The following is a 57671-nucleotide window of genomic DNA, read 5'->3' on the forward strand; positions in this document are numbered from 1 at the left end:
CAAGAGTTATGGGGGCTGTTGCTTGGTTATAACTTGGTAAGACGAGAAGCCAGTCAAGCGGCCGTAGCACATGGTCGAATGGCCAATGAAATCAGTTTTAAATACGCTTGTCAGTTCATCGCTAGTCAACTGAAAGTAATGAGCAAAGCGGTATCTCCAGGTAATACACCGAAGCGTCTAAAAAGTCTGCGCGGAGACTTATCCATCCTTTTTATAGACAAACGCCCTAAGCCAAATCGGCCTAGGGCGGTAAAAATATCAAAGACCCGATATCCTGTTAATCGCAAGGCAGCTCCTCTTAAGTGAACTACATTGCGTAATACCCGGGCCTTTAAAGCCTGCTAACGCATGCGGAAAATTGTGCATGTATCGCTCTGTCGCCTGTGCCATGGCAGCAGCACTTCCCGCCCACTCTGGCGCTGAGATCGACTTAAGCATTTTGTCGCGTTTTGAATGCACTTCAAATCCCGGAGTGATGAGCTCTGCCCAATCAAATTGGTCTTGATTCAGTTGCGCGGCAAACGGTTCATTATCCTCAGCACTTCGCCAAACGGGATGTTGCGCCACATTGGTGAACAGCAATTCAACGGGGAGATCGTTAGTATCAAAATGGACTTGAATCGGCCCGCCGTAAGGGGAGGTTAAACGAATCGTTTCAGCGCTCTTAATCTCATAAGTGGTTGAGGTGAGGTGCTTAGGGCGGCTATAACCCTCTTTTGAAAACTCGTGGGTTGCCCCACTTCGAAGTGAGTTAATCGCAATCGACACCTTAACCGCGCTGTTATCTCGACGCGCGATTTGGAACGTTTCACCCGGTAAAGCGTACACACCGGCTGAGCGAAAGTTGCGTTTCGATTGCAACTGAACCGTTTTACTGATCCGCGCGATATCGGAACCAAATTCGCTGCGGCTAAAATTACCCATATTCGGCTGTTTTGGGTTGATCGCGCGAGAATGATATTGGACATAATCGGCAAAATAGGATTTTAGGAACTCAAGCGATGCCGTGGTCGATTTATCCATTGGAAACACCACATCCTGACGATAACGATCCGCCAGCAGTACCATCAGTTTTTCATACTGATAATCTGCGGTTTTAAACAGATCGACTTGGCTTCGATCCAAAGACAATAAATGGTTGCGAATCGCGTTTGCCGCAAGGTAGAATTCGTTGTCCATCTTGGCGCTCTCTGGGCAAGATTTGTCGTCACACTGCGTCAAGTCCACCGTAAAGCTATCCGTAAAAAAACGATTGAGTAACGCTTGCTGAATGACGATGTCTTGCGAAATGATGCCGTTCAGCGATAAGGCATTCCATTGGCTAATGCCGAGCTTTCGCCAATAGTTATCACCGACATACTTAACATGAAAGAGGTCAAAAAGTGCATTGCCTAATTCCGTCATGCCACCATCCCAATGCAAATAAAGGATAGGAATGCCCATTGATTGCGCTTTTTCAACGGCGCTTTTGACATTCGCCACGGAATCTCCACTGTTCATATGTTGCGATAGAATCAGCAAATCGGGTTGGGCCACGATACAGGCCAGCAGCTTTTCACCATCACACTGATTGGCTTCGTTATAGCTAACCGCTTCGCCATATCGTTTACTTAACCAATTTCTTGTTGCTTGCTCATCGGGAAAATAACGCGATTGATCCATCTGCGCGATCACCACGTTCGCCCCTTGCTTCAATGAGCCAGCATTTAGCCATGTCAGAAGGTTATCCAGCCAACTCTCCATGTCACTATTCACAGATGTCGGGAAACGTTGAGCAGTGCGAAATGGGTTGCTACCTAAGACGGCATATCGCTGATGATTGGTTCTCAAGCCAGCCACACCAATGGTTAACTCTTGGTCTTTATAACCATCAGACATCGCTTTGTTAGTCTGTAAAATAGGCTGGTTAAACCCGTAGGTAGCCTCAATGATGGCCGCATCATGAGTGGGATCCCACTCAAGCGACGACGCATTGGCTGCTAACTGCGTTCGCATCGCGTCGTTTTGCTGCTGATAATCGGCCACGTAGCGCCGGCTGGCTTGAATAAATTCATTTGGATCGGACACCAGCAAGGCATTTCCGCTTTCAAGCGCCCGCTCTACATCCGTTTTGACTTGTGCTGTTGAACCACCGCCACCACTACCACCACCGCATGCGGTCACCGCAAGCGCCAGCAAGCTGGAGTAAAAGATCTTGTTCATTTTCTCGCTCGTTCTTTTTGTTTTTCTTAGTGTAATTAATGACTTCAGAACAACAACCAACGAGCTCATCGCGATGATTGATTTTGAACTAACCTAACATAACGGCACCCTATAGGTGCCGTTAGTGAGTTTGTTGAACAATCTAAAATTAGCTCAATGGTCTGAGGTAAGCGAGGAAGCGTTTCTCCGCATTTTTGAATACCCAAAGGATCAAAAACGTCAGCGACATGTAGAACAGGCCTGCGGTTAGAAACGATTCAAACGGAGCGTAATAACGCGAGTTCACCAATCGAGCAGCCCCAGTAAGATCGAGAATCGTCACAATACCGGCGACCGCACTGCCGTGAAGCATAAAAATGACTTCGTTACTGTAAGCTGGGAGAGCTCTACGCAACGCACTTGGCAATACAACACGGCGATATGTCATCCAATGGCTCATGCCATAGGCTTTTGCCGCTTCCACTTCCCCTTTTGGCAAACCGTTGATCGCGCCACGAATGATTTCGGCGGTATACGCAGAGGTATTCAAAACAAACGCCACCAAAGCGCAGAACCAAGCATTTTCCCAAAGCGTATCTTTCACGGGGAAAAACTGATCCATCCCGTAATAAATCAAATAGAGTTGAACCAACAGAGGTGTGCCTCGGAAAAAATAGATGTATCCCCAAGCCGGTAAGCTCACAAAGTAGTTACGACTGTTTCTCGCAATGGCAAGCGGAATGGCAACGCCTAAACCAATCACCAGTGAAATTGCCACCAACCAAGCGGTTGTCCATAAACCATCGAGGTAGATAGGAAAACTTTCTACGATTAATGAAAAGTCCATCGTCACCTACCTCGTATGAATGCTAAATTTACGTTCTAGGACTTTCAAGCAGCCCGTTGAAACGCTGGTAAAGAAAAGGAAAATCAGCGCCACCGCCATATAAAAAGTAAATGGCATTTTGGTTGATCCCGCGGCTAACGACCCCACTCGAACCATGTCTTCTAAACCGATGATGGAAACCAGAGCCGTGGTTTTTAGCAAAACCAACCAGTTATTACCAAAACCGGGTAACGCATGACGAACCATTTGTGGAAGCAAAATACGGCGGAATGCCAGCGTCGCGCTCATACCATACGCTTTTGCCGCTTCAAGCTCACCCTTATCGACCGCCATGATGGCACCGCGGAAGGTTTCCGCCATGTAGGCACCGAAGATAAAACCTATGGTCAACACACCAGCAATAAAGGGGCTCACATCGACATAGTCCGGTAAATAGGAAACCCACTCGTGATTTGGATCGCTCGATGTAAACCACTCGTTGAGCCATTCATTCACCGCGTAAAGCGAATTATTGAGAAAAATCTGGCCACCGAAGAAAATCAGCATCATCAACACCAGATCAGGGATCCCCCTGATGATGGTGGTGTAAAGAGTGGCAATAGCACGCGCCCAGCGGTAAGGCGCCATTTTGGCAAGCGCGCCCAACATGCCAAGTAGCATGGCGAGCACAAGGGAAAGTAGTGCTACTTCGATGGTTAACACGGCCCCTTTAAAGATAGAGGCTTCATATCCTTGTAAATCCAGCATAGGTCAGTTCCTAATCCCTAGAATCTAGAATCCTAATTGCCGGGTACATCCAGGAACGAACCGGCAATTAGGGCGAGAGTTCAGCGGTGATTAGTCGCCATAGACGTCATACTTGAAGTATTTCGCCGCGATTTGCTGATAAACACCTTTTTCACGCAGTGACAGAATGGCGGCATCCAGCTGTTTGGTGAGTTCTTTATCTTGCTTACGAACCGCAATACCAAAACCTTCGCCAAACCATTTTGGATCTGTTAGCGATGGTCCAACAAACTCGTAGCCTTCACCACCCGCTTTATTCAGTACACCTTCTTCCAATGCTGATGCATCACCCAATACTGCGGCAATACGGCCATTGGCTAGGTCAAGATACGCTTCATCAAATGAACCATAGCGTACGATATCAACGTTCTTGCCATAGTTATCGGTTAGGTATTTGTCGTGCGTGGTTGCGCGTTGAACACCGATTTTTACGCCGCTCAGTTTGTCAAAATCCAAGCCTGCACCTTTCTTCGCGATGAACTTGTTCGGGATCAGCGCGTATTTACCAGTGAAATCGACTTTTTGCTTGCGCTCTTCCGTGATAGACATAGCGGCAATGATTGCATCGTACTTACGAGCCAATAGCGACGGGATAATGCCATCCCAATCTTGCGCGACGATCTTACATTGCACTTTCATCTCTTCACACAAGGCATTCGCCATATCGACGTCAAAGCCTTTTAGTGAACCATCGGCTTCTGTCCAGCTAAATGGAGGGTACGCCCCTTCAATGCCAAAGCGAACCGTTTTCCATTCCTTCGCCTGAGCGATACCCGACACTGCGGTTGCGGCCAATGTTGCTGCAAGTAACCACTTCTTCATATCCATACTCCTGTGATTGTTTTTGTATTGCGATGTTGTGTTTTGTTGTTAGGTTCTAGGTTCTAGGTTCTAGGTTCTAGGTTCTAGGTTCTAGGTTCTAGGTTCTAGGTTCTAGGTTCTAGGTTCTAGGTTCTAGGTTCTAGGTTCTAGGTTCTAGGTTCTAGTACGATAGAATGCCCATCACCCTTTTAATAAATCGATGAAATAAACTGCTTTAAGCGCTCTGAATCAGGATTGGTGAACAGCTTTGACGGTGCGCCTTGTTCTTCGACCAATCCTTGATGTAGGAACATCACGTGGTTAGAGACATCACGAGCAAACGCCATTTCATGCGTCACCACTAACATGGTGCGGCCTTCATCCGCCAAATCACGCATTACCCCCAACACTTCACCGACCAACTCTGGATCGAGCGCCGATGTCGGCTCGTCAAACAGCATCACTTCAGGGTCCACCGCAAGGGCGCGAGCAATCGCAGCACGCTGTTGCTGACCGCCAGATAAGTGACCTGGGTAGTAATCTTTACGCTCATACAAGCCGACTTTTTTCAGCAGCATTTCTGCTTTTTCGATCGCCTCGGCTTTGGGCACACCCAGAACATGAACGGGCGCTTCAATCACATTTTGTAGCACCGTCATGTGAGACCAGAGGTTAAAGCCCTGAAAAACCATCGCCAAGCGCGAACGGATACGCTGGACTTGCTTTTCATTGGCTGGAACCGCCTCACCCGCACGATTGTTTTTCATCTGGATTAATTCGCCATTAACCCAAATTTCACCTGCGGTAGGCGTTTCTAGTAAATTGATGCATCTAAGGAAGGTACTCTTACCGGAGCCGGAAGAGCCAATGATGGAAATAACGTCCCCTTTGTGTGCAGCAAGTGAAATGCCTTTTAGCACTTCATTCTGACCAAACGTTTTGTGCAGTTGTTTGATATCCAGCGCTGGTACGTCATGCATGCGCTTGTACTCCCTGTGTTTTTTGTCACTGCCAAGGCACTCCGGCCCCTTGAATGGATACAAACTAGCATCCTATCAATTGAGTTGCAACAAATTATTAACCTGCATTTTTAGCATAGTTAAAAACGAAAAGTAGATTTATATTCACAATTTAGCAATATATTCTTTTACTGATGCATAGAAGGCATTAAAAAAGCCTCCAAGGGGAGGCTTTATATAAATCACAATTTAACAAAATATCAATACTACTGATTACGCTGCAATGTAATGTAGTTAACTGTTTTGCTCTGAGCCTGTAGTCGAGTACGCTCAGCCTCATCAATCATCAAACCATGAGAGTCGATTGACTCATCCGTTGCAGCGGTGCCTTTAAACTGATCCATAATATAACGAGCGCTCAAATCACCATCTTCAGTACTAAACCAATAGTTTTGTTGCAATGAAAATGCATCTAAATCACTAGCATTCGTCGTAGAGATACTCGGAAGAATGACACTATCACTAACAAACGAATAAAGTACATGAAGCTTAATCTCCGTTAGATTTGAGTTTGGCCTAATGCTAATACGCTGTATGCCATTGTCACTTTCTTGAATTGCTATGTTATCAGTCAGAGCGATTTGTAGTGCACCGTTGGCATTATTTGATAGCGTAACAGGATTTGAAGACAACGATGTCGTATTAAATAATGTTGATTCATCGAGTGACAGCGCCCATGTATCATCTATTGGTAAATTTAACGTTGCCGTCCAATTAGTTTGTGGCACTGCTGAGCTCTGAGCAAACCACTGCTCACCACTTCGTAAAGTTGAAGGATGGAAATACTTAGACTCTGTTTTTGGCACTAATGAAAGCGTTTTACTAGTATTTTTATACACAATACCTAACTTAGCATCTGAATAATCGACAGAAGATGGGCGTAAAATAGGTTCCTCGATACCGGTATAACTCATCTCAATATTGCCTGTACTCCAATCGTCAAACCCGTATTGGAATAGAGAGGCAGTGTTGTTAGCTTGGCGATATTGTGTGACTAAAGAAATGTCATTCGATAATGCTTGTAAGCCAGTGTCCGGTGTAATTTCAGAATCATTCGATTGAGCTTGCTCCAAATCCGAACGGAAATAAAATGGTAAAACTGCGGAGTCACCCTGGGTGTCTTCTTTGGTGTTTAAATAACGTATTCCTGACTTAGTTATTTGCCTTAAATTGGTAGAGCTGTATGTGCAAGTTAAATTTGGAATTGCCGTTACAGCTGTAAGTGTCAAGTCATTAAACTCACTTTTGTATGCTTTTAAAAACTCTTGGGTAAAAGAAGTTACGTAAACGTCATTTGGTCCGAATTTTTCTTTAAAGCTAACAAATCCACCTTCAGGAATGTTCTCTAAGATGATCTTAACTTTTCCATCATCCACAAAAACTTCTTTGCCTTGTGGTACACCATTCGCGTCTGAATAAACAATTGAAAGAAATGAATCTATAGCGTCAGACACGGGTTTAGCGACCAAAATTTTTGTGTTCTGTGTATTGGCAACTTCAGTACGCTCTCTTTGATAAATCTTACAAGAGCTACTTGTTGCTGAGCCTATGTCTTGTAACTCTGCCTTCACAAAGCTAACGTTAAGAACTGTTTGAACAGGGCCACCGCCACCGCCGCCACCACTACTGCCGCCACAGCCAACTAACCCCGCAGAAATCATTGCCACCAGCGGCATCATTTTTAATTTTGTCATTCTCTCATCCTGATACGGCAAAGTTTCGCCAATTAAAAGTCACTGGCGGCATCCTTGCAAAAATAACGCCAACTTATGTTAACTGCTGATCGCAATACAAACAGAAGTGTTCACCTAGACGCATATTTGTTTTAAATTTTCTAAAAACAGACGTGCTATGAAAGCAAATTACACATAAAAACCAAGGACTTTTCGCATGCCAGCTACTTTCTGTAGTTTTCTTTCACATCTTTTCTTAAAGTGATCTAAATCAATCACCCCAAAGGGTTAACTTGCTAGACTCGGCCGTAAAGTTGAGGCTGATCTCAGCCGTCAAAATTAGTGAAATTTAGCTATGCTTAGGCACGTGGTATTCGTGCGACAACAACCCTAACACCTAGCATCGGCTATAACAGGAAAAACCCGCAGGATGCGGACTATAGAATTCAGATCGAATTACTAACTTTTTAAATATATGAGGAATCTATGTCAGACGCAGTGAATAAAGTGCATTCTGATTCAGATATTGAAACGAAGAGCTACAGTGAGCTTCATCGTCCAGCTTCTGAATTTGCCAGCCGCTCAGACTACCTAGACCACGAACTGCAAATCATGAAACCGCGCCGTTTCGGTTTGAACCTTCCTGGTCGTGACTTCCGTTTTGAACTTGAGGACCTTGTTCCTGCGCTTGCTGGTACTATCGGTATTATCGCGATGTACTCTGCAGTAATGATGTCTTGGGCAGACGGTCTAACCCAAGCTTGGGACCACATCAACTTAGGTAAAGAATTTGCTATCGAAGTTGCGCGTGTGGAAATGTTGTTCCCAGCTCTATTCTTCTGCGTTATCGCTTCTGGCTTTGTCAACCCACGAGCCAACTTAGCCGGTAACCACGGTCCAATGATCCCTCTTATCGGCGCGATTGCTCTCGCTGGTGCTCACCCTCTTGCATTGGCACTTCTACTTGGCGTGTTTGGTCTCCTACTGAGTTACTTTAAAGGTGGTTCTAAACTGGTGAACCTGACCTCCGAAGGCACCGCAGGCGGCTTGTTGATCTTCCTCGGTTTTACCGGGACGATGAGTCAAATTACCTCCATTCAAGAATGGGCCGTTGGCCTGCAATCTGCTGACGTTGCAGCTGGCAGCCTAGGCTACATTGGTTTAGTTGTGCTTGGCATTAACATCGTTATTTACGCGCTTCTTGCTAAACTGAACCTACGTTGGCTAGCGATCCCAGTGTGTGCGTTTACTGGCTTGGTGATTGCACTTGCGCTAGGTGCAGGTTTTGATCTTAAGTTCGAAACGGAAATGGGCCTACCGAATCTGAACCCAGTTTACTGGTGGGGCAGCACTGAGACTGGTTGGCAACTTGGCCTACCAACGCTACAACACTTTATCGCTTCTCTACCATTCGCGATTCTAGCGGTAGCAATGTGGTCTCCAGATTTCCTTGGTCACCGTATTTTCCAAGAATTGAACTATCCTAAGAAGACAGAAAAAGTGCTTATGGATGTCGATGACACCATGACCATGTGTTCTATTCGTCAAATGGTGGGCACTGCACTTGGTGGTGGTAACATCACGTCGTCTTGGGGTACATACATGATCCCAGCCGCGATTGCGAAGCGTCCAATCCCTGGTGGTGCGATCATCCTAGGCTGTTTGGTTATGACGATTGCGATTCTTGGCTTCCCAATGGATGTCGCGGTATGGCCACCAGTAATGCGTTGTGCGCTACTAGTAGGTGTATTCTTACCTCTACTTGAAGCGGGTATGCAGATGGTTCGTAGCACAAAAGATTCGCAAGCAGCAGGTATCTGTATCTTTGGTTCTGCGGTTGTGAACCCAGTTCTAGCTTGGGCATTGACCATGCTACTAGATAATAATGGTCTGATTGGTGACAAAGAGCGCGCATCTAAACTATCTTTTGTAGATAAAGTAGTGATTCCAGGTGGTGTTCTTATTATCTGTCTAGTTGCTATGCTTGCAGTTGGTATGCTAGAAAGCCAGTACGGCATCAAAGCTTGGCTATAAGCGTTCAAAAAAAGTTTGGGTGGTGCTGGTCACCACCCAAATTTTATTGAGTTTTTTTAGCTTTTATTGATTTAGTTTAAGGTTTGCAAAAAAATTTTAGTATACCCTGAAGGAAAGTTAATAAGGCAAGACATGAAACTCAGTGACAATATGTATCGTTTTATGAACAGTTCGAAAATCGATACATATTGTTATTCATAAGAGTGTACTGCTCCTCTTTAATGAGAGGATGGCTGGCTCAACAGCCACAACAGTACGTGTTTTTTCTACTAAAAAGGTAGGTATGTCATGGCAGAGCAATTTGCTAAAGCTTGGGAAGGTTTTGCAGCAGGTGACTGGCAAAACGAAGTAAACGTTCGTGATTTCATTCAGAAGAACTACACTCCGTACGAAGGCGACGAATCTTTCCTAGTTTCTGAAGGTACTGAAGCAACCAACAAGCTTTGGGCTAAGGTAATGGAAGGTATCAAAATTGAGAACTCAACTCACGCTCCAGTTGATTTCGATACTGACCTAATCTCTACCATCACTGCTCACGATGCAGGCTACATTGAAAAAGATCTAGAGACTATCGTTGGTCTACAAACTGACGCACCTCTAAAACGCGCTATCATCCCTAACGGTGGTATCCGCATGGTTGAGGGTTCTTGTAAAGTTTACGGTCGTGAACTAGACCCTCAAATCTCTAAAATCTACTCTGAATACCGCAAAACACACAACGCTGGCGTATTCGATATCTACACTCCAGATATCCTAGCTTGTCGTAAGTCTGGTGTTCTAACTGGTCTTCCAGACGCTTACGGCCGTGGTCGTATCATCGGTGACTACCGTCGTGTTGCACTTTACGGTATCGACTTCCTAATGAAGGACAAACTGGCTCAATTCAAGTCTCTACAAGAGCGTTTTGAGAACGGTGAAGATCTTCAAATGACAATGCAACTTCGTGAAGAGATTGCTGAGCAACACCGCGCTCTAGGTCAAATGAAAGTGATGGCAGCGAAATACGGTTACGATATTTCTCGCCCAGCTGAAACTGCACAAGAAGCTATCCAATGGACTTACTTCGGCTACCTAGCGGCTGTTAAGTCTCAAAACGGTGCTGCAATGTCTCTAGGCCGTACTTCTACGTTCCTAGACGTGTACATCGAGCGTGATATCGCTGCTGGTAAGATCACTGAAGTTGAAGCTCAGGAAATGATTGACCACTTCGTAATGAAACTACGTATGGTTCGTTTCCTACGTACTCCTGAGTACGATGATCTATTCTCTGGCGACCCAATCTGGGCAACAGAATCTATGGGTGGTATGGGTCTTGACGGTCGTACGCTAGTAACGCGTTCAAACTTCCGTTTCCTAAACTCTCTATACACTATGGGTCCTTCTCCAGAGCCAAACATCACTGTACTTTGGTCTGAGCAACTACCTGAAGGCTTCAAGAAGTTCTGTGCGAAAGTATCTATCGATACTTCTTCAATCCAGTACGAAAACGACGACCTAATGCGTCCAGATATGAACTCTGACGACTACGCAATCGCATGTTGTGTATCTCCAATGGTTGTTGGTAAGCAAATGCAGTTCTTCGGCGCTCGTGCAAACCTTGCAAAAACGATGCTTTACGCAATCAACGGCGGTGTTGATGAGAAGCTAAAAATGCAAGTTGGCCCAGTAATGCCTAAGATCACTTCAGAAGTACTAAACTTCGACGAAGTGTGGAGCAACCTAGACCACTTCATGGACTGGCTAGCTAAGCAATACGTTGCTGCACTAAACGCAATCCACTTCATGCACGACAAGTACAGCTACGAAGCTGCACTAATGGCTCTACATGACCGTGACGTATACCGTACAATGGCATGTGGTATCGCTGGTCTGTCTATCGCAGCTGACTCACTTTCTGCAATCAAGTACGCGAAAGTGAAACCAGTTCGTGACGAAGATGGCGTAGCAATCGACTTCGAAATCGAAGGCGACTACCCTAAATTCGGTAACAACGATGCTCGCGTTGATGACATCGCTTGTGAACTTGTTGAAGTGTTCATGAACAAGATCCGTAAGCTAAATACTTACCGTAATGCTGTTCCTACTCAGTCTATCCTAACTATCACATCAAACGTGGTATACGGTAAGAAGACTGGTAACACGCCAGACGGTCGTCGCGCAGGTGCTCCATTTGCACCAGGTGCAAACCCAATGCACGGTCGTGATGAAAAAGGTGCTGTAGCGTCACTAACTTCAGTAGGTAAACTGCCATTTGCTCACGCAAAAGACGGTATCTCTTACACCTTCTCTATCGTACCTAACGCACTAGGTAAAGATGAGAACGCTCAACGCGCTAACCTTGCTGGCCTAATGGATGGTTACTTCCATCACGAAGCAGGCATCGAGGGTGGTCAACACCTGAACGTTAACGTTCTAAACCGTGACACTCTGCTTGATGCAGTTAAGCACCCAGAGAAGTACCCTCAGCTAACTATCCGTGTATCTGGATACGCAGTTCGCTTTAACTCTCTAACTGCAGAGCAACAAGCTGACGTTATCGCACGTACTTTCACTGAATCTCTATAATCTAGAGCTCAGTTAGTAAAACCGGCACTCTGTTGCCGGTTTTTTATTTTTGGGGATGCATAACCTCCTACCTTACTTTCTTCCTCGCTCGCTCACTCCTTCATAGAAAATGATTTTCTTCAGCGAGTCATGGTCAAAACATTATTCCAACTATAATTGACGATATATTTTCGCTCAGAGAGACGCTTTTGCTGTATGATGTCGCCAAAAACACGGATTTAGTATGAAGTTGTCCAAGTCCCTATTTTTATTGCTGCTCTCACCGATGGCTTTTGCTTCGGTCAAATCAACAACCTCGTTCAGTCTCGATAACGATGGTATTTTTGGCGTAGACCAAGATTACACCAACGGTATTTTCTTTGCTTACGCTTCACCAGCTCTAAGTTCAGAACACCAAATCAATCGTTTAAGCTTGGCGGATAAACAAGGTGGGTCTATTGATAAGTGGGCGTTTTCCATTGGCCACAAAATGTGGACTCCTTCTGATATTTCTCAGACGACCCCCACTCCCAATGATCGTCCTTATGCAGGCTATTTTCACGCAGAGCTCAACTACCTTTCTCTCCATCCACAACAAGCCGTGCGTTACAACCTGACGTTAGGCACCACGGGCGAAAATGCGCTATCCGAAAAAGCGCAAAAGCTGGTGCATAGCATTACAGGCTCCACGGATCCAAATGGTTGGGAGTATCAAGTGGATGATTATGTTGCTGGTAGTGTGGGTTATCAACGCCATGACCTGCTGATGCGCTCTGCAAATCTCACTGAGTCGAACTGGGAAATGAGTCATATTTTCGAGGCCAACGCAGGTAATTTCCGCACTGATGTCGCGTCTGGCGTGATGTTTCGCTACGGTTCAGATTTAGCCAACACACTTGGTGCAGCGAGCATTTCAACCGAGAATCCTTTTCACGCTAGCATGATGGGGAATTCCCCATACGGTTGGTTTGTCTACACGGGGCTTTCAACTCGTTATCGTTTTAATGACCTCACATTAGAAGGTGAGCGCTCCGGATTGCCAGAGCCATCCGAACAATATGATGTGACCATGCAACATTGGCAGAGTACCGCTGTCGCGGGTGTTGCACTGTATAACCGTCGCGTTGGCTTGAGTTTTGCGCTGTCGGCTAAGACCCCTGAATACAAAGAAGCACCAGAACGAATCTACGGTAATGGCGCGCTTTCTCTGTACGCCTTTTTCTAACGACAAGTTTTACAACGCCAAAAGTTCGACTAAAAAAAGCGGGATCATTGAGTTATCCCGCTTTTGCTTTTCAAGGTCAGATCAAATCGTGAATTTTTGACATTCATTACTCAACTGACGTGAGCTGTTATCAACAAGCTGGCTGACGTCTCGTAGCTCACCATTGTTACTTTCCAGCTCACGCATCGCTTGAGAGATTTGCGTCATGCTATCTGCCATAGATTGACTGGTGGTGGCGAGTTCTTTGATCGATGAGAGAATAATCTCTGTTTGATGGTTAGCTTCATCCGCCTTGGCAGTAATGTGTTTGAGCGCATCCATCGCCTCATGCCCTTTTTGTTGGCCTTTTTCTATCGTTTGACCCGAGCTACTGATGTATTGAATCACCTCAGCACTTTCATTTTTCATGGTTTGAATGGTGCCAGTGATTTCACTCACCGCATCGACGGTACGCACGGCGAGGCTACGAACTTCATCGGCCACAACAGCAAAACCACGTCCTTGCTCCCCTGCTCGGGCGGCTTCTATGGCGGCGTTGAGTGCCAGCAGGTTGGTCTGTTCAGCGATGCCGTTGATGATGTCCATCACCGAGTCAATTTTTGAGGACGCTTCTTCTAATTGACTGATGTGTCCAGCCGCTGAGTTGAGAATTTGCGCGACCTGCTCAAGTGAGCCAATCGCTTCTGAAATGATTTTTCCGCCATCTTCTGCCGCTTGGTTTGACGCTCGGCCAATTTGGGTCACGAATTCCAGTGAATTAGACACCTCTTGCGTGGTCACGCTCACCTCTTCGGTTGCTGAGGCAAGCAGTTGGGTTTGGCCAAGGATCTCACCTTGGTGATGCGCGAATTTATCGAGCCCGACTCGCAGTTCTCCTGCATGCCCAGCCAGTGAATGACTGCTTTCTTGCACTTCAGAGACAAGTTTGCCGAGGTTTTCACAACTCTCATTAACCGACTGGGACAACTGATTAAACTCATCATTCGCGTTACTACTGAGTGTCAATCGGCGAGACAAATCGCCATTGGAAACGGCTTTAATCACTTGGCTAATGCGGTCAAGTGAGCGGGTTAGCGACACACTGATGCTGAGGAAGATCACGATGGTAAACACCGCAAGTGCCGCCAATGCGATCAATACCGACCATTGTGTTTCACTCGCAGAAGAGGCGGCTCGCTGTTGCTGATCGCCTGCGACTGCATTCAACTGCTCTGAAGCTTGTTGGATTAAGTTGATCGCCTCACGCTGATTGTTTTTCAACTGCTGTTCAAGCGCGCCCAATTGCTGAGAAAGCTCACTGACTCGAATAAATGTTTGTTTAAACTGTTCGATCTCTTTCTCATAGATATCCAACATGCCATAGCTGTTTGACACGTTAACGAACATCGCCATTGCACGATTAAACAATTTCATGTTCTGCTCATTTGGCTGCAACAAGTAATTTTGCTGGGTTTTGATCATGGCTTGAAAGTCGGAGTTAATCGTCACCATGCCTGTTTCTTCGATCTTCTGTTCAATGACCTTCGCCAGATCTTTTAGCTGGCCTAATTTGCCTTCATCAACATTAAAACCAAGTTCTGATTTAACGCTGAGCCACGGAGCCAGCGACTTCGCTAACGCATTCACCGCTTGCTGCATGTTGTCCGCTTGTGCAGTGAAGTCAAACTGGACGAGAGTTTCACCCGCTTGTCGAACGTTTTGCTCCAAATGCGTCACATCCGCTTGAATAGCATTCACTTGAGTGGCAGTCAGTTGACCCAGTTTCCCGGTTAACTGTAGAAGCTCTACTTGGGTTTGAGCGATCTGCCCTGCCCCAGTCGATACTCGACTACTTTGCGAATACTGATCGGTCAATGAGGTGAGTTGGTTAGAGGTATAAGCAGCAAGAGCAACAAAACCCAAAGTCAAAATACTCAAAAACAGCTGAATTTTACGTTTCTGAGAAAGCGCAAGCATATCCATGGTCTAATTCCCTACAGCACATTTTCTTATTGTAATAATTAACGTTATGTTTACATTTATAACAATAATCACAATCAACACAAATGTCATTAGCCTGCCATCAGGTTTTTCTCATCATGCTGAGTCACTTTTCTTGCTCAGAGGCTGATTCCCGTGTTTTGTATACTGTTTTAACCCCAGTTTTTGTAATAAAATAACAGCCGAAATTTGATAAGAATTGAGAGCTAGACATGACAACAACGGGTCGTATTCACTCTTTTGAATCCTGCGGAACGGTTGACGGACCAGGTATTCGTTTTATTGTTTTTATGCAGGGCTGTCTGATGCGTTGTATGTATTGCCACAACCGCGATACATGGGACACACACGACGGTAAAGAGGTCACCGTCGAAGAGATCATCAAGGAAGCGAAATCTTATCGTCATTTTATGAACGCCTCTGGGGGTGGTATTACTTGTTCCGGTGGCGAAGCGATGCTGCAACCTGAGTTCGTGCGCGATCTATTCCGCGCGGCGCATGCTGAAGGTATTCACACTTGTTTGGACACCAACGGTTATATCCGTAAGCACACTGACGTTGTTGACGAAGTATTAGAAGCAACCGATTTGGTGATGCTCGATATCAAGCACATGAAAGATGAAATCCATCATGATTTCATCGGCGTTTCCAACCGTCGTACTCTCGATTTTGCTCGCTACTTGCATAAAATTGGGCAAACAACGTGGATTCGCTACGTTGTAGTACCGGGTTACACGGATGATCCTGAAGCGGCTCATATGCTTGGTGAGTTCATCAAAGACATGGACAACATCGAGAAGGTCGAATTGCTTCCTTACCACAAGCTTGGCGCTCACAAATGGGAAGCATTGGGTCTAGAGTACCCACTGGAAGGGGTGAATCCACCACCAAAAGAGACGATGGATAATATTGTTTCTATCCTTTCGCAATACCATAGCAATGTGAAATACTAAGCACCGTATTCGTTATTCAATACCCACTTTAGGTGGGTATTGTTTTATCTACAGGTATGAATGACATGGATGTGTTTGGCTTTCTTTGCTTAGTGGTTATCTTGTTGGTGATTGGGGTTGGTTGCAAAGATGACTTCCTCAAAACTTTTCTCCCTAAGCTGGTAGCAGACAAGCCTTTCCAACACATGACGTTTGCGGTGATGTTGCTGCTGTTTTTACTTTGGAATGCTCAAGCAGGAGTCAAAGAAGGGCTATACATCCATTTTCTTGCACTGACGACACTCACCATGATGTTTGGCTGGAGAATGGCATTTTTGCTCACACTCCCGGTCTACACGTTACTCACAGCGTTTGGTGATCTAACGATACAGCAGTTGCCAAGTACGATTCTCCTCTCTTCCCTCGCGCCGATTCTGTTCTCTTACGCGGTTTTTGTACTCAGCTATCACTATTTGCCGAGAAACATCTTTGTGTTTATTTTTATTGCTGGCTTTTTCAACGCAGGGCTGACTGGCAGCGTTCACCTTCTCATTAATGCCCTTTATCATCTCTATGTAGGCCATTACGACTGGCAAACCATATGGCACAACTATTTCATTTTTATGCCTCTGCTCGCCTTTCCTGAAGCACTACTCAATGGGATGTCTTTGGCTGTGCTCTGCGTCTTTAAACCAGAGTGGCTACGCGTCTTTTCAGACCGTGATTACATTTATAACCACTACCGAAAATAGTGCTCAGATCAACAAACAAATTTTCCATTTTTCCCATTAAAACTGTGTTGAGATCATGTTTCATCGTGTGATGTTCCGCTAACCTAACGTCAACAACACAATTAGAGAATATATAGTGAGGTCACCATGGAAATGTCGAATGCACAACGATTGATCCTATCCAACCAGTATAAGTTGATGTCTCAGCTCGACCCTGAAAATGCAGAAAAATATCAGCGTTTTCAGACCATCGTTGAGCGTGGCTATGAGCTGCAAATGCGTGAGTTGAACAAAGATTACGGCTGCATCACTGAAGCACTTTGTAAAAAAATTATCGATGTGATGGAAATGTACCATGCGATGCAAGAGTCTTTCCGTATGCTTGATGCGGAGGAATCTAACCAGGTTGATCAGCGTCGCCTTCAGTTCCTCGGTTTTGATATTGCCTCTGAAGCACAATTGGTTCACTACGTTCGATTCTTAACCGAATCTGAAGGTCTCTACCCTCAATTCGATAAAGGCGACCACCACTTCAACAGCCAAATGCCGATGCTGGAAAAATACCGCCGCATGTTGGCGACTTGGCGCAAGTGCCCTCGTCAATACCACTTATGTGCGACTGAACTGCGCCAAATTTTTAATGCCTAGTTTTAGAGCTTAGCGTTTAACGCTTCGCGGACAAACAGATTGATTTCAAATAGAAAGGTTGACCAGCGTCAGCCTTTTTTGCGTATTCAAGACAAAAAAATCCCAATTTACACGACAAAAAACTTCAATACTAAGTTAGCAATATCCATTCTTTCAATTATCTAACTTTCCTTGTCTCACCTTGGTTCAAACTCTTTGATTAGGAAAAAAACCCGCCAGAACAGTAAGCAACAAACTCTCACCTATCTTAAATAAATGCATAATTTATTGGGCAAAATTGAGAATCCCCGTCTAGGCTTATCAATGAGAAGGGACGATATTTGCCAACGTTCGTCAGCAGACCGAATAAGAAGGGGAATGTGACATGAGTATTTTTGACCACTATCAAGCGCGCTATGAAGCTGCAAAAGATGAAGAGATGTCGATACAGGACTTTCTTGCACTTTGTAAAGATGACAAAAGTGCCTATGCGAATGCCGCTGAACGACTTCTTATGGCCATCGGAGAACCTGAGTTAGTCGATACCTCGATGCATCCACGATTAAGCCGTATTTTCTCTAACCGTGTGATTTCACGCTATAAAACCTTTAAAGATTTCTATGGAATGGAAGAAGCGATTGAACAGATCGTCTCCTACCTAAAACACGCCGCTCAAGGGCTGGAAGAACGCAAACAGATCCTTTACCTACTGGGCCCTGTGGGTGGTGGTAAATCATCGCTGGCAGAAAAGCTCAAAGCATTAATGCAGCAAATGCCGATTTACGTGCTCACCGCCAACGGAAAACGCAGCCCTGTAAACGACCACCCTTTCTGCCTATTTGACGTCAATGAAGATGGCGAAATATTGCAAAAAGAATATGGCATTGAAAAACGTTATTTACGCTCCATCATGTCACCTTGGGCCGCTAAACGCCTGCATGAGTTTGGTGGGGACATCAGTCAGTTTAAAGTCGTGAAGGTTCGCCCTTCCATACTCGATCAAGTGGGTATCGCAAAAACCGAACCAGGTGATGACAACAACCAAGATATATCATCTCTTGTTGGTAAAGTTGACATCCGCAAACTGGAACATTATTCGCAAGACGATCCCGATGCCTACAGCTACTCTGGTGCATTATGTAAAGCAAACCAAGGTTTGATGGAGTTCGTAGAGATGTTTAAAGCGCCCATCAAGGTGCTGCACCCACTCTTAACGGCGACTCAAGAAGGCAACTTTAACGGTACTGAGGGTCTCTCTGCGATTCCATTTGAAGGCATGATATTGGCTCACTCCAATGAATCTGAGTGGCAGACTTTCCGTAACAACAAAAACAACGAAGCGTTTTTAGACCGCGTCTATATCGTCAAAGTCCCTTACTGCTTACGCGTTTCTGAAGAAGTGAAAATTTACCAGAAACTACTAGAGCACTCTGAGCTCTCCAAAGCGCCATGCTCACCTAGTACGCTAGATCTGTTGGCTCAATTCAGTATTCTTTCCCGCCTCAAAGAGCCTGAAAACTCGTCCATTTTCTCTAAAATGCGGGTATACGATGGCGAAACGTTGAAAGATACCGATCCAAAAGCCAAGAGCTATCAAGAGTATCGAGATTATGCGGGCGTAGACGAAGGCATGAAGGGGCTCTCGACGCGCTTTGCGTTCAAGATTCTCTCTCGTGTGTTTAACTTCGACCAAACTGAAGTGGCCGCTAACCCTGTCCACCTATTCTATGTGATTGAACAGCAAGTTGAGCGTGAGCAGTTCCCGCAAGAAACCGCTGAACGTTACTTGGAATTCTTGAAAGGTTACTTGGTGCCTCGCTACGTCGAGTTCATCGGTAAAGAAATTCAAACCGCTTACCTTGAATCTTATTCCGAATATGGTCAGAACATCTTTGATCGCTATGTCACGTACGCAGACTTCTGGATCCAAGATCAAGAATACCGCGATCCAGAAACGGGTCAGCTGTTCGACCGCTCGGCCTTAAACGGTGAGTTGGAGAAAATTGAGAAAACTGCGGGCATCTCTAATCCAAAAGATTTCCGTAATGAAATCGTTAACTTTGTGCTTCGTGCGAAAGCCAGCAACAACGGTCAAAACCCTGTGTGGACCAGCTATGAAAAACTTCGCACTGTGATCGAGAAGAAAATGTTCTCCAATACCGAAGATCTTCTTCCTGTTATCTCCTTTAACGCAAAAACCTCTTCTGAAGACCAGAAGAAACACGATGACTTTGTCGCTCGTATGATGGAAAAAGGCTACACCGAGAAACAAGTTCGCTTGCTTTCTGAGTGGTACCTGCGCGTACGTAAATCGTCCTAACCCGGATGTGAGTTAGGTCTGTGGAACATGAGAGGGGAATTTCATGGCGCAATTTATAGACCGTAGGCTCAATGGCAAGAACAAGAGCGCTGTCAACCGACAGCGCTTCATGAGACGCTATAAAGAGCAGATAAAAGAGTCGGTAGCGGACGCGGTGAATCGTCGCTCGATCACCAATACGGAAACGGGTGAGGACGTTGCTATTCCGCACAAAGACATCAAAGAGCCTCTTTTCCATCAAGGTAAAGGGGGATTACGAGAACGTGTTCATCCAGGCAATGATCAGTTCATTACTGGCGATAAAATCGAAAGACCCAAAGGTGGCCAAGGAGGCGGTGGCGCTGGAGACGGTGATGCCAGTGCCGATGGCGAAGGGCAAGACGATTTTGTTTTCCAAATTTCAAAAGATGAGTACTTAGACCTGTTATTTGAAGACTTGGCTTTGCCAAATCTAAAGAAAAATCAGGTGAACAAAATTACCGAGTGGAAGAAACACCGAGCGGGCTATCAAACCGCAGGGATGCCTTCCAACATTTCTATTGTGCGCTCTTTGCAGCAATCCCTTGCGCGTCGCACCGCAATGTCTGCCGGCAAAAAGCGTTTATTGCACGAGCTAGAGCTGGAGCTGGAACGCATCGAGAATCAAGAGCCAGCACAAAAGCTGGAGGAAATGAAACTTAAACAAGAAATCGCAGAACTGCGTAAAGCGATTGAAAGCGTGCCTTTTATCGATACGTTTGACTTACGTTTCAAAAACTATGAGCGCAAGCCCGTTCCTTCAAGCCAAGCCGTCATGTTTTGTCTGATGGACGTGTCAGGCTCCATGGATCAAGCGACCAAAGACATTGCCAAGCGCTTTTATGTGCTGCTCTATCTGTTCCTTAATCGTACGTATGAAAACGTGGAAGTGGTGTTTATACGTCACCATACGCAAGCAAAAGAGGTCGATGAACACGAGTTTTTCTACTCACAAGAAACCGGGGGCACCATCGTTTCCAGTGCGCTCAAATTGATGGATGAAATTGTTAAAGCTCGCTATCCCGTAGGTGAATGGAATGTCTACGCTGCACAAGCTTCTGATGGGGATAACTGGGCTGACGATTCACCTCGTTGCAAGGAGTTGTTAACCAACAAGTTGTTACCTAACTGCCAATACTACGCCTATATCGAAATTACCCGACGTTCACACCAAACGCTGTGGCATGAATATGAAAAGCTTGCGGAGAGCTTTGATAATTTTGCGATGAAGAACATTCGCAGCGTTGAAGACATCTTCCCGGTATTCAGAGAGCTGTTTCACAAGGAAACGGCATAGGAGGCCCGTATGACAACCAAGACAAAGAAAAAAAGCAAGATGTTGCCAGATGGGCCAGACTGGACCTTTGATCTGTTGGAAAAATACCATACTGAGATCAAACGTGTCGCTGAGCATTACCGCTTAGATACCTATCCTAATCAGATCGAAGTCATTACCTCTGAGCAGATGATGGATGCGTATTCAAGTATCGGTATGCCGATTAATTATAACCACTGGTCTTTCGGTAAAAAGTTCATTCAAACCGAACAGAATTACAAACATGGCCAAATGGGGCTCGCATACGAAATCGTCATCAACTCCAACCCCTGTATCGCCTATTTAATGGAAGAAAACACCGTTACGATGCAAGCGTTAGTGATTGCTCACGCCAGCTACGGACACAACTCTTTCTTCAAAGGTAACTACCTGTTCCAAACTTGGACCGATGCCAGCTCAATTATCGACTATTTGCTGTTTGCGAAAAAGTACATTGCTGAATGTGAAACTAAATATGGTGAAACAGAGGTAGAGAAGCTCCTCGACTCTTGCCATGCCCTAATGAACTATGGGGTTGACCGTTATAAACGCCCAGAGAAGATCTCCATCACTGAAGAGAAGGCCCGACAAGAAGAGCGAGAGGCTTATCTGCAATCTCAGGTCAATGAGCTTTGGAGAACGGTGCCTAAGGCCAAATCGAAGGAAGAACAAAGCATTATTCACTTTCCAAGTGAGCCACAAGAAAACATTCTTTATTTCATTGAGAAGCACGCGCCACTACTTGAACCTTGGCAACGCGAAATCGTGCGTATTGTTCGAAAAATAAGCCAATACTTTTACCCACAAAAGCAGACGCAAGTGATGAACGAAGGATGGGCAACGTTTTGGCACTACACCATTCTCAACCATCTTTATGATGAAGGGTTGGTTTCTGACAAATTTATCCTAGAGTTTCTACATAGTCACACCAGTGTCGTTGCTCAGCCACCCTATAACAGTCCTTACTTTAGCGGCATCAACCCTTATGCGTTAGGTTTTGCGATGTTCCGTGACATCAAACGCATCTGTGAAGAACCGACAGATGAAGACAAAGAGTGGTTCCCTGATTTGGCAGGCAGTGACTGGCTCGATGCGGTGCATTTCGCCATGCGCAACTTTAAAGATGAGAGCTTTATAAGCCAGTATCTATCTCCAAAACTCATCCGCGATTTTAAACTGTTTTCGATTCAAGATGATGACCGAAGAAACTTCATCGAAGTCAATGCTATCCATGATGATATGGGTTATCGAAAAATTCGGGAAACCTTGGCAGCGCAATACAACCTAGCCAACCTAGAGCCCAATATCCAAGTCTACAAAGTCGATGTGCGTGGCGATCGCTCTTTAACCCTTCAATACGTCCCGCATAATCGTATTCCTCTGGATAAGAGCTACAACGAGGTGATGAAACACTTATATCGCTTGTGGGGATTTGACGTCATTTTGGAGGAGGTTAAAGAGACGGGCCACAAAGAAATCTTGGCGACCTGCCCTCAACGTACTGAGTACGACAGTAAGATCTAACTTAACCATTAGCGAATATTTACCGATCGGCCCACTTAACGGTGGGCTTTCTTCATCTGATACATTCGTTCATCTGCCAGTTTGGCGCGTATCGTCAGATCCCCTTCGCCAAGCTCTGACAAACCATAAGAAAAGTGGATGTCTCGTTTAGCGCACATGGTGTGTAACGCGTCCATCACCAACAACGTACGTTTGGGCTGCAACAGCAAAATAAATTCATCCCCACCAACACGAAAAGCATACTCGTCATCTTTGGTTGCTTTGGTGAGTAGTTGGGAAAACTGGATGATCAGCTCATCTCCTGCATCGTGTCCTTGTGTATCATTGACTACTTTGAGGTCATTGAGATCAATGTAAACCAAATTGAGCTGTTCTTGGCTAAATCGCTCCAAATAGCGGCGATTGTATAACCCTGTTAAGGAATCTCGATGGATTTCATGATCTTTGGCTTTGATCAGTCTATCAATTCCAAAGGCAATGCTCGCCACAGCCACCAACATTCCCCCTTGTTCAATGATGTTATCCAATACTTCGTGCCGATTACTCCAATCTGCCAGCCAGTCCACTTCGGTCAATACATCGTACAATGCGACGAATAAGATAAGATTCACACCAACCGTAATGGAGCGCGTCGATGTAATCGAGCGGCTGATCGCCGCACGGATATACACCAGAACCGAGAAATAGGCAGATTCGGTCAGCACATCAATAGGATGCTCGACATAAAAGAAAGGGGTAACACTGGTCAGATTCAGGCAAAGAAAAGCGATAAGAGCGAGGTACGCTGCTCGTCTGGAAACATTGATGTGATTTTTAGATGTCATCTATCATCGCTCTTAGCAAGATCATGGCTCTTACTTAAGCATAGACGCTAACAGGGACGCCAACCGTCCAATTGCACCAGAGGTGACGCTAAAATTTGGGAGCACTAACAACAAAAATGGCCAGAGCGCAAACTCCAGCCATTCTATTCATCTAACGCATCTCGCCGTTATCAGCTCTTTGCAGCGATGATCTTACGAACCGACGCAAGATCCTCTGGCGTATCAACACCCGCTGGAGGTGCTTCTTTGGCTAACTCGACATGGATTTTTTCACCATACCAAAGTACTCGCAGTTGCTCGAGACACTCTATTTTCTCTAAGCTACTTGGTTGCCAATTAACGTAGGTATTAATGAAACCTGCACGGTAAGCGTAGATACCGATGTGGCGCATCAGAGAGTGCTCTGTGAGTACTTCACCACGAGCAAAAGCGTCACGATCCCAAGGAATCGTCGCGCGACTGAAATAAAGCGCATAGCCTTCTTTGTCTGTCACCACTTTAACTGCATTCGGGTTAAAAACTTCTTCTTCTGAAGTTATCGCCACCCCTAATGTGGCCATTGGTGCAGAGCTTGCTGCCAGATTTTCTGCGACTTGGCGAATGATGCTAGGTGGGATTAACGGCTCATCGCCTTGAACATTCACCACAATGTGATCGTCAGCGATGCCCATTAACTGGACCACTTCCGCCAAACGCTCGGTGCCAGATTCATGGTTTGGCGAGGTCATGCACACCTTACCACCAAACACAGCAACGGCATCAGCGACACGTTGATCATCGGTGGCAATAATCACATCTTGCGCGCCCGCCTGAATCGCTTGTTCATACACCCACTGCACCATGGGCTTACCAGCAATATCTGCCAGCGGTTTGCCCGGTAAACGGGTCGATTGGTAACGCGCTGGGATAACAACGGTAAATGACATTAGCGCCCCTCGTCCATTCCCATGCTGCGAGCTTCCGGCTCCAGCAAAACAGGAATACCTTCTTTAATTGGATAAGCCAAGCGATCGAGCTTGCAAATCAATTCTTGATTTTCTTTATCAAAAGTCAGTTTACCTTTGCACACTGGGCACGCGACAATCTCAAGCAGTCGATGATCCATATTCTTTTACTACCTCTGTTATTCTTTGCAATATTCTTTGCTGATCGTGTGACGAAAACTGAGCAGAGACGGGTAAATACCACCAATTATTTTGTGCGAAACGACGACACTTTACCGCGTCCTTTTCCGTCATGATGACATTTTTTCCCTGTTCGGCCAGCTTCGCGATGGCTTCTGGGTCGAAGTCTTGATGATCGGCAAAACCTTGGCTGACCACGATGTCAGCCCCTAATTGTTCTAGCGTTTTAAAAAAACGTGGAGGATGTCCAATACCAGCAAAAGCGACCAAAGACACCAATTCATTCACCGCGACTTTCTCACCCGTCATCAAATTAACCGCCATATCTGGCATCAAGCTCATCGCGATTTCACCTTGGTGGGCATCCCCACCATTGGTGATAATAAAATCCACGTTTTGCAAACGGGACGTTGGCTCGCGCAGTGGGCCGAGCGGGATCAACTGTTGATTACCAAATCGACGTTGACCATCCACAACCACCACTTCGATGTCTCTTTGCAGCGCGTAATGCTGTAGCCCATCATCTGTAACAATGATGTTGGCCCCAAGTTCTATCAAGCGCTTTACTGCATTGGGGCGAATGGGGTCAACCGCGACCAAAGCGCCGGTTCGTTCAAATATCAGTTTAGGTTCGTCACCACAGTGAGAGGTTAAACTCTCAGAATCCACCACCATCGGATACGCTGGCGCTTTTGCACCATAGCCACGAGAGACCACACCCGGCTTAAAGCCAAGCTGTTGCAGTTTTTCAACTAACCAAATGACAACCGGAGTTTTGCCATTGCCTCCAGCGGTAATATTACCGACCACGATGACAGGTATACTCGCTTGAAAAGACGCTTTTTCACCACGCTGATACGCTGCTTTCTGATGACGGCTAATCGCACCAAACAACAGCGATAATGGCCACAACAGTGGCCATAGAAGATATTTTATGGGATGGTTTTCAAACCAGATCTTTTCAATCACTACCCTTCACCAAACTGGATGCGATGCAATTGCGCGTAAGCGCCATCTTTTTCGATAAGTTCAGCGTGCGAGCCTCGTTCAACAACGGCACCATCGTCAATCACTAAGATTTGATCGGCCTTTTCAATGGTTGAAAGGCGGTGAGCAATCACTAACACAGTCTTGTTCTTTTGCAACTCATCCAATGCCGATTGGATAGCACGTTCTGATTCGGTATCCAGTGCAGAGGTCGCTTCGTCAAGAATCAGTACTGGAGCATCACGTAACAAGGCACGAGCAATCGCAACACGCTGACGCTGTCCACCCGATAGACTGGCGCCGTTTTCACCGACCATGGTGTCGAGTCCATTTTCCATCTTCGAAATGAACTCCATCGCGTGTGCTAACTCTGCAGCGCGTTCAATGTCTTCGCGGCTATATTTATCACCCGCGGCGTAAGCGATATTGTTGGCAATGGTGTCGTTAAATAGGTGCACATTTTGCGATACCAGCGCAAATTGTGTACGTAAGTTTTTCAACTCATAGTCACGAATATCCACACCATCGAGCTGAATTTCACCTGAATCCACATCATAGAAACGAGTAAACAAGTTAGCGATGGTACTCTTACCTGAGCCTGATCGCCCAACCAATGCCACTGTTTTCCCTCGCGGAATGTCAAAAGAGACATGCGACAAAGCAGGTTTTTCTGCACCTTCGTAGGTAAAGGAGATGTCTTTGACATTAACCTCACCTTTTGCTCGCGCAACACTGTGTGTACCGGTATTTTTCTCTGGCTCTAAATCTACCAAAGCAAATAGGGTTTGTGCCGCCGCCATACCACGTTGGAACTGCGATGTAACATTGGTCAACGCTTTAAGTGGGCGCATTAGACCAAACATCGCGGAGAAAACCACGGTAAAGGTACCTGGGGTCAGTTGATCTTTAATAGTATCGACACTGGCCAAATACAAAACCACGACGATGGCAATAGAAGCGATCATTTGAATGATAGGGTTAGCCGCAGCTTGGGCGGTGATAAGCTTCATACTTTGTTGGCGCATTTGGTTGCTGACTACATCAAAGCGAGATTTTTCTACCTCTTGCCCTCCGTAGCTCAATACGACTTTATGGCCTTTAAGCATCTGCTCAGCAGAACTTGTGACAATGCCCATCGTAGTCTGCATATTTTTAGAGATTTTTCTAAAGCGCTTGGAAACAAAGCCAATTGCCCAAGCGACAACAGGTGCCACTAAAATGAGTACCAAAGAAAGCTGCCAGCTGTTATAAAACATCAAAACCAACAGGCCGATAATACTCGTTCCTTCTCGAACAATGCTAACCAATGCTTGGCTCGTTGCCGATGAAACCTGCTCGGAATCGTAAGTGATGCGAGAGAGTAAGCTGCCAGATTTTTCTTTATCAAAGTAGGAAACAGGCATCTGCATGTAGTGATTAAATACCATGCGACGTACTTGCATTACGACATTGCCAGAAACCCAGCTCAAGCAGTAAGTAGAAACAAAGCTACTGATACCTCGAATGAACATCAAACCAAAAACAAGGAGAGGCAGAGTGCGGAGAAAATCAGATTCAGCGCTGCCAAAACCTTCATCTAAAAGCGGTTTTAGTAAAGAGACCATGTAGGTATCTGAAACTGCATTGATGATCAATGCCACAACGGCAACGGTCAATCCTGATTTGTACAGTCGGATAAAAGTCCACAAGCGTTTAAAGGTACGCCAAGTCGATTCATCGGTATTAATTGACATAAATGAATGATTCTTTTTCTTCAAGTAGGCCGCTATTCTACTTGGTTACGCAGCATCTGCCTATACCAAGCGTTGAAAGTGTCGCGTCTTGAGACGATTTGCCAGCGTCTCTGTTCCACATACAAAGTTATCTGGCCCAGCTCGCCGGTATCAAACCACTGCGTACGATGTCGTCGATAAGTCTCGACCACTTGCGGTTGTGGCATCCCCCACTGATTTCCTTTTGCCAACGAGGCGATTGCCGCGTCTGCTTGGACCGCGTTCACAAAAGGCTCAATCGACGAAGTTCGACTGCCATGATGCGGCACCAATACCACATCGCTGTTTAACTGTTCAGGTTCACGAATCAGGATCCACTCAGCCAAAGCGTCAATATCACCAGTCATCAAAAATGAAAACTGATTTTCCTCATCCTCCATACGAATCACACAGGAGTGTGGATTGTAGGCACGAGTCACTTGCTTTGGTGGCCAAAGCACAGTCATTTTAAGCCCTTGCCACTCAAAGTCCTGACCTTTAATACAAGGAAAGTCACTCAAGTAATGACTACTCCTTACCCACTGTGGGCGCATGTTTTGCTGCAAATAGGGCAAGCCACCTGCATGATCGTCATCTTGATGACTGATGATCACCCCATCCAGGCTTCTACTACCCCGACTCAATAAAATAGGCTCGATCACTTGCTGCGCAATACTACCACCATGCCAAGACTTTCCGGTGTCATAAAGCAGTGTTTTACCGTCTTTCTCAATCAATACGGCGAGCCCATGGCCAACATCCAAAACGTCAATTCGAGTGCGAGAAAGAGGCTGGTTCAAGAGTGAAGTAATGCTGAGCAAAATGATCAGAACGGCAGAGAATTGCCAGCGAATAACATGTCGAAGCATCACAGCGAGCGCGCACAACGCGACCAACAACACCTGAAAAGAAGACAGCCCCCACCAGCCTAAATGGGCGTAAGGCATCGCGAAAGTTAATGGCCATAAACTAAAATCCGCCAACTGCCATAGCATGCTGGCCACAGGCATCATATCCAGTGCCGTCAGCACGAGTGCAACAAATATGACAGGCACCACCACCAAGCTAAACCAAGGGATAAACAGAAAGTTGTACAGCCAGGCGGCTAAACTCAGACCGGAAAAGAAGTAAGCAGTCACAGGTGCGAGATAGAGCAGTAGCATACCTTGGATGCAAAATACGCTTTTCATTTTGCCAATCCAAGTGGAAGACGATTCATGGAGATCAACCACCAGAAAGACGCAACTGACAGCAAGAAAAGAGAGCCAGAGACTGGCAGAAAGAGCAGAAAATGGCGACATCGCTAGGCAAAAGGCCAGTGCCAACAGCAAGACTGTCCAGCGCCCAACTTGCCTCGACGTAAACGAGAACAACGCCACTAACGTGACAAAGACGATCGCTCTTTGCGTTGGCAGAGTAAAACCCGCCAGCCACGCATAGCTCCAACTGAGACTTAATCCAATAGCCAACGGCAGCCAAACGAGAGTAAGCCGTCCAAAACGCAACCAATGCCCTAGCCAGTAACCGATGCCAAAAGCCATACCAATGTGCAACCCTGAGATGGAAAGCAGATGTATCAAACCACTTTGCTTGAGTTGCTGCCATTGTTCGTCGGTAATGTCGTCGCGAATACCAAAGCTTAGGCCAAGCAAATAACCGGTATGATCGCTACGAACCAGGAGCTGCTGCGCTTTTTCGATCAGCGCTTGTCGCTCTCCGCTCACCGAGAGGAAACGCCAAGAGCGAGAATCATCGATAGTTGCACGTCCAACGATGCCTTGACTGACAGCAAAACGTTCAGCATCAAACCCTGCTTCATTGAGTAACCCATAGACACGTTTTAGCGTAACGTGCGCTACGATTTGATCCCCCTGACCAAGAGGAATGGGTGAGATCAAACGCACTTTGGGTCGCAAGGGCCACATTAAATGACTATTATTTATTGCTGTGATACTAACAACACCTTCATAACCGTGACTTATTTGCTTAAAAGGGCTGTCAACGGCGCCATTTATGGTAATATTCTCCCCTGCCTGAAATAGGGTCTTTACTTGCCATTGCATAAGGTTACCAGCCGAAATGGCAATCAAAAGTGCGATGGTCATCCCCAGCAAGTAACGACACGTTTTACGCACAATAATGATAAAGATGGCAACAACAATTAGCATTAACCAAGGCCAGGAAGGCATAAGCGGCCAGTAGCTTGCCGAAATAAGGGTTGCTGAAAAAGAAGCCAATAACCAATTGTTACCTAAGAGAGTCATGTTGTCCCATGCCTAGAAAGCTAATTAAACGCTTTATGCCTGACCATGAAGTAATCAAACGCCAAAAAGCGCTGAAAGTGTTCGGCAATGTTTTATACAACCCTAATCTATGGTGTTTGAATCGTCGCTCCGCTGCAGGTGCGTTTGCCGTGGGTTTGTTTATGGCGTTTGTCCCTCTGCCGAGCCAGATGATCATGTCTGCTGGGCTAGCCATTTTTCTTGGCGTGAATTTGCCACTGTCAGTCGCTCTCGTGTGGGTAAGTAACCCAGTCACCATGCCCGTGCTGTTCTACTTTGCGTATAAGCTCGGCGCCTTCGTAATGAACGTGCCGCCTCAGCCATTTCACTTTGAGCTCTCTTGGGATTTCATCCTCGACCAAATGAGCACCATTGGTCCTCCATTTTTATTGGGTTGCGCCATTTGTGGTGTTTTTTCTGCTATCGTCGGCTACTTTGGTATACGAGGTTTGTGGCGTTATTCCGTGGTGAGAAGTTGGCAAAAGCGTCAAACAAGATAACGCTCTTCTCCCTACATTGCAGAGAGTAAATGTGGTTTTCCGATATAGGCGCCACTTCCATTGCAACATCGGGTAATCAAAGTTTGATTTATTCCATGGACCAAGAAAAAAACACCAAGGTTGCCAATCGCTAACCGGACACCTAAAACAAAAGGACCATTATGGTCCTTTTGTTTGTCTATCATTCCGTAATCGGCTATTTACTGCTCAGCACCGCGGCTGGTTTAAGCTTTGCAGCCCTTGCCGCCGGGTACCAAGTGGCGACAATACTCAGAACAATGGCCGTGCCAGACACCAATAAAACATCGTCTAAACGCAGTTGAGAAGGCAAAAAATCGACAAAGTAAATGTCACCGGATAAAAACTGATGACCAATCACTCGCTCAAGGCCCTTAATGAGAGTGGTGAGATTCAGCGCTACGAAGACACCGACGACACTGCCAAGCACGCTGCCAAACACACCAGAAAACACCCCTTGCCAAACAAAGATACGTTTAATCAAACCATCGCCAGCCCCCATGGTGCGTAAAATGGCAATTTCGCTCGCACGATCTTTCACCGCCATCATTAAGGTGGAAACAATGTTAAAGCACGCCACGCCAATCACTAGCACCATGACTAAGTACATGATGGTTCTGACTAATTGAATGTCTCGATACAAAAAGCCAAACTGCTGTTGCCAGCTACGAAGGTAGACATAAACGTCAATCTGTCGCCCGACTTCTCGCACAATCGCTTGCGCATTAAGCACATCATTGGTTTTCAGCGCAATGCCAGTGACACCTTCACCCAGATGATTGTATTGCTGAGCATCAGCCATCGGCAACAACACCAGATTATGATCAATTTGACCATTGAGTGTCAGCATACCCGCCACCTTGACTCGAACGCGTTTAGGCGCTTGAACTTGAGTGCTTTCACCGGTTTGAGGAATCAACAAGGTGACATAATCTCCGACGTCCACCCCCAACTCGTTTGCCACGCCTCGCCCGACAATGACCTGATTTTGCCCTGGTAGAAACTGGCTCCACGCCTGCTGATCAATAAATTGAGACATGGTTGAGACCGCTTGTTCAAAATCCGGTTCGACCCCTCTCACTTCCACCGCTTTGAGCTTGTTGCCCCGCTCGACCAAACCAGTAAATTTGACATATGGAGCCGCGGCCACCACTTTGGGATTGGCCACTGCTTGAGCCATCACCGATTGCCAATTTTCAACCGGTGCACGAACGCCTTCCAGCTCCGCGTGTGGAATGACCGACAGCACACGAGATTGCAACTCGCGCTCAAAGCCATTCATTGCTGATAGACCAATAATGATCACCGCCACACCCACCGCAATACCGATGGTCGAGGAGAGTGAAATGAACGACACCATTTTGTTACGTTGTTTGGCTTGGCTAAAACGGCGACCAATCAAGAGCGCCAAGGAAGAAATCATCGATGGCCTCCTACTGATTGTTTGGCGATAAAACGCCATCTTGCATGTAAAGGATTCTATCCATTTTTGCCGCGAGCTCGTTATCGTGTGTCACCACTAAAAACGCCGTGCCGGATTCGCGATTGAGCTCGCGCATCAAATCGTAAATCTGCAACGCGGTTTTATGATCTAAGTTGCCCGTAGGCTCATCTGCCAACACCAAAGCAGGCTTATTGACCAATGCCCGCGCAATTGCGACACGTTGACGTTCGCCACCAGACAACTCTGACGGACGATGATGCATACGATGTTGCAAACCCACTTTTTCCAACAATGCCTCGGCGGCTAACTTCGCTTGCTTCGGACTTTCCCCACCAATCAGTAGCGGCATTGCCACGTTTTCCACAGCGGTAAAATCCGCCAGTAGATGATGAAATTGATAGATAAAACCGAGATGCTGATTGCGCACTTGAGCTTGCTTATTACCGCTTAACGCAGACAGCTGATAATCGAGAAACGCGACCTCACCTTGAGTGGCATCATCAAGCGCACCTAAAATATGCAGCAGAGTACTTTTGCCTGACCCCGATGTACCGACAATCGCTACCAACTCGCCTTGCTCTAGCTCGAAATCAACCCCTTTGAGGACTTCCGTTTCAAACTCCCCTTCTCGATAGATTTTGCTAACTTGGTGACATTGTAAAAGCTTATTCATATCTGAGGGCCTCAGCAGGTTTAACAGAAGATGCACGGTAAGAAGGGTAAAGCGTCGCCAACAGGCTCAATAAAACGGCTAACACAACCACAGCGACAATTTGAAATGGTTGAATCAGCACAGGCAAGCTACCACCAAAGGTGAACAAAGCAACCCCTGCGCTTTCGAGAATAGTATTGAGATTTTGCGATAAGAGCACGCCAGCGGCTCCACCGAAGAGCGAGCCAATAATGCCGCTGCTGGCACCTTGCACCATAAAGATGGCCATAATGCCAAAGCTGTTCATACCCTGAGTTTTTAAGATCGCGACTTCAGATTGTTTCTCCATCACCACCATGATCAGCGCTGAAATGATATTAAACGCCGCCACGGCAACAATGAGTCCAAGCATCAAGCCCATCATGTTCTTTTCCATTTTTACCGCTTGGAAAAGCTCTCCACGTTGCGCACGCCAATCACTCCATTGCCAACCGTCAGGCAGTGGCCTATTGGCCGCCTCGGTCACTTGGAAGGGATCATCAAAATAGAGTCGCCAGCCAGAAATGGTATTTGACGGAAGACGCAATAAACGCCCCGCGTCTTCAATGTGCGTCACCATCAACTGGCCATCGATATCCGAACCGGTATTAAACATCCCTGCAACGGTAAAATTTCGTTGGCTTGGAATGCGGCCTAATGGCGTAAACTGGCTGGCACTGGTCACCATCAAACGGACTTTGTCACCCATTGAGACATTTAATGATCGTGCTAAAGAGTGGCCGAGAAATACTTGATACTTGCCTGCTTCCAACTGGCTTAAGCGGCCAGCAATGAGGTGGTTTTCAATCGGATCGTCTGCCGAAGGCTCAATACCGATCAAGTAACCCACAGAAAGTTGTGAAGGGCTTTGAATCACCGCTTCACTGCGTACCAAAGGTGTGGGAGACAAGGCACTCACAAACTCAGGCGGCGTGGTGTGTGGCGTTTTTCCACCATCCATCGACACCACCGCTTGCGGCAACACACCCAAAATGCGCTCTTTCAGTTGCGCCTCAAAGCCGTTCATCACCGATAACACCGTGACCAATGACATCACGCCAACCGTGATGCCAGCTGTCGACATATAGGAGACAAATCGGCTAAACCTGTCACCGGAGCGTCCGCGCAGGTATCTCAATCCAATAAATATAGAGACAGGATGAAACATTCTAAAAACCGTCAATAAGTTCAGCGGGCTAATGTAACCAGAAAACTGGCACGAATATAGCTAAAATATTTCATATGTCTGAGATTTAACAGCAAATTTGCCATTTACGTGTTACAGAACGTATAGGGCTCTCGGTTTAAAAAACGAATTTGCGAAAATCACGGTGTGCGAAATAACATCGCTTGCCAAGCGTCGCCAGTTGGCGATAATCAACAGCTTGTAGATTCTTATTTAGAATCCCATCGGCAAAAAGGGAATAACAGCATGACAGAACAAGAGTTTTTTACCGTAAATTCAACGCTGACGATCAACGTTGAGCTGTTACCTGAACACGATTTGCTGCCTTCCCTAGAGGCCTTTGAAGCGGAAATTCCCGCCCCTTTTATTGTGGCGAGTGAATTTAGCCAATTAGATCAGTTAGCCGAAAGCGCACGACTTGAACTGAAAAATAGCGATCTCAAAAACGTCATCAACCTGCTGGATGCGCAAAATTCGAAACTCAATCTGCTATTGAGCTTTATGCTATCGCAGCAAGACCAAGAAAACCTTCGCTTCAAAACCACCCGTTTTGGTGCCAGTCAGGTTTCCTTTTTGTCCACCGACACTATGCCGATTGGCCGCTCCACTCGCGTGAAACTGTTTCTTGAAAGCCCGGCTGCGGCTATTTATTGCTACGCGCAAGTCGCCAGTTGCGAAGCCAAAGATCAACAATATGAAGTGACCATGAAATACATATTGCTTCGCGATTCAGACCAAGACCTATTAATCAAAGCGGCCTTACACCAACAACAACGTCTATTGCGTCAACGTTCGCTAGAAAGAGACACCAAATAACATTCGATTATGACTTATCAACCGATTTTACAAGTCTCCACGCCCAAAGGGGCGGGAGACAAAAAACACTTAGGCCAACTGCCTGGCGCCTCACTGGCCCTTTCTGTGGCCGAACTGGCAAATGCCCATGCCAACCACACGGTTCTCATTGTTCCAGACCCTCAAACCGCGCTGAAGTTGCAAAGCGAGATAGAGCAGTTTTACACCGCCCACGTGACGATTTTCCCCGATTGGGAAACGCTGCCATACGATAACTTCTCTCCTCATCAAGAGATCATTTCCGATCGTATTGCCACGCTCTATCAGCTTCCCTCTCAGACCAACGGCATTACCATTGTGCCAGTGAGCACGTTGCTACAACGTCAATCTCCACGCGATTTTCTGCTGCAACATACCTTGATGGTCAATGTTGGTGATCGCTACTCGCTCGAAAAATTGCGTTTGCAGTTGGATAATTCTGGCTACCGCCACGTTGACCAAGTGTTTGGGCCCGGAGAATACGCCAGCCGCGGTTCGATTCTTGATCTCTTTCCGATGGGCAGTCGTGACCCCTACCGTATCGATTTCTTTGATGACGAAATCGACACCATTCGCACGTTCGACCCTGAGAATCAACGTTCAATTGAAGAGATCCAACAGATCCGCCTACTGCCTGCGCACGAGTTCCCAACCACCGAGGCGGCCATAGAAGAGTTTCGTATCCGTTGGCGCAGCCAATTTGATGCCCGTCGCGAGCCAGAATCAGTTTATATGCAGGTGAGCAAAGGCGTCTGGCCTGCGGGGATTGAATACTGGCAGCCCCTTTTCTTTGAACAAACAGAAACGCTGTTTGACTACATCAATCGAGACTCGCAACTGCTGGTGTTGGGGGATATCGAACCCACTATCGATCATTTCCTAAAGGATGTGGATTACCGCTACGATCAGAAGAAAGTCGACCCGCTGCGCCCACTGCTGAAACCAGAGCAACTTTGGCTTAAAAAAGATGAACTGTATGCGCATCTGAAAAATTTTGGCCAAACTTGGCTGTGCGTTGACGCCATCGACGAAAAATCCGGGCGTTCCAACCAGCCATTGAGTCCACTGCCAACTCTCGCGGTGCAACAGCAAAATAAAGAGCCATTAGCTCAGTTGCGTCAGTTTAGTGAAAGTTTCTCAGGCAAAATCATCTTTTCCGTTGAATCGGAAGGCCGTCGTGAAGCGCTCAGTGAGTTGCTACAAGGCGTTAAGCTCAAGCCACACGCTTGTGCCTCACTCAGTGAAGCCCTTGCACATAACCATAAATTCACTTTGGTTATTGGCGCCAGTGAGCACGGTTTTATTCACAACACGCTGAACTTCGCCTTTGTTTGTGAAAGCGATTTGCTTGGCGATCGCGTTATCCAACGTCGCAAAAAAGACAAGCGCAACGTCAACAGCGATACCGTGATTCGTCATCTGGCGGAGCTGAAACCAGGACAACCAGTGGTACACATCGATCACGGTATTGGCCGTTACATTGGTTTAGAAACGCTTGAGGCGGGCGGCATCAAAGCTGAATACGTGATGCTCGAGTACCAAAACGAAGCTAAGCTCTACGTGCCCGTCGCTTCCCTTAACTTAATCAGTCGATACTCTGGCGGCGCAGAAGAGAGTGCGCCGATTCACAAACTGGGGAGCGATGCTTGGACCAGAGCGCGTCGCAAAGCCGCTGAGAAAGTGCGAGACGTTGCCGCTGAGCTTTTGGACGTTTATGCCAAACGTGAACTCAAACCGGGTTACAAATTTGTTTTGGATCGTGGCCAATACGCGACCTTCAAATCGGGTTTCCCATTTGAAGAGACTGATGACCAATCGATGGCCATTAACGCGGTGCTGTCTGACATGTGTCAAGCCAAAGCCATGGACCGCTTAGTGTGTGGTGATGTAGGTTTTGGTAAAACCGAAGTCGCCATGCGCGCGGCGTTTGTTGCGACCGATAACGACAAACAAGTGGCGGTTTTGGTCCCGACCACCCTACTTGCTCAACAGCATTTCGAAAATTTCCGTGACCGTTTTGCCAACCTGCCAATTCGCGTCGAAGTGCTTTCGCGCTTTAAGTCGGCAAAAGAGCAAAAGCAGATCATGGAAGATGTGGCTAACGGCAAGGTCGATATCTTAGTGGGCACGCACAAACTGCTCTCTTCCGACCTAAAGTTCAGTGATCTTGGATTGTTGATCGTCGATGAAGAGCATCGCTTTGGTGTGCGCCAAAAAGAGAAAGTGAAAGCAATGAGAGCCGATGTCGACATTCTCACTCTCACGGCCACCCCAATTCCACGTACGCTCAACATGGCGATGAGTGGCATGCGCGATTTGTCGATCATTGCCACCCCACCCGCTCGCCGCTTAGCCATCAAAACATTTGTTCGCGAAAATGACGATGCGGTGGTCCGCGAAGCGATTCTGCGTGAAATCATGCGTGGTGGACAAGTGTACTTCTTACACAACCAAGTCGAAACCATTGAGAAAGTCGCAGAAGACCTGACTAAACTTGTGCCAGAAGCACGCGTCACCATCGCTCACGGTCAAATGAGAGAACGCGAGTTGGAACGTGTGATGAACGATTTCTACCATCAGCGCTTTAACTTATTGGTCTGTACCACCATCATCGAGACGGGCATCGATGTGCCAACCGCCAACACCATCATCATGGATCGCGCAGACAATCTCGGGCTTGCTCAGTTACACCAGCTCCGTGGGCGTGTGGGTCGCTCGCACCATCAAGCGTACGCGTACTTGCTCACGCCGCACCCGAAATCCATGACCAAAGATGCCATTAAACGCCTTGATGCCATCGCTTCTTTGGAAGATCTGGGGGCTGGTTTCACTCTCGCCACGCACGATTTAGAAATTCGCGGTGCAGGTGAGTTGCTAGGTGACGAGCAAAGTGGTCAAATTCAATCGATTGGCTTTACGCTGTATATGGAGATGCTTGAGCAAGCCGTGCAAGCATTGAAAGAAGGCAAAGAACCCGCGCTGGATGATCTACTTCGCGAGCAAACTGAGGTGGAAATTCGTATCCCTGCCTTGCTGCCAGACGATTATATTCCAGACGTCAACACACGCTTGTCGATGTACAAGCGAGTGGCCAGTGTGGCCGATTTAGAAGAGCTAAACGAAGTCAAAGTCGAGCTCATCGACCGATTCGGCTTACTGCCAGAAGCGGCGAAAAATCTTCTTGCCATCGCAGAGCTCAAACTGAGTGCCCACCGAATCAAGGCGAAGAAGATCGAGGCTCACGACAAAGGTGGATTTATCGAGTTTTATCCACACGCTGACATAAACCCAGCGTATTTGGTTAGACTACTGCAATCTCAGCCGAAAAAATTTGCAATGGAAGGTCCAACTAAGTTTAAGTTTAGCGTACCATTGACGGACAGACGCCAACGTATTCAGTTTATCCAAGATTTGCTGAATGAGTTTAACCAGAATTTATTACCAGTGAGCTAGTTATTCCATGAGATTTCTCATTCCTCTGTTACTACTCTGTGTTTCAATGCCTTCTTGGGCACAGAGACAATTTGATGTTGAAGTGATCATCTTTAAACGCGCCGTAGATGCAGAGCAAACTAATGAGTCCTGGCCAAATCAATTGCCAGAGATCACCATGACTTATGCCGGCGATTTTCAGGATGCCCAGTTCCGCCAGAGCAAAGGGGTTTCTATGCTGCCTTACTCTAGCTACCAACTGTTATCGCAGAAAGAAGCACTAGAGAAGCATGCCGGCTTCCAAGTGTTGCTGCACAAAGCGTGGCGTCAAGGTGACCGAGGAAAAGGTTCAGCGCCGATCTTCCGTATTCGCGCAGGGAAAGACTACTCAAAAGAGTACAACCCAGACGGTTCTGAAAAACAGGCCGCTGTGCAAGCACCGTTAGATGGCATTACAGAAGTGAGCATCGACAACCCTCTTTACGAGTTAGACGGCACGCTACAGGTTTATGTTCAGCATTATCTTTTCATCGAAACCGCGTTGGATCTAAAAGAGCCAAGCGTGCGTGAAGTTACGCTAGAGGCCACACCGCTTGAAGAAAATGCCGAACAGTTAGGCCAAGTTGATGGCAACGTCCAACTAGGCAACTTAACCGAAGTAACACCAACGGTGACGGTTGAGCAGTTCTTAAAGAGCTATCGAATGGATCAAAAACGTCGTATGCGTAGCGGTGAAACTCACTACCTTGACCATCCACTACTTGGAATGGTGATTCAAGTTCGTCGTGTAGAATAACCTCTACCGCCCTTTGGTCATAAGCCCTCGACTGTGTCGGGGGCTTTGTTTTTCTCAACCAATTCACAAAGTCATCATTTATACTTTACTCAAATGCTTATAACGGAATTGCCATGAGTCCCGATTTCCATATCGTAACCCAACGAGTGACCTTACGTTTAATCGAAGCAGAGCGTGCGAGTGAGTTGGCGAGGTTAATTCGTCGTTCAACCTCTCTCCATCAATGGATCGATTGGTGTCACCCGAATTACAGCGAAAAAGAAGCGCAAAGCTTTCTTCTGATGACACGTTTGAACTGGGTAAAAGCCGATGCGTATGGGTTTGGCATATTTCTCAAAGGCAGTGACGAGCTGGTTGGCATGGTGGCCATCAATGAGCTTTACCATACCTTCAACATGGCCAGTCTCGGCTATTGGATCGCTGATGTTCATCAGCGCCAAGGGCTAGCCAAAGAAGCCATGTGGGCACTGGCGGAGTTTTGCTTTGCCAAACTCAAACTAACCCGATTGGAAATTGTGTGCGCGCTTGATAACCAAGCTAGCCAGAAACTGATTGAATCTTGTCATGCAAAACAAGAGACCATCGCCCGTAATCGCTTTGTTTTTCACGACAAACCACAAGATGGTGTGGTCTATTCATTGATTCCCCAAGATATGCATTAACGCCGACACGAACGGGAAAATATCAGCCAGTAAAAAAGGAGCTCGTTCGCTCCTTTTTAGTCAGTTCGTTACTTCGTATTTCAATTAGTGAAGTTTCAAGTTTGGACGTAGTACACGGTTGATTCGGCCAACCAGCATCATCAAACCCGTTTTGAAAATACCGTGTAGCGCCATTTGATGCATGCGGTACAGCGAAATATACACAACGCGCGCGATACGGCCTTCTACCATCATTGAGCCTTTGGTCAAGTTGCCCATTAAGCTACCCACGGTAGAGAAGCGGCTAAGTGAAACCAATGAACCATGATCTTTATACACGTAATCTTTGAGCTCACGGCCATTGAGTTTTGCGATGATGTTACTAAAGGCATGGCTCGCCATTTGGTGCGCCGCTTGCGCGCGTGGCGGCACAAACTTGCCATCCGCTTGAGTACACTGAGCCAAATCACCGATCACGAAAATATCGTCATCGCACGTGGTTTGCAGCGTATTTTTCACTACAAGCTGGTTAATGCGGTTGGTTTCCAAGCCCGCAATGTCTTTCATGAAATCAGGCGCTTTGATACCAGCCGCCCAAACCATGATTTGTGCAGGGATCTTCTCTCCATCTTTAGTGGTCAATCCATCCGCTTCAGCCTTTGTCACCATGGTTGCGGTACGCACATTCACCCCGAGCTTCACCAATTCACTGTGTGCAGCGGAGGAAATGCGCGGTGGCAATGCAGGAAGAATTCGTTCGCCCGCTTCGACAAGATTGACATTCAGTTTACTTGAATCGAGATCGCCAAAACCGTAAGTGCGCAGCTCTTTAATGGCGTTGTGCAATTCCGCAGAAAGCTCAACGCCCGTCGCGCCTGCGCCAACAATGGCAATATCGACAGTGCCGTGACCATTTTTCGCGTGCAGTTTAAGAAACTGATTGTTCATTTCATGACGGAAACGGTGCGCCTGCTCTGGGCTATCAAGGAAGATACAGTGCTCACGTACACCTGGGGTGTTGAAGTCATTTGATGTTGAGCCAATCGCGAGAACCAATAGATCGTATTCGAGCTCACGGCTTGGCATCAATAGCTCGCCGTGCTCGTCTTTTAATTCACTTAGAATCACAACCTTACGTTCACGGTCGATGTTCTCTAGGCTGCCCATTTGGAAATCGAAACAGTGGTTTTTGGCATGAGCACGGTAGCTTAGCGCATCAACCCCTTCATCAAGAGAGCCTGTCGCCACTTCATGCAACAATGGCTTCCATAAATGGCTCGCCTTGCGATCCACTAGGGTGATTTGAGCACGTCTTTTACGACCTAATGTGCGACCTAATTTGGTTGCCAACTCTAGGCCACCAGCACCGCCACCAACAACGATAATTCGTGTCACAGTGATAATCCTCTACAAAATAATAAAAAGGGTTCTGCACGACAGGTCATTCGGTGTTATCACCGGTAACGCGTCCTACAGAGAAATCTTGTGCTTGTGAACGTTCTGTTCAGGGTTATCAAAGGGCATTTAACGTTTGGATAAAAGCGTATTGGAGATCGCCTCGACAATACGAATTGGGCAAGTTTTTTTACTCGCTCTCAATTTTTTTTGATATTTATCAAATTATTTTATAGTGGTTCATTATATAGCGCGAAATCACAACCGCAACAAAAATCCTTACTGCCCATACGGAATGGTGATGTTTTCTACTGCTCTCACCTAAAAACAAAGCATCGACATCGCACGGCGCTTTTGTAGCCCATTTAGCAGATAAAGAAAAAGCACCTATCGCTAGGTGCTTGGTGTGTCGGATTTAGAGGTCCAAATGAGGCGATAAAAACGCTCAGTTGTTTTCTTTAAATGCTTTCATCTTCTGCAAGTGCTGAGATATCTTTTTGAATTTATGGGTTTCTTTGTCATCCCACACCACTTCGTAGTAATTCTCAAGCGCTTGTGCTGTTTTGCTGTTGTCGTGGATTTCATCATCGCGTGACAAGATCACTAAACAGCGACCTTTGTTCTTCATACGAAATTGTTCGACACATTTGGTTGCAATATCTTCATACTCTTCCGGACGGTCAATGCGGCCTGCCATGTTGTTTTCTGGATGAAGATTCGGGTTAAAAATGACTTGCTTGATACCGCAAAGAAAACCGATGCGCTCGGACCAAAAACCACCGAGACCAACGCCACAAATAATCGGTTCAGGATCATTTGATTGTTCAATCGCTTTATGCACTTCTTTTAACAAGTGCTGCATATCGTGTTTCGGATGAAGCGTGCTGTAGTTAATGAAACGCACGTCTGGATCGATAAACTGCAGTTGCAATACTTTTTCGTGGTTACCTGGGCTTGTTGAGTCGAAACCGTGAAGGTAGATAATCATGTGTACCTCTCCCTAACTATTCTTGGTACTTATCCCAAGTGACTTCAAGATACCTTCGCAAACAGCAACACAGTGTGGGCAACGGGCGATAACACGCAGCGCAAACAGTGCATCTTGGAGTGACTTGATTAATGCTTTCAATCTACCACGAATTACAAGGGTTTAAAGTGCGAACTTGTCTCAACCGTGCAAACAGTGATCCTCATGGCATAATGAGTGAAGCATTTTTTKGGCAGTGAGCAAATATTCATCATCACCCCAGATTTTGTGTGCAAGTAGATACCACAACATGGCCATCATAGTCGTTCTTGGTTGCCATGCTTTAACCCCCTCAATCCACACCTCAACCTCGTCAATCTCGCGAAGTTGGCAGTAACGGCAGACCATTTCGAACCAATCTTCACCGGAGAGCTGAATGGTCAGGGTTAAATCCAAGCGAGGATCCGCCAATGCCGCGTATTCCCAATCGATCACTTTTACCCCGTCCGGCCCTTTCACCATGTTGTATCCACCTAAATCGAAATGACAAAGGGCAACAGGCAGTGGGGTGACAGATGGAGCGCTGCGCCACTGTTGGTAGAGGTTCTCGTATTCGCTGCCCAGATACTTCCCTTCTAATTGCATCCAATAATGATCTACTCGAGCGGTATAACTAAACGGCGCCAAAGGTAGGGTGTGAGCATCAAACTGATGAATTTTGATCGCGGTTTTAAGTAAGGTGTCGGGCGCAACCCCATCACGCATCGTCTCACCTTCTAGCCATTCCACTAAGACGCCATGCTCATTGACCAGCACAGGCTTTGGGCCGAGCTTTAAATCGGCAATGGCATTGAGAATTTGGTATTCACTGTAGCGAGAGATAGAAAAGGCCTGACAAACTTTGCTTGCCGGCCTCCAAACGTAAGATTTGCCTGCGTGATCGTTGATTTTCCAACATCGGTTGGTTAAACCGCCAGTCACCGTTTGTACCTGCATGGGTGCTGGTACAAAAAAGTCACCTACCGCGTTTAAACTCGGATCCAGTTGTTTTGCCTGTTGCCAAGAAAACCATGCCATAGATGACCTCACATTATTTATAGTCCTAACAAGCTCTTAGACTGCTGCTTACGGATTTCAGTTTCATCCGCCCACTCAATTAAACCGGTTTCCAGATCCATTAAGCGCATGGTCATTTTGTAGTACACGTCTTTGTCGCTGCCGTCGTTTTTCACGATGCTCGACAAATTACCGTATAACATGTACTGAGCGCCGACCATTTTACCAAACTGAATCGCGGTAGATTGGTTCACAAGCTCATCATTGTTTTGGAAGTTCAGTTGTTCACGTACCGCTTCTACACGATCCATGTCGACAAAACGGAACTTACCTGAGTTAAGCATTTTGGTTGAAATGGTGTCAGTGATGGATTCCGTATCAATATGCTCACTGGTTTTGTTTTTAATGCGCTCAACAAACACAATTGGGCGACTGTCGCGCGTAATCGCTGCCACAGAGCCAGACATCATCATGCTATCCACCATTTGACCTGCGATGGTTTGTAAGTCCGTCGAACCAAAGTCGATGGTGGTGGTTTCAGTAGCTTGCGCATCACCATAAGAAACTCGGTTAGAACAACCACCCAGTAAAACAGCTAAGCCTAGTAAGGCGACAACACCTTTATTCATTTTTAGTCCTCACATTTTTATTCATTTGCTGCACGGATTTGCAAGCGATATTGAGTGCCATTCGGATTCACCGTTACTTCCGAAAGGGTAATAGATTCAAAACCACGCACAATGGCTTGACGCCAAGGGCCTGGCTTGGTGTTCACTTCTAGACCATTGTCATCGTACCAAGCAAAGCGATAAAGGATGTTCTGATCGCCTTTAAAATTGCTGGTTAGACGCACAACCGCACGGGCGCGATCATCCACTTGCGTCGTGGCGATGTCATCGACCAATAGTCTGCCACCCAGTACATTGTCGTGGAAAAAGACGTGTTGCGTTTCACCTTCGACTCGCATTCCCGCCGTATTCTCTGCACAGCCTGCTAAGCCAAGCAAAACCAGTGCCGAAATAATCCAAGCTCTCATTACAGCCTCCCTAATTGTTTGTGCCATATGGTTTGGTGAGTTCCCTGACGGGAAATCCAGACCAAAGTCGTCTGTTTGTCTGCGACCATGAACTGGTAATCTTTGTCACCGGATGTCAATGTTTGCTCACCCGATGAGACAACTTCACTCATTACATTGACTCTTGCTGGTAAGGTTTGCCAGCTACGAGTATCCGGTTGCTCTGTTAACGCGTTCCAAACGTTAAACAACAGATTGCCGACATCATCGCCTTTAGCGGCTTCTTTACGCAGTTGATCTTTGGCCACCACCCGCAATGCCTGGCGAATCACCATCGAAGGCAAACGCTCACTTAAATCGTACTTCGCCATCTGATCGACATCTGCCAATAACTGGCTTTCCAGTTTCTGTTGATTCAAACGCAATGGGGAAAAGCGCTGATAATTTTGGCTTGGGTAATAAGGCAGCGCGAGAGAATACAGTGCGCCAATGCCTCGACTGTCATAGACAGGTAAATCTATTCGCCAGCCTTGGAGCGCTTCAACAACCCCTTGCTCTTCAATAACAATCACGCGGCCTTGTTCACCTGCAAAGGTGTCGTTTTGCTTACCGTAGCGTTTTTCTAATTTGGCCAAATCCTCACGCATGCCCAGCTTTTTCGCCACCAGCATGGTTCTTTCAATCACCACGGGGTTATTGGGACTCACCGCTAACGCTCTGCGGTAATCAACATAAGCACCATTGAGATCTTTTGAGGCTTCATACAAAAGACCCGAGAGGAAAAACAGATAGCCATTTTGCACCGATTGCAAGGTTTTCCCTGCATCAGGGTAGTTTGCCAGCACACTGCCTAAATTGGTCGACATACCATTTTTTTGCATATCGCGCTCAGCAGACTGGAGATCGTCTTCACGTGCTTTACGCGCGGCTTCCTGGACTTGATTAGCGCGACGCATTTCAACCAATGCCCCCTCCAAGCTGTTCTGCTGAAGGTAGTTCAAACCGAGATACAAATGGAGAAAGCCCAGTTCGTAATCTGCCGGTGTGTAGTTGTTGAGATTATCGTTGACCGCCAGCGAGCCCACACTGGTTGCCGTTTGCGATAAAGACACTTTGGCCAAATCTTGCCACTTTCTCACCGCCACGTCGCTTGCTTCTAGCGCTTTCTTACTTTCGGGGTAATCTGCCGATAAGAACGCAATGCGTCCTTTTTCCATATTGTCGAGAATGTCGCCAGCAACACCCTCACTTTGCAATTCTTGCGCTTGCGCGTAATCGCCGCTTTTTACCGCCTGATAGACGGAGCGGTTTTGTTCACTATAGTGGCTGAAAAGGTTACCGGCGGACATATTGGCGCATCCCGACATGATCAGGGTCGCGGCAAATACTCCGACTAATTTCCGGTATTGCTTCACATGTAACTCCAAGAGAATGCATCGAAAATAAAGCGGCCAGATAATCACTGGCCGTTGTTTGACATTTAGCCCAATAACATTGGACCCAGTGGCTTACCACCCACTAAATGCATATGGATGTGATAAACCTCTTGGCCACCATGCGCATTACAGTTCACGATGAGACGGTAGCCTTCTTCCGCGATGCCCTCTTCTTTGGCCAACTGTTTTGCGACAGTGAACATGCGGCCCATCATCGCTTCATCATCCGCCTCAACATCATTCACTGTCGGAATGAGTTTATTTGGAATAATTAGGATGTGCTTCGGTGCTCGTGGGTTGATGTCACGAAATGCGGTGACAAGATCATCTTGGAAAAGGATCTGAGCAGGAATTTCCTTGCGAATGATTTTGCTAAAGATAGTTTCTTCGGCCATGTGTACTCCATAACGTCGCTGTTTAACCGGATAAGTATGCGCCAACGTTGTGTGCATCTCAATAAAAAACAGTGTTCACGTAACATTATCAACAGAACATCCTGCTATAAAGTCTTTTTTGCAGCCCTCGCCACAAAATGCTCATCTCAATCTCAATACAATGATGACAATTTTGTTAGTTTTTTGAGACGGGTTCCGTTTCTTTTTTCTTTTGTTACATGTGGGAGAGGGCTAAAAGTATGCAAGGCTCAGTCATTAAAAGGATGTATGCCGGCTTCGCGCTGATAATCGTCTTGTTTGCCGTTACAGTCACCATTATGACCAATGGCATGAATCAAATTCATTCCAACTTCGAAACCGTTTCGAAAAATTCACTGCCTTTGGTTTCGTTATCCAACCAAACCAGTGTTGAGTTGTTATCTGCGGATAAATCTTTTAAAGATTTTCTCACCACGCAGAACCAAGATCGCATGACGCAGATGCGCAGCGAATTTGGTAAATCGCAGACTGAGTTTAATCAAACGCTCAACGAACTGGAAAACGCGAGCAAGGCCTACCCTGCACTCGCAGAGCCTTTAACTCAACTCAGAGAAATTGAAAACAGCTACTTTGCTGAAGCCAATGAAGCAATGAACAACTATGAAGCGATGTTTGCTGCACAAGCAGAAGTGCAAAAATCGTCACGTCGCTTCCAAAAACTTCACACCGAACTGACGGTGGGTATGAAAGAGTACGTCGATGACCAATCCAGCATTTCTGTCAAAGTGATGGCAAAAAGCTATTTCATTAAGTTGAAAGATGCTGAAGTGATCACCTCGGATGCACTGGCCAGTTCCGATCTTGATTTCGTTAAGAAAGCAGTGAACAAGAACAAGAAAGCGGTCACTCACCTTAATTACGCTTATCGAGGCCTCACGACCCAACTGCCATCACTGAAAGATGTGTTCAATGCATCTGTCGAGCAGTTTACTCAGGACGTAGGTCAAAAAGGTGGGGTGTTGGATCAACACGCCAGCTACCTTGAAGCCAAAGCGGCTTTGTATGACAACATCGCCAACCTAGCGGTCAAAGTGGACTCTGCGATGCGTCTGTTGGAAACCTTCACTACAACAGCAACCGACAACCTCAACACCTCTTTGGTTGAAGCGGGTGAAGTGTACGACCAAGGTTTGCTAAAAGCGATTGTGATTGGTATTGCGGTAACCATTTTTGCCGCCGCGGTGGGCTATCACATTGCCCACAGCGTTCGTGAGCCGTTAACACGTATTCTTTCCACCTTGGAAGGACTTGCCAACGGTGATATGACGCAGCGTATCGAAATTCGTTACAACAACGAGTTCAGCCGAGTGAGTGGCCACATCAATACGCTGGCAGATAGCCTGCACGACATTTTGGTGAGACTGAATGATGCGGCGGAAAATCTGACCGACACCGCAGCAAACAATGAACGCACCTCGAGCAACGCGCAAAACCAACTGAATGCTCAACGCGAGCAAACCGCTAGCGTTGCCACGGCAATGACCGAAATGAGTCACTCCGTTCAAGAAGTGGCCCAGAGCGCGCAAGGTTCGTTGGAAATGGTGCAAAAAGTGGAATCGGCGTCTGAATCTGGCCGTACCATCATGAGCAGCAATATCTCCACCATCAATCAATTGGAAACTCGCCTAAACGAATCGGTCAGCGCGGTTTCTGAGTTACAACGTATGAGCGGTCAAATTGGCTCGATTCTCGATGTGATTCGCAACATTGCAGAACAAACCAACCTCCTTGCCCTCAACGCGGCGATTGAAGCGGCACGTGCGGGCGAGCAAGGCCGTGGCTTTGCGGTGGTTGCAGACGAAGTTCGAGTACTCGCATCGAAGACCACCCAATCAACCACTGAAATTGAATCGATGATCAGCAATCTGCAGTCCAGCTCGCAGTCGGCAAGTCATGTGATCCAAAGTTGTATGAGTGATATGGAGATGTCGGTAGAACAAGCCTCGAAAGCCAACGGCGCGATGGAAGAGATTCAGGCGTTGATCATCGAAATCAGCCAAATGAGTACGCACATTTCACAAGCGGCCGCAGAACAGAGCGAAACATCGACCTCTATTGCACGTAGCTTGGAAGACATCAATAACATCGCCGATCGCAGTTACCATGCGATGGCGGAAATCGCGGCCACCAGCGAAAACTTGTCTAGCTTAGCAAGCCAGCAAACGGAGCTTGTTCACCGTTTCAAGTTGTAAGGTTCAACAGAAAACGGTCAATAAACCTATAAAGTCATCGGATAAGGGCAACTTTTCACAAAGTTGCCCTTGTTTTTTATGCGCCTTGTCTACATATGAAGATCAAGCGCTTGCACTCTCTTTCACATCCTCTTTTTGCAAGCCGTACTGAGAAGGAAAAGTTATGGCTGTACACGTTGGTATCATTGATCAGGACCCTGTCAGACTGGTGACCCCTCTCCTCGATCTGCGTACCGTCAGCACTCATATCGTGTTTATCGGTGATGAGTCACAACGCGATATGTATCAAAGACTTCATTCTGTGCTTGCTCAGCGTGATATCACTTCCGAACTGTTTGTCATCCCCTCTGTTGTCGATACTCGTTTGATCAAACAATCTATTCAGACCTTAGCTGAAGATCTCAAAAGCCGTGGGGAAGATGTCAAACTGAACGCCAGTTGTGGCCTTCGTCATCGCTTGCTTTCAGTTTACGAAGTGTTTCGTACCTACCACTGGCCTATTTTCGTTGTTGAACCAAACAGCGACAAGCTTTGCTGGCTCTACCCTGATGGCCGTGAAGATAGTCAGGTGGAAGACCGCATCACTGTGGCAGATTACCTCACGATTTTCGGCGCTCGCGGCGAGTTTAATGAAGTCGAGCTTCCTCCTCAACTTGACCAAAAACTGCATGAGTTGGGCGAGCGCTGGGCGAGTCACGCTTTGGAATTAGGCCCTGGTTTGGCGACTTTAAACTATCTCGCGACGACATGCCGCAAAGAGCAAAAGCTGGATGTAGAGTTATCTGAAAAGCAGCAAGGCTATCGCGAGCTGAATATGCTGCTAGCAGATTTGGTGGAAGCGCAGATCGCCACTTACGAAAACGGCATTCTTACCTTTGCCAATGAAGACGCTCGTCGTTTCTCTAATGGTGAATGGTTAGAGACACTGGTTCACAGCACCGTCAAACAGATCCAAGATGATATGCCCACCATTCAAGACCACTCGCTCAATGTTCAGGTCTATCGTCAACTTGGCGAGCGTGAAGTGCGTAATGAGCTTGATGTCGCCTCTGTGGTTAACAATAAACTGCACATCATCGAATGTAAGACGAAGGGCATGCGTGACGACGGTGACGATACACTTTATAAGCTTGAATCACTGCGTGATCTACTCGGTGGCCTACAGGCAAGAGCCATGTTGGTGAGCTTCCGTCCACTGCGTCACAACGATATTACCCGTGCAGAGGATCTTGGCTTAGCGCTGATCGGCCCAGATGAATTGAAAGATTTGAAAAAGCATCTCACAGATTGGTTTGCACAAGCAGGTGGTAGCGACGGGATCTAATTCCCGTCTTGCTTGAAAGAGGCTTAACGGCCCACTTGCTTTTGAACCGACAAACAAAAACCCCGAAGCCACTGCCTCGGGGTTTCTTTATTCAATCAGCGTAATGCGATTACAGCATTTTACGTGCAGACTCAACAACCACTTTGATAGAGCGAGCTTCTGTCTCTTTTAGCGTTGCGTGATCTGGGATCTCTTTTTGTGTGCGGTTGATGATAACACCCGCAACACAACCCGCGCGTAGGCCAGAACTTGCACACATGGTCAACAACGTCGCTGATTCCATTTCAAAGTTCAGTACGCCCATTTCCTGCCACTCTTTCATCGAACCTTGGAAACGGCTCACTACGCGACCAGTAAAGGTGTCGTAACGCTCTTGACCTGGGTAGAAGGTATCACTTGACGCAGTAACACCGGTGTGAACCGTTGCGCCACTCTCTTGCGCTGCCGCTTTCATTGCCGTTGCCACGTCAAAGTCAGCCACTGCTGGGAACTCCATTGGCGCAAAGTGCAAGCTCGCACCATCAAGACGAACAGAACCTGTCGTTACGATCATGTCACCCACGTTAACATGCGGCTGGATCGCACCCGTTGTACCAACACGTAGGAAAGTACGCACACCCAATTGAGCCAACTCTTCAACCGCAATAGAAGTAGAAGGACCGCCGATACCCGTTGAACAAACAACCACTGGTTTGCCATCTAGCTCTGCACGGTACAAGGTGTACTCACGATGGCTAGCTAGAAATACTGGGTTTTCCATTTCTTCAGCAATTTTTTGTACACGCGCAGGATCGCCTGGGATGATCGCTAGCGTTGCACCGTTAAGATCTGCTTCAGTAACACCTAAGTGGAAAACAGCTTGAGACATAAGTCACTCCTTATTGCGGCTTACTTGAAAATAAGCTCAGATAAATTTGTAGGGGTCTAAAAATGCACTTTACTCAACCTCCTCATAACTTGGAGTGATCATTGTCACAATGAAAGAATGTAACAAAAACTTATTACCTAGAAAAACCGGTTTGCATCACACTTTGTCTGCAATTTTCAGCCAAATTGCATAAGAAATGCCAACAAAAAGCCCGCATCATAAATGCGGGCCCTATAGATTCACACCGTCTATTATTCATTTAAGGAACGGAATCTTAACAATCGCAGTGCATTTAGTGTGACCAATGCCGTTGCGCCACTGTCCGCTAATACCGCCACCCATAGCCCTGTGATGCCTAGCAAACTGGTGACAAGAAACACCCCTTTTAGACCCAATGACAACGCGACATTTTGACGAATGATGCTCATGGTTGCGCGTGAGAGCTCTATCATGCTTGGCAACTCAACCAAGCGATTATGCGTAAGCGCAGCATCCGCCGTTTCAAGGGCGACATCGGTTCCTCCGCCCATGGCGATACCAATACTCGCCGCTTTCATGGCTGGCGCATCGTTGATGCCATCTCCGACCATGGCAACGGTTTTGCCTGCGGCAAACTGCTCCACATAGTGCACTTTGTCTGCTGGCAATAAGCTCGCTTGGTAATCAATGCCAATCTGCTGAGCGATGGCTTGAGCACTGCGAGGGTTATCACCTGTCAACATCACCGCAGAAACGCCCAGTTTACCTAGCGCGACCACCGCTTGAGCTGCGTCTTTGCGCAATGTATCTTGCCATGCGATGAGCCCAATGGCTTCACTATCATGACGCACAATCACCACGGTTTTCCCTTGCCCTTCTAAGCGGACAAATTCTCTTTCTAATTGCAAGGAGAGTGGAAACTGGGCTCGCGAAGGGGCCACCAGCTCGACACTTTTGCCATCAACGAAACCGGAAACGCCCGCCCCGACTTGAGCCATTTTGTCTGTGGCTTCAGGAATGGCGTGACCCAAACTCTCGGTGTGATTAATCAGCGCGACCGCTAAAGGGTGACTAGAGCCCACTTCCACCGCGGCGCTCAAACTCAACAAGGTTTCATCGTCATGGAGGAACGACACCACATCTGTCACTTGCGGTTTGCCTTGTGTGAGTGTGCCGGTTTTATCAAAGGCAACCGCTTCGACTTTACCAAGCTGTTCTAACGCCGCGCCACCTTTGATCAAGGCACCACGTTTGGCTGCCGCAGCAAGACCAGAAGTAATTGCCGCCGGTGTTGAGATCACCAAAGCACAAGGACAAGCAATCAGTAGCAAAGCCAAACCGCGATACACCCACGTTTCCCAAGGCTGAGCGAAAAACATTGGCGGTACGACGATCACGGCCAACGACACCAACATCATTAATGGTGTGTACCAACGGCTGAATTTGTCTAAGAAACGCTCCAGTGGTGCTTTGCGCGACTCCGCCTCTTCGATGAGATGCAAAATACGATCGATCGCATTTTCACCTTGTTTTGAGGTAACTTCGATACGAACGACTTTATCCACTGCCACCACGCCCGCCATCAGCTTCGCGCCAGAGGTATGCTCTGCGGGTACCGATTCTCCCGTCAACGCACTTTCATCAAAACTGGCCGTTGGGGTAAGGAGTATGCCATCCGCAGGCAAGCGAGAACCGGGCGCAATTTCAACCACATCGCCTGGCATCAACTCACTTGCCGCCACTTCCACTCGTTGACCATCGACAATTTTAATGCTGTTTTCCGGCACTAAGGCCATCAACGCTTGAACGCCACTTCTTGCTCTTGAGGCGGCGTACGCTTCCAATTTCTCACCAATTAAAAACAGCAATAAAACCATGGCCGCTTCCACGCTTTCACCAAGATAAAGCGCACCAATGGCCGCAACGCTCATTAGCGTCTCAATGGCGAAAGGGGTTCCGCTGCGCGCAAGGCGCACGGCTTTTTTCGCCACAGGGTATAAACCCGCTAAACAGGTTAAAACAAATAGACCATTACTTAATGGCTCGGAAACCGTCGCCAATAGAGCGGCGATAGCCATAGATAAGGCAATGGCTAAAATGTGCCAGTTGGCGTAAACAAAACCGAGCCAACCTTGAGGTTTCGGCGTCGCAGTTGCTTTCGCTGCCGATGAGCCAACAAGCGTGATTGGAAAGCCTGTTTTGGCCGCGACTTGTTCAATCTCTGTCAACAATGATGCAGAGGCGAAATCCACCACTAGCTTCTCGGTAGCAAACAACACTTTCGCCTGTTGAACTCCGGCCACACCCAAGACGGCTTTTTCTAATTTTTGAGCACAAGACGGGCAATCCATACCAGAGATGAGCCAGCTTTGTCGCTCCGACGCGCTTTGAGTTAAGGTCGCCTCTCGCCGTTCACTCTCTTCATTCGGCTCCGAGCTTGAGCACGCATCTGAGCTGCAGCAACTGTCTGATACCGATGAAATCGCGGTCATTTTGCTAGCCGCTAAACTCGGGCTGCAGCACGATACAGCAGCCGGTTTGGTCATGATTTTATTTGACTGACAAGCAGTATGTTTTGAGCACATAACATTTTCCTTATTGGTGAGTACAGCGGCAGCATAAACCTTAGAGTCAGCTCCAAGGTCAAGCGTTATTTCACTCCGCAAGGAATCGGCTATAAAAGTAAGCCCTCGTTAGAGGGCTCAGCGTCAGGAGGAAGGTTAAGATGAAGGTTAAACCGGATGCTTGAAGCAATCATCGAGACTTTGACCAATCGCTTTTAACACGTCGCGACGAGTGATCACCCCTACCAATTTTTTGTTGTCGACCACCGGATACATCTTCGGTTTTCCAACTTTCATCATGTCGGCCAGTTCGATGATCGACATGTCAGATGAAACCGATAACACATCATTGTGCATGCACTCACCAACGGTGTACGAATCTTGGCAGTGATAACTGGCTTTCACCAGTTTATCCAGCAAGTCTTGCTCTGAAAGGAAACCTATCACTTCTTCTTTTTCATTGATCACCGGACCACCCATGACCACGCTTTTCATGACTTTGTTCAATGCAGCACTTAAAGACATGTCAACGGTGAAGGTGACGGCTTGTAGGGTCATGTAATCTTTTACTTTGAGTGAATTCATCGCGTGCTCCTTTGCGGTGTCATTTTGCCCTTTCTTTAAGTGTCGTCTAATTTCTTGTTTTTACTAAATAGGAATCGGCAATTTTATGTATTGCCCCTGCCTATCAAGCGATTCTCGTCACTTGTAGCAAAAGTAAGACAAAGAAATGCACTCCCACCTACCCTAAATATTCACTATTGAGCTATATGTTAATCAAATGGTAGGAGTCGTCTGCATGGTAGAACAATCTATTTTTTCTCGAGTTATCGCCAACAACCCATCGGTTGTACATCACATTTTTGAAGCGCTACCTGAACCTACTTTTTTGATTGATGCCGAGGGTTACTATATCGAAGCATGGGGCGGTACCGATAGTAAGCGACACCATGACCCAGCCAACCTTATCGGTTTGAATCAATACCAAGTGTTACCGCGAGAAAAAGCCATATGGTTTTCCGATGTGATTCAACAGGTCATCCAATCGCAAAGACCTCAAGAGTTGGAGTATGAGCTGCATCCTAAAGATCTTGGTTGCTTTGACGGAGTCGACGGCCCTACTGAGTTGCAATTTTTCAGCGCATTCGTCATTCCTCTAATGGGCGAGAAAAAAGTGCTTTGGACCGTGCGTAACATCACTGAATACAAAATGGCGCTGCGACGATTAGAGTCTCAACAACTGGAGTTGGAACGTCTTTCCTGCCTTGACCATCTTACCCAACTCTTCAATCGTTACGCGCTAGAGATTCATCTCCCCCATGCGCTCTCCAAGGCTGCCCAATCTGGCCACAGTGCCGCGCTGTTTATGGTCGATATTGATTGCTTTAAAGATCTCAATGATACCTTTGGCCATTTAACCGGTGACAAAGCGTTGAGAATGGTTGCCATGACGCTCAAGCAGTGGAGTGGCGAGCAAGGTATCGGCTTTCGTTATGGTGGCGATGAGTTCCTGATTTTTATTCAAGATATTTCAAAGCAAGCATGTGAACAGAAAGCGAACGAACTGCAATCGGCGGTTGCTCGGTTAGCGATTCCCAATCCACAATCACAAGTGGCCAATGTTCTCACCGTGACCATTGGCGTTCAGTTTTACCCTTCGCTCAGCGAGCAGTGCCAAGATCTTGAACAGTTCATTTCCAAAGCCGACAAAGCGCTCTTCAACGCGAAGAACACCCAGCGCGGCACCATACAGTTCTTAAGTGCATAGACATCGACAGACAAACCTCTAGGCCGGGGCCTAAGAGAAAAGCGAACGCTAACGGTTGGAGACAAAAAAAGAGAGCCGTTTGTTTGGCTCTCTTTTGGGTCACGCGTCTATTGGGGTAGTCACGTTGCGTTAAATCATTGGCCTGATTTCAGGAAAATCAGTCTTTCAGTACTTTTACGGTGTAGCGACCATCTTTCTGGCGGTATAGGCCGTGGATGTCGGTCTCGAAGCCTGGGTAATGCGCGCCGATTTCACACAACATTTCCAAGAAATCCAGTACTGGACGAGAGCTTTCTGTCACCACTTCACCTGGTAGCACTAGAGGCACACCTGGAGGGTAAGGAAGGATCATGTTGGCACTCACGCGGCCCACCATATCATTCAGCAAGATCTCTTCAGTTTGACCACGAAGCTCTTGTTGCCAAGCCGCGTGTGGCGTGACTTTCATCTCTGGTAGCACATCGAATGCTTTGTACATCAACTCTGGTAGACGGTACTTACGAGTCAGATCGTGAATACCTTGTGCCAGCTCTTGAATACGCATGCCTTCGTAGAACGCTGGATCTTCACGGTACAGCGCAGGCAACATAGTGCGAATCGTTAGGTTTAGATCGTAACCACGTTTGAACTCAGTCAAACCACGTAGCAATTGCATTGCTTTTGATTTGTCGATACCAATTGAGAACAAGAACAACAAGTTGTAAGGACCTGTTTTCTCTACCACAATGCCACGTTCATCAAGGTACTTGGCCACTAATGAAGCAGGAATACCACTGGTTTCCAACTCACCATCTTTGCTCATTCCAGGAGTGAGCAAGGTGATTTTGATTGGGTCAAGATACATGTGGTCATCGTCCATGTTCTTGAAGCCGTGCCAATCTTGGTTAGGGTCAAGCTTCCAACATTCGGTTGTCTCAATGTTCTCTGGTTGCCACACATCGAAGAACCAACCGTCACTTTCACCTTTTAAGCGTTTGATCTCTTTACGGAAACGAATCGCACGGTCAATCGAATCTTGCATCAACTTACGACCCGTGTTACCACGCATCATTGCTGCCGCGGTTTCTGTTGATGCCACAATGCCATATTGAGGCGAGGTGGAAGTGTGCATCATAAAGGCTTCGTTGAACGACTCACGGTCAAACTCACCTTTTACGTGAATCATTGACGCTTGAGAGAACGCTGCCAACAGTTTGTGAGTGGACTGTGTTTCGTAGAACACTTTGCCTGGCATCGCTTCGCCACTCATGCCGCATTTGCCTTCGTAAATACGGTTGAAGTTAGTGTAAGGCACCCACGCACTGTCGAAGTGGATGTGTTTACAGTCGAGAGACTCTTTGATGAATTGTGTGTTGTACAGCAAACCATCGTAAGTTGAGTTGGTAATCACCGCGTAGCTTGGCGTGCTCGCACCTGGTGTTTTAGCCACTTTTTCTGCGATCACTTCACGGCTGAATTCACTTTGTGGAATACCACCAAGAATGCCGTAAGCGTTACGGGTTGGGCGGAAGTAAATGGGTGTCACGTCCGTCATCATCATTAAGTGAGTCAACGATTTATGACAGTTACGGTCAACCAGTACCGTGCTGCCCGCAGGCGCTGAGAACATGCCGACAATTTTGTTTGATGTCGAAGTACCGTTCGTCACGATGTACGATGCGTCTGCGTTGAACGTACGCGCAATGTACTCTTCCGCTTCTTTATGTGGACCTGAATGGTCAAGCAGTGAGCCTAGCTCTGGCATCGAAATCGACACGTCCGCTTTGAAAGTATTTGGACCGTAGAAATCGTAGAAAATACTGCCGACTGGGCTTTTCTGGAAAGCAGTACCACCCATATGACCTGGAGTACAGAAGGTGTATTTGCCTTCTTCCACATATTTAAACAGCGCTTTGGTGAATGGCGGTGTAATCGCGTCTTTGTATTCTTGTGTTGCTTGGTTGATCTTGATGGCGATGTCATCTGCCATGCCCAACGCGTATTCAAAGAAATGCACGTTTAGGCGTAGATCGGTCAGCGAAATATCCAGCGTTGATTGCTCGTTGGCAAACGCGTGTACTGGCAGTTTTTCGTTGATTTGGCTAATACGCTCACAAAGCTCAAGCGAGTATTTATCCCAGTCAAACAGCACACCACAAATGCGTGGGTTCATTTCGATCATCTTGATCAAATCTTTGTCATCCACTGGATAAACAACTTCATAACCGGCTTTTTCAAGTGCTGCGTGCAATTGGCGAACTGGCTCTTCTTTAAAGAACACACCCATGTGGTTCAAGATAGCGAAAATATTCATTTGGACATCTCCAAGACGAAAAAGGGCGCTCTCTGTGATGGTTCACAGTGAGTAAGACGAGCGCCGTGATGAAATTAGGAAGCGCTGGCGTGGCAGTCCGCCAGCGGAATCAATCAGTGTTGAGCCGAAGCTTCTTCAGGATGGGCAGCCATGTATTGGGCCAAGCCTGTTTTCTTGCTGTAGAACATCAAGATGATGAGAGACATGATGAAGGTTGCGGTGAGGGTTGAACCTTCTGCACCGGCTAGAGCAACCATACAGAACAAGCTGGCAATGCCCGAGAACAACATCACAAATGTATTGCGAGTTGTCATGCCTTCGAAGCGAATCAAGTTAATGCTTGAGTAGAAGTAAGGCAGCATAGTGAGTAGTACTGCGTCAGTGGTTAATTGGTTAAACATATCTGAAGCGTGAGCCGTTTCTGAACTGAAGAACATCAGCACCAACATCAACATCGTCATCATGCTAGAGGCGATAACCAAACCTTTCTTAGGCACGCCGTTTTTGTCGGTTTCACCAAACACTTTAGGGAAGTTGCCGTCGTTTGCGGCACGTTTACCCGCTTCGCTCACCAACATCATCCAAGAACCAAGAGAGGTGAAACACGCCAACGCAGTAAACGCAGAGACAAATGGCGCTGTCCAGCTACCGAACAGTTCAGTGGTCGCCAACGCAAATGGTGCACCGGATGCAGCCACTTCAGAAGCTGGGAACATACCGCTGATCATTTGAGTAGAAAGCACGTAAATCACACCGGCAATCGCAGTACCTAGCATGGTCGCAAGTGGTACCGTGCGTTTTGGATTCTCAACCATGCCTGATGATACCGCCGCAGATTCCACACCCACGAAAGACCAAAGACAGATAAGTACCGCGGTGATGATCGCATGGCCATCGCTACCTGCAGAAACGTTCCAGTTCTGGCTGTAAATTGCGCTGTCGAAGTGCGTCCAACCAAATAGCGCTGTACCTAATACAGGCACCAAAATCAGCACCAAACCAACAGTACAGAGTCGGCTGACCCAGCTACCACCAAGTAAGTTAACCAGCGTGAACACCCAAACAGAAGCGATGGTCGCAAGGCCTGCTGGAATCGGGTCATTCAGTACTGGGAAGAAAACCGATAAGTAAGAAACACCGGTAATGGCAATGGCTAAGTTACCAATCCAGTTCGCGTGGTAGTAAAGCACGCCCGTTTGGAAACCAAACACCGGTGACACCTCACCTGCATACGCAATAGGGCCACCCTCTTGAGGGTTTTTGGTTGCCAAACGAGCAAACACGAATGCCAGGCTCAATGCACCAACAATACA

The 57671-nt window shown here is 46.9% G+C and carries 44 protein-coding genes and 2 pseudogenes (1 of these 46 running past the window's edge); 18 read left to right on the forward strand and 28 right to left on the reverse strand.

Annotated elements, in window-relative coordinates:
• Positions 1 to 306: pseudogene (locus CIK04_RS20655) on the forward strand (IS4 family transposase); the annotation flags it as partial.
• Positions 307 to 315: 9 nt separating this feature from the next.
• On the opposite strand, the pseudogene CIK04_RS20660 reads toward CIK04_RS20655, so the two are convergent.
• The 6 genes and pseudogenes from CIK04_RS20660 to CIK04_RS20685 form a co-directional block, all read right to left on the reverse strand.
• Positions 316 to 2271 (reverse strand): annotated as a pseudogene (locus CIK04_RS20660) (ImpA family metalloprotease); the annotation flags it as partial.
• A gap of 79 nt (positions 2272 to 2350) precedes the next feature.
• Positions 2351 to 3028 carry an ABC transporter permease gene (locus CIK04_RS20665; RefSeq protein WP_038939800.1) on the reverse strand — a complete coding sequence of 226 codons (678 nt, stop codon included), beginning with the start codon at positions 3026 to 3028 and terminating at the stop codon, positions 2351 to 2353.
• A 6-nt stretch (positions 3029 to 3034) separates the two neighbouring features.
• Complete coding sequence (locus CIK04_RS20670; RefSeq protein ID WP_017422008.1) at positions 3035 to 3775, reverse strand: ABC transporter permease; 741 nt, start codon at positions 3773 to 3775, stop codon at positions 3035 to 3037.
• A gap of 90 nt (positions 3776 to 3865) precedes the next feature.
• Positions 3866 to 4636, reverse strand: a complete 771-nt coding sequence (locus CIK04_RS20675) for an ABC transporter substrate-binding protein (RefSeq protein ID WP_038939802.1) — start codon at positions 4634 to 4636, stop codon at positions 3866 to 3868.
• A 188-nt stretch (positions 4637 to 4824) separates the two neighbouring features.
• Positions 4825 to 5595 (reverse strand): ABC transporter ATP-binding protein, encoded by a 771-nt coding sequence (locus CIK04_RS20680; RefSeq protein WP_011079987.1) that lies wholly within the window; start codon positions 5593 to 5595, stop codon positions 4825 to 4827.
• Between the two features lie 245 nt (positions 5596 to 5840).
• On the reverse strand, positions 5841 to 7328 hold the full coding sequence (locus CIK04_RS20685) for a hypothetical protein (protein WP_039545875.1): 1488 nt from the start codon (positions 7326 to 7328) through the stop codon (positions 5841 to 5843).
• Positions 7329 to 7793: 465 nt separating this feature from the next.
• Between CIK04_RS20685 and CIK04_RS20690 the strand changes: the two genes are divergently transcribed.
• From CIK04_RS20690 to CIK04_RS20700, 3 genes are all read left to right on the forward strand, one after another.
• Entirely contained in the window at positions 7794 to 9341 is a 1548-nt protein-coding gene (locus CIK04_RS20690) for a DUF3360 family protein (RefSeq protein WP_011079985.1), read from the forward strand.
• A 288-nt stretch (positions 9342 to 9629) separates the two neighbouring features.
• Positions 9630 to 11906, forward strand: coding sequence for a formate C-acetyltransferase (pflB, locus tag CIK04_RS20695; RefSeq protein WP_017422012.1), 2277 nt, complete (start codon positions 9630 to 9632; stop codon positions 11904 to 11906).
• A gap of 223 nt (positions 11907 to 12129) precedes the next feature.
• Positions 12130 to 13110 (forward strand): lipid A deacylase LpxR family protein, encoded by a 981-nt coding sequence (locus CIK04_RS20700; protein WP_080532668.1) that lies wholly within the window; start codon positions 12130 to 12132, stop codon positions 13108 to 13110.
• Positions 13111 to 13191: 81 nt separating this feature from the next.
• Here CIK04_RS20700 and CIK04_RS20705 read toward each other — a convergent pair whose 3' ends face one another.
• Entirely contained in the window at positions 13192 to 15072 is a 1881-nt protein-coding gene (locus tag CIK04_RS20705) for a methyl-accepting chemotaxis protein (RefSeq protein WP_097352826.1), read from the reverse strand.
• A gap of 230 nt (positions 15073 to 15302) precedes the next feature.
• On the opposite strand from CIK04_RS20705, the gene pflA reads away from it, so the two are divergent.
• The 6 genes from pflA to CIK04_RS20735 all read left to right on the forward strand — a co-directional run bounded on the left by pflA (position 15303) and on the right by CIK04_RS20735 (position 22557).
• Complete coding sequence (gene pflA, locus CIK04_RS20710; RefSeq protein ID WP_011079981.1) at positions 15303 to 16043, forward strand: pyruvate formate lyase 1-activating protein; 741 nt, start codon at positions 15303 to 15305, stop codon at positions 16041 to 16043.
• 65 nt (positions 16044 to 16108) lie between these two features.
• On the forward strand, positions 16109 to 16774 hold the full coding sequence (locus CIK04_RS20715; RefSeq protein WP_176463393.1) for an energy-coupling factor ABC transporter permease: 666 nt from the start codon (positions 16109 to 16111) through the stop codon (positions 16772 to 16774).
• 126 nt (positions 16775 to 16900) lie between these two features.
• A complete protein-coding gene (locus CIK04_RS20720) occupies positions 16901 to 17401 on the forward strand; it encodes a YfbU family protein (protein ID WP_097352824.1) in 501 nt (166 codons plus the stop codon).
• A gap of 364 nt (positions 17402 to 17765) precedes the next feature.
• Positions 17766 to 19700 (forward strand): PrkA family serine protein kinase, encoded by a 1935-nt coding sequence (locus tag CIK04_RS20725; RefSeq protein WP_013571381.1) that lies wholly within the window; start codon positions 17766 to 17768, stop codon positions 19698 to 19700.
• A 43-nt stretch (positions 19701 to 19743) separates the two neighbouring features.
• On the forward strand, positions 19744 to 21015 hold the full coding sequence (locus CIK04_RS20730) for a YeaH/YhbH family protein (protein ID WP_013571380.1): 1272 nt from the start codon (positions 19744 to 19746) through the stop codon (positions 21013 to 21015).
• Positions 21016 to 21024: 9 nt separating this feature from the next.
• Complete coding sequence (locus tag CIK04_RS20735) at positions 21025 to 22557, forward strand: SpoVR family protein (RefSeq protein WP_017422017.1); 1533 nt, start codon at positions 21025 to 21027, stop codon at positions 22555 to 22557.
• 35 nt (positions 22558 to 22592) lie between these two features.
• Here CIK04_RS20735 and CIK04_RS20740 read toward each other — a convergent pair whose 3' ends face one another.
• The 6 genes from CIK04_RS20740 to CIK04_RS20765 form a co-directional block, all read right to left on the reverse strand.
• On the reverse strand, positions 22593 to 23381 hold the full coding sequence (locus CIK04_RS20740) for a diguanylate cyclase (protein ID WP_017422018.1): 789 nt from the start codon (positions 23379 to 23381) through the stop codon (positions 22593 to 22595).
• Between the two features lie 170 nt (positions 23382 to 23551).
• Positions 23552 to 24307, reverse strand: a complete 756-nt coding sequence (gene kdsB, locus CIK04_RS20745) for a 3-deoxy-manno-octulosonate cytidylyltransferase (protein WP_017790162.1) — start codon at positions 24305 to 24307, stop codon at positions 23552 to 23554.
• Complete coding sequence (locus CIK04_RS20750) at positions 24307 to 24486, reverse strand: Trm112 family protein (protein ID WP_011079973.1); 180 nt, start codon at positions 24484 to 24486, stop codon at positions 24307 to 24309. Before CIK04_RS20750 ends, kdsB begins: the two co-directional genes overlap by 1 nt.
• Positions 24467 to 25474, reverse strand: a complete 1008-nt coding sequence (lpxK, locus tag CIK04_RS20755; protein ID WP_097352823.1) for a tetraacyldisaccharide 4'-kinase — start codon at positions 25472 to 25474, stop codon at positions 24467 to 24469. The genes CIK04_RS20750 and lpxK overlap by 20 nt, the downstream gene beginning before the upstream one ends.
• Positions 25474 to 27225, reverse strand: coding sequence for a lipid A ABC transporter ATP-binding protein/permease MsbA (msbA, locus tag CIK04_RS20760; protein ID WP_097352822.1), 1752 nt, complete (start codon positions 27223 to 27225; stop codon positions 25474 to 25476). The genes lpxK and msbA overlap by 1 nt, the downstream gene beginning before the upstream one ends.
• A 32-nt stretch (positions 27226 to 27257) precedes the next feature.
• Complete coding sequence (locus CIK04_RS20765) at positions 27258 to 29507, reverse strand: DNA internalization-related competence protein ComEC/Rec2 (RefSeq protein WP_097352821.1); 2250 nt, start codon at positions 29505 to 29507, stop codon at positions 27258 to 27260.
• A gap of 8 nt (positions 29508 to 29515) precedes the next feature.
• Here CIK04_RS20765 and CIK04_RS20770 point away from each other — a divergent pair, with 8 nt between their 5' ends.
• On the forward strand, positions 29516 to 30025 hold the full coding sequence (locus CIK04_RS20770) for a DUF2062 domain-containing protein (RefSeq protein ID WP_026050611.1): 510 nt from the start codon (positions 29516 to 29518) through the stop codon (positions 30023 to 30025).
• A gap of 196 nt (positions 30026 to 30221) precedes the next feature.
• On the opposite strand, the gene lolE is transcribed toward CIK04_RS20770, so the two are convergent.
• Genes lolE through lolC form a run of 3 tightly spaced genes read right to left on the reverse strand, consistent with a single transcriptional unit; the run spans position 30222 to position 33346 of the window.
• Positions 30222 to 31466 carry a lipoprotein-releasing ABC transporter permease subunit LolE gene (gene lolE / locus CIK04_RS20775; protein WP_039545863.1) on the reverse strand — a complete coding sequence of 415 codons (1245 nt, stop codon included), beginning with the start codon at positions 31464 to 31466 and terminating at the stop codon, positions 30222 to 30224.
• Positions 31467 to 31476: 10 nt separating this feature from the next.
• Positions 31477 to 32160 carry a lipoprotein-releasing ABC transporter ATP-binding protein LolD gene (gene lolD / locus CIK04_RS20780; protein WP_038969895.1) on the reverse strand — a complete coding sequence of 228 codons (684 nt, stop codon included), beginning with the start codon at positions 32158 to 32160 and terminating at the stop codon, positions 31477 to 31479.
• Positions 32153 to 33346 carry a lipoprotein-releasing ABC transporter permease subunit LolC gene (gene lolC / locus CIK04_RS20785; protein WP_097352820.1) on the reverse strand — a complete coding sequence of 398 codons (1194 nt, stop codon included), beginning with the start codon at positions 33344 to 33346 and terminating at the stop codon, positions 32153 to 32155. Before lolC ends, lolD begins: the two co-directional genes overlap by 8 nt.
• A gap of 264 nt (positions 33347 to 33610) precedes the next feature.
• Here lolC and CIK04_RS20790 point away from each other — a divergent pair, with 264 nt between their 5' ends.
• The 4 genes from CIK04_RS20790 (at position 33611) to CIK04_RS20805 (ending at position 39088) form a co-directional block, all read left to right on the forward strand.
• Complete coding sequence (locus tag CIK04_RS20790) at positions 33611 to 34180, forward strand: PilZ domain-containing protein (RefSeq protein WP_176463394.1); 570 nt, start codon at positions 33611 to 33613, stop codon at positions 34178 to 34180.
• 9 nt (positions 34181 to 34189) lie between these two features.
• A complete protein-coding gene (gene mfd / locus CIK04_RS20795; RefSeq protein ID WP_097352818.1) occupies positions 34190 to 37651 on the forward strand; it encodes a transcription-repair coupling factor in 3462 nt (1153 codons plus the stop codon).
• 7 nt (positions 37652 to 37658) lie between these two features.
• The gene (locus CIK04_RS20800; protein WP_017422029.1) at positions 37659 to 38426 is read left to right on the forward strand and encodes a peptidoglycan binding protein CsiV; all 768 of its coding nucleotides are present in this window, start codon (positions 37659 to 37661) and stop codon (positions 38424 to 38426) included.
• A gap of 113 nt (positions 38427 to 38539) precedes the next feature.
• Positions 38540 to 39088 (forward strand): GNAT family N-acetyltransferase, encoded by a 549-nt coding sequence (locus CIK04_RS20805; RefSeq protein ID WP_017422030.1) that lies wholly within the window; start codon positions 38540 to 38542, stop codon positions 39086 to 39088.
• An 84-nt stretch (positions 39089 to 39172) separates the two neighbouring features.
• Here CIK04_RS20805 and CIK04_RS20810 read toward each other — a convergent pair whose 3' ends face one another.
• From CIK04_RS20810 to hinT, 7 genes are all read right to left on the reverse strand, one after another.
• Positions 39173 to 40462 carry an NAD(P)/FAD-dependent oxidoreductase gene (locus CIK04_RS20810; RefSeq protein WP_097352817.1) on the reverse strand — a complete coding sequence of 430 codons (1290 nt, stop codon included), beginning with the start codon at positions 40460 to 40462 and terminating at the stop codon, positions 39173 to 39175.
• A gap of 445 nt (positions 40463 to 40907) precedes the next feature.
• The gene (gene ycfP, locus CIK04_RS20815; RefSeq protein WP_038939822.1) at positions 40908 to 41450 is read right to left on the reverse strand and encodes an alpha/beta hydrolase YcfP; all 543 of its coding nucleotides are present in this window, start codon (positions 41448 to 41450) and stop codon (positions 40908 to 40910) included.
• 180 nt (positions 41451 to 41630) lie between these two features.
• On the reverse strand, positions 41631 to 42506 hold the full coding sequence (gene thiK, locus CIK04_RS20820) for a thiamine kinase (protein WP_176463395.1): 876 nt from the start codon (positions 42504 to 42506) through the stop codon (positions 41631 to 41633).
• A gap of 17 nt (positions 42507 to 42523) precedes the next feature.
• Positions 42524 to 43114 carry a penicillin-binding protein activator LpoB gene (lpoB, locus tag CIK04_RS20825; RefSeq protein ID WP_011079958.1) on the reverse strand — a complete coding sequence of 197 codons (591 nt, stop codon included), beginning with the start codon at positions 43112 to 43114 and terminating at the stop codon, positions 42524 to 42526.
• A gap of 17 nt (positions 43115 to 43131) precedes the next feature.
• A complete protein-coding gene (locus CIK04_RS20830; protein WP_039545852.1) occupies positions 43132 to 43521 on the reverse strand; it encodes a YcfL family protein in 390 nt (129 codons plus the stop codon).
• Positions 43521 to 44915: a COG3014 family protein gene (locus tag CIK04_RS20835; RefSeq protein ID WP_165386074.1), complete on the reverse strand. Its 1395-nt coding sequence runs from the start codon at positions 44913 to 44915 to the stop codon at positions 43521 to 43523. Before CIK04_RS20835 ends, CIK04_RS20830 begins: the two co-directional genes overlap by 1 nt.
• A gap of 65 nt (positions 44916 to 44980) precedes the next feature.
• Positions 44981 to 45331 (reverse strand): purine nucleoside phosphoramidase, encoded by a 351-nt coding sequence (hinT, locus tag CIK04_RS20840; RefSeq protein ID WP_011079955.1) that lies wholly within the window; start codon positions 45329 to 45331, stop codon positions 44981 to 44983.
• A 239-nt stretch (positions 45332 to 45570) separates the two neighbouring features.
• Here hinT and CIK04_RS20845 point away from each other — a divergent pair, with 239 nt between their 5' ends.
• Both CIK04_RS20845 and CIK04_RS20850 read left to right on the forward strand, forming a co-directional pair.
• Entirely contained in the window at positions 45571 to 47562 is a 1992-nt protein-coding gene (locus CIK04_RS20845) for a methyl-accepting chemotaxis protein (RefSeq protein ID WP_097352815.1), read from the forward strand.
• A 163-nt stretch (positions 47563 to 47725) separates the two neighbouring features.
• Positions 47726 to 48886: a DUF1887 family protein gene (locus CIK04_RS20850; RefSeq protein ID WP_017422035.1), complete on the forward strand. Its 1161-nt coding sequence runs from the start codon at positions 47726 to 47728 to the stop codon at positions 48884 to 48886.
• A 109-nt stretch (positions 48887 to 48995) separates the two neighbouring features.
• Here CIK04_RS20850 and udp read toward each other — a convergent pair whose 3' ends face one another.
• The 3 genes from udp to CIK04_RS20865 all read right to left on the reverse strand — a co-directional run bounded on the left by udp (position 48996) and on the right by CIK04_RS20865 (position 52882).
• The gene (gene udp / locus CIK04_RS20855) at positions 48996 to 49754 is read right to left on the reverse strand and encodes a uridine phosphorylase (RefSeq protein WP_017422036.1); all 759 of its coding nucleotides are present in this window, start codon (positions 49752 to 49754) and stop codon (positions 48996 to 48998) included.
• A 251-nt stretch (positions 49755 to 50005) separates the two neighbouring features.
• Positions 50006 to 52318: a zinc/cadmium/mercury/lead-transporting ATPase gene (locus tag CIK04_RS20860; RefSeq protein ID WP_097352814.1), complete on the reverse strand. Its 2313-nt coding sequence runs from the start codon at positions 52316 to 52318 to the stop codon at positions 50006 to 50008.
• Between the two features lie 147 nt (positions 52319 to 52465).
• Positions 52466 to 52882: a CBS domain-containing protein gene (locus tag CIK04_RS20865; protein ID WP_017422038.1), complete on the reverse strand. Its 417-nt coding sequence runs from the start codon at positions 52880 to 52882 to the stop codon at positions 52466 to 52468.
• 196 nt (positions 52883 to 53078) lie between these two features.
• Here CIK04_RS20865 and CIK04_RS20870 point away from each other — a divergent pair, with 196 nt between their 5' ends.
• Entirely contained in the window at positions 53079 to 54065 is a 987-nt protein-coding gene (locus CIK04_RS20870; RefSeq protein ID WP_039446442.1) for a sensor domain-containing diguanylate cyclase, read from the forward strand.
• A 157-nt stretch (positions 54066 to 54222) separates the two neighbouring features.
• On the opposite strand, the gene CIK04_RS20875 is transcribed toward CIK04_RS20870, so the two are convergent.
• Both CIK04_RS20875 and cadB read right to left on the reverse strand, forming a co-directional pair.
• A complete protein-coding gene (locus CIK04_RS20875) occupies positions 54223 to 56358 on the reverse strand; it encodes a lysine decarboxylase CadA (RefSeq protein WP_039561585.1) in 2136 nt (711 codons plus the stop codon).
• A gap of 113 nt (positions 56359 to 56471) precedes the next feature.
• Positions 56472 to 57671, reverse strand: partial view of a cadaverine/lysine antiporter gene (cadB, locus tag CIK04_RS20880; RefSeq protein ID WP_017422040.1) — the 3' portion only. 138 nt of this gene lie beyond the right edge of the window; the window shows 1200 of its 1338 coding nt (coding positions 139–1338); its start codon lies beyond the right edge, outside the window — the gene reads right to left on this strand; the stop codon is at positions 56472 to 56474.

The organism is Vibrio sp. 03_296, from assembly GCF_002265885.1.

Coding starts and splice junctions, on each gene's coding strand:
- CIK04_RS20665 (WP_038939800.1), bottom strand. CDS start 3,028: ATGGACTTTTCATTAATCGTAGAAAGTTTTCCTATCTACCTCGATGGT.
- CIK04_RS20670 (WP_017422008.1), bottom strand. CDS start 3,775: ATGCTGGATTTACAAGGATATGAAGCCTCTATCTTTAAAGGGGCCGTG.
- CIK04_RS20675 (WP_038939802.1), bottom strand. CDS start 4,636: ATGAAGAAGTGGTTACTTGCAGCAACATTGGCCGCAACCGCAGTGTCG.
- CIK04_RS20680 (WP_011079987.1), bottom strand. CDS start 5,595: ATGCATGACGTACCAGCGCTGGATATCAAACAACTGCACAAAACGTTT.
- CIK04_RS20685 (WP_039545875.1), bottom strand. CDS start 7,328: ATGACAAAATTAAAAATGATGCCGCTGGTGGCAATGATTTCTGCGGGG.
- CIK04_RS20690 (WP_011079985.1), top strand. CDS start 7,794: ATGTCAGACGCAGTGAATAAAGTGCATTCTGATTCAGATATTGAAACG.
- pflB (WP_017422012.1), top strand. CDS start 9,630: ATGGCAGAGCAATTTGCTAAAGCTTGGGAAGGTTTTGCAGCAGGTGAC.
- CIK04_RS20700 (WP_080532668.1), top strand. CDS start 12,130: ATGAAGTTGTCCAAGTCCCTATTTTTATTGCTGCTCTCACCGATGGCT.
- CIK04_RS20705 (WP_097352826.1), bottom strand. CDS start 15,072: ATGGATATGCTTGCGCTTTCTCAGAAACGTAAAATTCAGCTGTTTTTG.
- pflA (WP_011079981.1), top strand. CDS start 15,303: ATGACAACAACGGGTCGTATTCACTCTTTTGAATCCTGCGGAACGGTT.
- CIK04_RS20715 (WP_176463393.1), top strand. CDS start 16,109: ATGGATGTGTTTGGCTTTCTTTGCTTAGTGGTTATCTTGTTGGTGATT.
- CIK04_RS20720 (WP_097352824.1), top strand. CDS start 16,901: ATGGAAATGTCGAATGCACAACGATTGATCCTATCCAACCAGTATAAG.
- CIK04_RS20725 (WP_013571381.1), top strand. CDS start 17,766: ATGAGTATTTTTGACCACTATCAAGCGCGCTATGAAGCTGCAAAAGAT.
- CIK04_RS20730 (WP_013571380.1), top strand. CDS start 19,744: ATGGCGCAATTTATAGACCGTAGGCTCAATGGCAAGAACAAGAGCGCT.
- CIK04_RS20735 (WP_017422017.1), top strand. CDS start 21,025: ATGACAACCAAGACAAAGAAAAAAAGCAAGATGTTGCCAGATGGGCCA.
- CIK04_RS20740 (WP_017422018.1), bottom strand. CDS start 23,381: ATGACATCTAAAAATCACATCAATGTTTCCAGACGAGCAGCGTACCTC.
- kdsB (WP_017790162.1), bottom strand. CDS start 24,307: ATGTCATTTACCGTTGTTATCCCAGCGCGTTACCAATCGACCCGTTTA.
- CIK04_RS20750 (WP_011079973.1), bottom strand. CDS start 24,486: ATGGATCATCGACTGCTTGAGATTGTCGCGTGCCCAGTGTGCAAAGGT.
- msbA (WP_097352822.1), bottom strand. CDS start 27,225: ATGTCAATTAATACCGATGAATCGACTTGGCGTACCTTTAAACGCTTG.
- CIK04_RS20765 (WP_097352821.1), bottom strand. CDS start 29,507: ATGACTCTCTTAGGTAACAATTGGTTATTGGCTTCTTTTTCAGCAACC.
- CIK04_RS20770 (WP_026050611.1), top strand. CDS start 29,516: ATGCCTAGAAAGCTAATTAAACGCTTTATGCCTGACCATGAAGTAATC.
- lolE (WP_039545863.1), bottom strand. CDS start 31,466: ATGATTTCTTCCTTGGCGCTCTTGATTGGTCGCCGTTTTAGCCAAGCC.
- lolD (WP_038969895.1), bottom strand. CDS start 32,160: ATGAATAAGCTTTTACAATGTCACCAAGTTAGCAAAATCTATCGAGAA.
- lolC (WP_097352820.1), bottom strand. CDS start 33,346: ATGTTTCATCCTGTCTCTATATTTATTGGATTGAGATACCTGCGCGGA.
- CIK04_RS20790 (WP_176463394.1), top strand. CDS start 33,611: ATGACAGAACAAGAGTTTTTTACCGTAAATTCAACGCTGACGATCAAC.
- mfd (WP_097352818.1), top strand. CDS start 34,190: ATGACTTATCAACCGATTTTACAAGTCTCCACGCCCAAAGGGGCGGGA.
- CIK04_RS20800 (WP_017422029.1), top strand. CDS start 37,659: ATGAGATTTCTCATTCCTCTGTTACTACTCTGTGTTTCAATGCCTTCT.
- CIK04_RS20805 (WP_017422030.1), top strand. CDS start 38,540: ATGAGTCCCGATTTCCATATCGTAACCCAACGAGTGACCTTACGTTTA.
- ycfP (WP_038939822.1), bottom strand. CDS start 41,450: ATGATTATCTACCTTCACGGTTTCGACTCAACAAGCCCAGGTAACCAC.
- lpoB (WP_011079958.1), bottom strand. CDS start 43,114: ATGAATAAAGGTGTTGTCGCCTTACTAGGCTTAGCTGTTTTACTGGGT.
- CIK04_RS20830 (WP_039545852.1), bottom strand. CDS start 43,521: ATGAGAGCTTGGATTATTTCGGCACTGGTTTTGCTTGGCTTAGCAGGC.
- hinT (WP_011079955.1), bottom strand. CDS start 45,331: ATGGCCGAAGAAACTATCTTTAGCAAAATCATTCGCAAGGAAATTCCT.
- CIK04_RS20845 (WP_097352815.1), top strand. CDS start 45,571: ATGCAAGGCTCAGTCATTAAAAGGATGTATGCCGGCTTCGCGCTGATA.
- CIK04_RS20850 (WP_017422035.1), top strand. CDS start 47,726: ATGGCTGTACACGTTGGTATCATTGATCAGGACCCTGTCAGACTGGTG.
- udp (WP_017422036.1), bottom strand. CDS start 49,754: ATGTCTCAAGCTGTTTTCCACTTAGGTGTTACTGAAGCAGATCTTAAC.
- CIK04_RS20860 (WP_097352814.1), bottom strand. CDS start 52,318: ATGTGCTCAAAACATACTGCTTGTCAGTCAAATAAAATCATGACCAAA.
- CIK04_RS20865 (WP_017422038.1), bottom strand. CDS start 52,882: ATGAATTCACTCAAAGTAAAAGATTACATGACCCTACAAGCCGTCACC.
- CIK04_RS20870 (WP_039446442.1), top strand. CDS start 53,079: ATGGTAGGAGTCGTCTGCATGGTAGAACAATCTATTTTTTCTCGAGTT.
- CIK04_RS20875 (WP_039561585.1), bottom strand. CDS start 56,358: ATGAATATTTTCGCTATCTTGAACCACATGGGTGTGTTCTTTAAAGAA.